General features: G+C 47.3%; 37 protein-coding genes (1 of these 37 running past the window's edge). 13 read left to right on the top strand and 24 right to left on the bottom strand.

The window, feature by feature from the left end; translation table 11 throughout:
• Positions 1 to 282: 282 nt before the first annotated feature.
• The 3 genes from FXO21_RS25970 to FXO21_RS25960 all read right to left on the bottom strand — a co-directional run bounded on the left by FXO21_RS25970 (position 283) and on the right by FXO21_RS25960 (position 10,872).
• Positions 283 to 753 carry a helix-turn-helix domain-containing protein gene (locus tag FXO21_RS25970; protein ID WP_149642819.1) on the bottom strand — a complete coding sequence of 157 codons (471 nt, stop codon included), beginning with the start codon at positions 751 to 753 and terminating at the stop codon, positions 283 to 285.
• Between the two features lie 242 nt (positions 754 to 995).
• Entirely contained in the window at positions 996 to 6,248 is a 5,253-nt protein-coding gene (locus FXO21_RS25965) for an Ig-like domain-containing protein (RefSeq protein WP_192579327.1), read from the bottom strand.
• Positions 6,249 to 6,876: 628 nt separating this feature from the next.
• On the bottom strand, positions 6,877 to 10,872 hold the full coding sequence (locus FXO21_RS25960) for a hybrid sensor histidine kinase/response regulator transcription factor (protein WP_149642817.1): 3,996 nt from the start codon (positions 10,870 to 10,872) through the stop codon (positions 6,877 to 6,879).
• A gap of 506 nt (positions 10,873 to 11,378) precedes the next feature.
• On the opposite strand from FXO21_RS25960, the gene FXO21_RS25955 reads away from it, so the two are divergent.
• From FXO21_RS25955 to FXO21_RS25930, 6 genes are all read left to right on the top strand, one after another.
• Positions 11,379 to 14,888 (top strand): choice-of-anchor Q domain-containing protein, encoded by a 3,510-nt coding sequence (locus tag FXO21_RS25955; RefSeq protein ID WP_149642816.1) that lies wholly within the window; start codon positions 11,379 to 11,381, stop codon positions 14,886 to 14,888.
• Positions 14,889 to 15,111: 223 nt separating this feature from the next.
• Entirely contained in the window at positions 15,112 to 18,006 is a 2,895-nt protein-coding gene (locus FXO21_RS25950) for a T9SS type A sorting domain-containing protein (RefSeq protein WP_149642815.1), read from the top strand.
• 125 nt (positions 18,007 to 18,131) lie between these two features.
• Positions 18,132 to 18,644, top strand: coding sequence for a VOC family protein (locus FXO21_RS25945; RefSeq protein ID WP_149642814.1), 513 nt, complete (start codon positions 18,132 to 18,134; stop codon positions 18,642 to 18,644).
• A 51-nt stretch (positions 18,645 to 18,695) separates the two neighbouring features.
• Positions 18,696 to 19,190, top strand: a complete 495-nt coding sequence (locus tag FXO21_RS25940; protein ID WP_149642813.1) for a hypothetical protein — start codon at positions 18,696 to 18,698, stop codon at positions 19,188 to 19,190.
• A 388-nt stretch (positions 19,191 to 19,578) separates the two neighbouring features.
• Entirely contained in the window at positions 19,579 to 23,292 is a 3,714-nt protein-coding gene (locus FXO21_RS25935) for a choice-of-anchor Q domain-containing protein (protein WP_149642812.1), read from the top strand.
• A gap of 346 nt (positions 23,293 to 23,638) precedes the next feature.
• A complete protein-coding gene (locus tag FXO21_RS25930; protein ID WP_149642811.1) occupies positions 23,639 to 24,226 on the top strand; it encodes a helix-turn-helix domain-containing protein in 588 nt (195 codons plus the stop codon).
• Positions 24,227 to 24,492: 266 nt separating this feature from the next.
• Here FXO21_RS25930 and FXO21_RS25925 read toward each other — a convergent pair whose 3' ends face one another.
• From FXO21_RS25925 to FXO21_RS25880, 10 genes are all read right to left on the bottom strand, one after another.
• A complete protein-coding gene (locus FXO21_RS25925; protein WP_149642810.1) occupies positions 24,493 to 25,164 on the bottom strand; it encodes a metallophosphoesterase in 672 nt (223 codons plus the stop codon).
• Between the two features lie 21 nt (positions 25,165 to 25,185).
• Positions 25,186 to 26,742, bottom strand: a complete 1,557-nt coding sequence (locus FXO21_RS25920) for a RagB/SusD family nutrient uptake outer membrane protein (RefSeq protein ID WP_149642809.1) — start codon at positions 26,740 to 26,742, stop codon at positions 25,186 to 25,188.
• Between the two features lie 20 nt (positions 26,743 to 26,762).
• Positions 26,763 to 28,019 carry a TonB-dependent receptor domain-containing protein gene (locus FXO21_RS25915; RefSeq protein ID WP_225865925.1) on the bottom strand — a complete coding sequence of 419 codons (1,257 nt, stop codon included), beginning with the start codon at positions 28,017 to 28,019 and terminating at the stop codon, positions 26,763 to 26,765.
• A gap of 1,297 nt (positions 28,020 to 29,316) precedes the next feature.
• Complete coding sequence (locus tag FXO21_RS25910; protein WP_149642807.1) at positions 29,317 to 29,976, bottom strand: hypothetical protein; 660 nt, start codon at positions 29,974 to 29,976, stop codon at positions 29,317 to 29,319.
• A 688-nt stretch (positions 29,977 to 30,664) separates the two neighbouring features.
• On the bottom strand, positions 30,665 to 31,399 hold the full coding sequence (gene ubiE / locus FXO21_RS25905; RefSeq protein WP_149642806.1) for a bifunctional demethylmenaquinone methyltransferase/2-methoxy-6-polyprenyl-1,4-benzoquinol methylase UbiE: 735 nt from the start codon (positions 31,397 to 31,399) through the stop codon (positions 30,665 to 30,667).
• Between the two features lie 94 nt (positions 31,400 to 31,493).
• Positions 31,494 to 32,327: a helix-turn-helix domain-containing protein gene (locus FXO21_RS25900; protein WP_149642805.1), complete on the bottom strand. Its 834-nt coding sequence runs from the start codon at positions 32,325 to 32,327 to the stop codon at positions 31,494 to 31,496.
• Between the two features lie 10 nt (positions 32,328 to 32,337).
• Positions 32,338 to 32,796 carry an LIC_13387 family protein gene (locus FXO21_RS25895; RefSeq protein WP_149642804.1) on the bottom strand — a complete coding sequence of 153 codons (459 nt, stop codon included), beginning with the start codon at positions 32,794 to 32,796 and terminating at the stop codon, positions 32,338 to 32,340.
• Positions 32,797 to 33,497: 701 nt separating this feature from the next.
• Positions 33,498 to 33,872, bottom strand: a complete 375-nt coding sequence (locus tag FXO21_RS25890; RefSeq protein ID WP_149642803.1) for a nuclear transport factor 2 family protein — start codon at positions 33,870 to 33,872, stop codon at positions 33,498 to 33,500.
• 149 nt (positions 33,873 to 34,021) lie between these two features.
• Positions 34,022 to 35,761, bottom strand: a complete 1,740-nt coding sequence (locus FXO21_RS25885; protein WP_149642802.1) for a serine hydrolase domain-containing protein — start codon at positions 35,759 to 35,761, stop codon at positions 34,022 to 34,024.
• A 683-nt stretch (positions 35,762 to 36,444) separates the two neighbouring features.
• Positions 36,445 to 37,944 carry an alpha/beta fold hydrolase gene (locus tag FXO21_RS25880; RefSeq protein ID WP_149642801.1) on the bottom strand — a complete coding sequence of 500 codons (1,500 nt, stop codon included), beginning with the start codon at positions 37,942 to 37,944 and terminating at the stop codon, positions 36,445 to 36,447.
• 66 nt (positions 37,945 to 38,010) lie between these two features.
• On the opposite strand from FXO21_RS25880, the gene FXO21_RS25875 reads away from it, so the two are divergent.
• From FXO21_RS25875 to FXO21_RS25860, 4 genes are all read left to right on the top strand, one after another.
• On the top strand, positions 38,011 to 38,781 hold the full coding sequence (locus tag FXO21_RS25875) for a helix-turn-helix domain-containing protein (RefSeq protein ID WP_149642800.1): 771 nt from the start codon (positions 38,011 to 38,013) through the stop codon (positions 38,779 to 38,781).
• A gap of 160 nt (positions 38,782 to 38,941) precedes the next feature.
• On the top strand, positions 38,942 to 39,418 hold the full coding sequence (locus tag FXO21_RS25870; protein ID WP_225865872.1) for a VOC family protein: 477 nt from the start codon (positions 38,942 to 38,944) through the stop codon (positions 39,416 to 39,418).
• Between the two features lie 86 nt (positions 39,419 to 39,504).
• A complete protein-coding gene (locus tag FXO21_RS25865; protein ID WP_225865871.1) occupies positions 39,505 to 40,881 on the top strand; it encodes a sulfatase in 1,377 nt (458 codons plus the stop codon).
• Between the two features lie 239 nt (positions 40,882 to 41,120).
• On the top strand, positions 41,121 to 41,696 hold the full coding sequence (locus FXO21_RS25860) for a GNAT family N-acetyltransferase (RefSeq protein ID WP_149642799.1): 576 nt from the start codon (positions 41,121 to 41,123) through the stop codon (positions 41,694 to 41,696).
• Positions 41,697 to 41,716: 20 nt separating this feature from the next.
• Here FXO21_RS25860 and FXO21_RS25855 read toward each other — a convergent pair whose 3' ends face one another.
• Complete coding sequence (locus FXO21_RS25855; protein ID WP_149642798.1) at positions 41,717 to 42,604, bottom strand: alpha/beta fold hydrolase; 888 nt, start codon at positions 42,602 to 42,604, stop codon at positions 41,717 to 41,719.
• Between the two features lie 183 nt (positions 42,605 to 42,787).
• On the opposite strand from FXO21_RS25855, the gene FXO21_RS29115 reads away from it, so the two are divergent.
• Positions 42,788 to 42,910, top strand: a complete 123-nt coding sequence (locus FXO21_RS29115) for a hypothetical protein (RefSeq protein ID WP_255486827.1) — start codon at positions 42,788 to 42,790, stop codon at positions 42,908 to 42,910.
• A gap of 24 nt (positions 42,911 to 42,934) precedes the next feature.
• Positions 42,935 to 43,432 (top strand): putative immunity protein, encoded by a 498-nt coding sequence (locus tag FXO21_RS25850; RefSeq protein ID WP_225865870.1) that lies wholly within the window; start codon positions 42,935 to 42,937, stop codon positions 43,430 to 43,432.
• 168 nt (positions 43,433 to 43,600) lie between these two features.
• Here FXO21_RS25850 and FXO21_RS25845 read toward each other — a convergent pair whose 3' ends face one another.
• The 9 genes from FXO21_RS25845 to FXO21_RS25805 form a co-directional block, all read right to left on the bottom strand.
• A complete protein-coding gene (locus FXO21_RS25845) occupies positions 43,601 to 48,577 on the bottom strand; it encodes an Ig-like domain-containing protein (protein WP_149642797.1) in 4,977 nt (1,658 codons plus the stop codon).
• A gap of 61 nt (positions 48,578 to 48,638) precedes the next feature.
• Positions 48,639 to 48,947 (bottom strand): DUF6916 family protein, encoded by a 309-nt coding sequence (locus FXO21_RS25840; protein ID WP_149642796.1) that lies wholly within the window; start codon positions 48,945 to 48,947, stop codon positions 48,639 to 48,641.
• Positions 48,929 to 49,426, bottom strand: a complete 498-nt coding sequence (locus tag FXO21_RS25835; RefSeq protein ID WP_149642795.1) for a GNAT family N-acetyltransferase — start codon at positions 49,424 to 49,426, stop codon at positions 48,929 to 48,931. Before FXO21_RS25835 ends, FXO21_RS25840 begins: the two co-directional genes overlap by 19 nt.
• A 46-nt stretch (positions 49,427 to 49,472) precedes the next feature.
• Positions 49,473 to 49,991, bottom strand: a complete 519-nt coding sequence (locus tag FXO21_RS25830) for a phage tail protein (protein ID WP_149642794.1) — start codon at positions 49,989 to 49,991, stop codon at positions 49,473 to 49,475.
• Between the two features lie 47 nt (positions 49,992 to 50,038).
• Complete coding sequence (locus tag FXO21_RS25825) at positions 50,039 to 50,554, bottom strand: phage tail protein (protein ID WP_149642793.1); 516 nt, start codon at positions 50,552 to 50,554, stop codon at positions 50,039 to 50,041.
• Between the two features lie 49 nt (positions 50,555 to 50,603).
• Positions 50,604 to 51,113, bottom strand: a complete 510-nt coding sequence (locus tag FXO21_RS25820) for a phage tail protein (protein WP_149642792.1) — start codon at positions 51,111 to 51,113, stop codon at positions 50,604 to 50,606.
• A 322-nt stretch (positions 51,114 to 51,435) separates the two neighbouring features.
• Complete coding sequence (locus tag FXO21_RS25815) at positions 51,436 to 52,881, bottom strand: serine hydrolase (protein ID WP_149642791.1); 1,446 nt, start codon at positions 52,879 to 52,881, stop codon at positions 51,436 to 51,438.
• Between the two features lie 7 nt (positions 52,882 to 52,888).
• A complete protein-coding gene (locus tag FXO21_RS25810) occupies positions 52,889 to 53,851 on the bottom strand; it encodes an erythromycin esterase family protein (RefSeq protein ID WP_149642790.1) in 963 nt (320 codons plus the stop codon).
• Positions 53,852 to 53,946: 95 nt separating this feature from the next.
• The gene (locus tag FXO21_RS25805; RefSeq protein ID WP_225865869.1) at positions 53,947 to 54,933 is read right to left on the bottom strand and encodes a family 43 glycosylhydrolase; all 987 of its coding nucleotides are present in this window, start codon (positions 54,931 to 54,933) and stop codon (positions 53,947 to 53,949) included.
• Between the two features lie 304 nt (positions 54,934 to 55,237).
• Here FXO21_RS25805 and FXO21_RS25800 point away from each other — a divergent pair, with 304 nt between their 5' ends.
• The gene (locus FXO21_RS25800; protein ID WP_149642789.1) at positions 55,238 to 56,938 is read left to right on the top strand and encodes a hypothetical protein; all 1,701 of its coding nucleotides are present in this window, start codon (positions 55,238 to 55,240) and stop codon (positions 56,936 to 56,938) included.
• Between the two features lie 15 nt (positions 56,939 to 56,953).
• On the opposite strand, the gene FXO21_RS25795 is transcribed toward FXO21_RS25800, so the two are convergent.
• Positions 56,954 to 57,671, bottom strand: partial view of a cation:proton antiporter gene (locus FXO21_RS25795; RefSeq protein ID WP_149642788.1) — the 3' end only. 1,409 nt of this gene lie beyond the right edge of the window; the window shows 718 of its 2,127 coding nt (coding positions 1,410–2,127); its start codon lies off the right edge, out of view; the stop codon is at positions 56,954 to 56,956.

The following is a 57,671-nucleotide window of genomic DNA, read 5'->3' as shown; positions in this document are numbered from 1 at the left end:
CAAAGCGGTAAAATGCAAGGGAGGAATATTATCCACTTAAGAGCCATGGCGAAGTTTTTGGATCTCATATCTAGTGATGTCTTCTGTTTAATTAGTAAGTACATGCGCCGGATTTCATGTGTGATGCACATGGGTAAAAATCGGGATTCTAAGAAGAAAATATCGTCAGGGATGTAACAAGTCTTATCAATTTAGTATCAACTGAGCCTGCTGGGTTATTTTGTTGTTTGATTCCTGTTGCAGTTACTAAAAGCTGCCATTCAATAAAATGCCGCAGGACCGTCATTTTTTGTATTGCTGAATGAAACCCGAAGGTGTTATTTTGTAGCGGTCCCTGAAACATTTGCTGAAATATGCCTGGCTTTTGAACCCGGCTTTGCGGGCAGTATCTGAAACCGAATGTTCTTTTTTCAAAAGCTCTCTGGCCCGCGTGAGACGATAATTCCGGATTAGGTCACTGGTCGCATATCCGGTATGGGATTTTACTTTCCTGAAAATGGTCATCCTGCTCATGCTGAATTCGGTACTGAGATCTTTGATGCCAAAGAAAGGATCGCTAAACCGCACACGCAGGATTTTAAACAGTTTTTTCAGAAACGGATTTACTTTCGCCGGATGTATCAATCGTCTGTCGGCCTCTGGCGGGATACTGTGTGTGGGCTTTGCTAGGAGCAAAAGGAGAAAGTCTCTTTCAGGTTTTGTTAACGAATGTAGAATTTCAAGTGATTTAAAGATAAGATCATCGTGTTCCATAGCGCGTTATGTTTAGGAGAGCTTGTTTATACAGCGGTTCTGAAAGTTCTTTTCGGGGATTGTAGTGTAGGTTTTTCGATTTTTTGGGTAGGGTAAACTGGAAAATTTTCAATAAAATCTTCTTTAAACACTAAAAGTAAGTTAAAAACAGAGACTGTCCAGGTCAGGACAGTCTCTGTGGCAATCAACTTTAGCTAATGTGTATACAGTGTTTAAAAAGTGTGTATACAGTGTGATTCCTTTTACCTGGCGATCACAATTTTGCGGACTGCCACGGACCCATTTTTCCGGGTTACTTTCACCAGATAAGTGCCTTGTGGCAATTTGGTAATGTTCACCTCTTCGTAAGGGATTTCCTGGGACTGGTAGACTGTCAGTCCACCTGCATTCAGGATGTCTATCCGGCTCACGTTTTTCCAATCGCTGGTCCTGATATGCAGTATATCAGACACCGGGTTGGGGAAAACAGTAGTTTCGGTGGTCCTCTCAAAACTGCCGCTCCGAATGGCGCTGTACGCAAAGGTGCTGTCCCTGTCGACCATTTTAAGCCGGTAGTAGTTTATTCCTTCAACCGGTTCGGTGTCTGTAAAGGTATACGAATTGGTTTGGACGTCATCTCCGGCTGCAGACACCCGTCCGATCGCCGCCCATTCGCGTCCATTGCCACTTCTTTCTATATCGAAATGGCTACTATTCACTTCTGAGGCAGTTTTCCACGTCATTTGGGCCGTTGTTCCCTCTTTCTTTACATCAAAGGATATTAATGTCACCGGTAATTCCACACATTCTTCCTCTGTCAGGACATCCACTTCAACTGTTCTTACAAACTGACATCCAGAGGCAAGGTCTGTTACGGTAACAGAATAGGTGCGATCGACAGAAGGGGTCACAGTTGGATTAGCAATGTTCGCGTCGGAAAGGAATTCTGAAGGTGTCCAACGATATTGATAATTGCCAGAACCTGATGTAACATTCAGAGTGATTGCTTTCGACTGATCTGGGCACAATTTCAAATTTGCTGAAGTCACATCGATCCCTGGGTTTACGACTATGACGACTTCCTTGGCATTTGTACAGCCCGAAACTGAATTGGTTTGGGTCAGTCTGTAGGTTTGCGTACTGGTCGCGGCAATTTGTGTATTGGGGTTGGTGGGGTCTTGTACACCAGTTCTTGGGCTCCACTCCCAAAGTGTGTTCGGAGGCACTGTGCCTTGAATACCGACTGTGGCCACGCCGCCTTCGCAGATCGTTGTATTACCTGTGATGTTAAAATCTACAGGTGTGTTCACTGTTACGGTAACTTCCCGGGTGCTTTCGCAACCATCCGCATTCGTTGCCGTCATGGTATAAGTCGTCGTGCTGGCAGGGCGAACGGTAGGGTTTGCCACATTGTTTGGGCCGACAATTCCAGCCCCTGTCCAGGCATAAGTGACCCCTGTTACTGCCGTCGCGCCCAGTACAACGGTCTCTCCAGCGCAGATAACCTGATCAGGCCCTGCATTTGCCAGAGGACTTATCCGCACTTGTTCTCTGAAAGAGCAACCGGCCGGGCCAATCATGTCAACCGTGACGGTGTAGATGATTTCCTGAGTAACTGTTGCGGTAGGATTGGCGACATTAGGATCGCTCAACCCCGTAGCCGGCGACCATTGGAACATAGCGTTTTCGGGTGCGGCTGGATTGGTGCCGTTCCCATATCCGATCTGGACGCTTTCCTCTTCACACAAATTCACGTCGGCAAGATCGATCGATGCTGGGCGGGGAGTAACGGTAATTGTTACATTTGCCGAGAGCGGTGTCGTACAGGTTTCGCCAAAGGAGACTTTTACAACAAAGGTCTTTGTTTCCAGTGCGTTTGAATAACTAGGTCGCGCGCAGGTGGTGCAGCTCAATCCTGTGGCGGGGGTTGTCCCGTCTGCTTCAAACCATGCATAGGTTGCACCCGGAATAGCCTCGGTGCCCAATGTTGTAGATTGCCCCTGACAAATCTCTTGGTCGGCGCCGCTGTATTCATCTTCTTCCTGTTCGTTTCTTACCACTACCGAGTCGGTTGCTGTACAGCCTGTGAGCGTATCTGTTGCGGTAACGGTGAACGTTTGAGGCGCAGCGACCGCAAATATGACCTGAGGCTGGGCTTGGCTGCCGTCGGTACCGTTTGTCCATGCCGCGTCTTCAGGTTCCCAATGATAGATCCAGTTAGTCCCGGCAGGTGCGGGAAGGCCGAGTGTGGCAGTTCCGCCGTTACAAACAGCGCGGTCGGGGCCGGCATTAACGACAATTGTGCTGACATCCACGGGGACTGTGTAGGTGCTGGTACAGCCGCTGGCATCCTCAGTCACTACGACTGTGTAGACGGTAGCTTCATTGACAGTCACAACCGGGTTGGATATCGAAGGATCACTTAATGCATTAATTTGATCACCAGTCCACTGGTAGCTGAATCCACCTGCATCGGCCGCTCCGATCGTAATCGGGGTACCGGCACAGCCTGCACCGCCTGCCATGTTAAAGTCGGGCAGGGTCCAGCTGGGCGTGTTCACCTCAAGCGTTTGGTTGCACTGAATGGCTGGATTGGTTTTGTTAGTCAACGTTAGGGTAAGGGTAAACGGACTGTTGTTGGTAATGGTTACGATTTTGGCAGTATCATTGTCTACCATGTTTGAGGGGCCCCATTTAAAGTTATACGCACTTGGGTCGATGTATTTGGTCCCGACTTTAATTTCGGCAAAATTACCGAATACCTTGGGGCATCCCTGGTCGGACACAGTAATGAGTTCAAATTCGCAGATTTCTCCATCTACACATGGTATGATTTCTATATCTGCTGAACACGAAACACCGTTGAGTGTGACCGTCCGCCTGAAAATACTGTTGCCTTCTGTACTGACAAGGTACGCCTCCCGGCCGTTGTTCCGGGTTTCCTGAATGCTCCCCGTACCGCTTACTCGGCTCCATGCATACGTTGCTTCGTCGCAATTATAGTTAACCGCCTCTCTGGAACGTACCCAGCGCGGCCCGCATCTTGTGTCGTCCGCAAAGTCGATGTCTGATTCAATAACCGACACTTTCACTTCATCTGTAAACGAACAGCCGTCCTTTGTTGCCGTTACGGTATAGATCACCGGGCAAATCGCATGTGCGGTACCGGCGTCAAACCTAGGATTGTAAGTAGAAGCGCTGCTCAGGTATTGGCCGGTCGACCAGGTGTAAGTATATCCTGTGCCTGCGCTGTCCCCCCCGAGTACGACAGTTTCACCCTGACAAATCGTTTTATCAGTTCCCGCAAATTCCAGCAAGTTGTTTGGTGCGCTGAGCGTCCTTACCCACACGGTGTTGGTGCTGGAGCACTCGGTATTGTCTTTTTGCTTTACTGTTACCGTAAGTTGGTATTCGGTATCCTCGGTTGGTTCGGCAATGGGTTGCGCACAGTTCGTGCAGCTCAAGCTGCCGGTTGTCCCCGACAGCACCTCCCATGTATAAGTGATATTAGGGTCGGCAATGGGAGGAGTCCCGATTTGAACACCCTGGTCTGCCTGACAAAACGACTTGTCGGGACCGGCCTGGGCAATGGCGGGAGCGATGGTGACCTGCTCAATGTCAGTACAGCCGTTTCCGTCCTTAACCTGCAGGGTATATGTGGTGGTACTAGTAATGGCCGGTGTGGTAAAGGCGGCAGCCGATCCCACCTCCGTACCGTATACAGGGCTTCCCAGATACCAGGTGTAGGTGTAGTTCCCGTCACCGTTCGTTGCTGAGCCGTTGAGTGTAACCGTATTGTCGCCATCTTCGCAGACATACCATAGCGGCCCGTCGGCATTGGCGATGGGCGCAACCTGGGCATTGACAGTCACGGTTGCTACGGCAGAGTTATTTAAATTTACCAGCTCGCAAAAAGCCGATACAGCCTTTACTTGGCGACGGTACCAGCGTGTTTCATTACCTGAAAGGGGTTGCAGGTCTTTGAAAATTTCACCGGCTATGTCTGTCCATGGGCCTGTAGCGGAGGTTCCTACCTGCCACTGATAAGTCAGTGCGCGTGAATCCCCTGCCGGGGCAGTGATCTGTACATCAGATCCGACAATCACATCGGGAATCCCCAGCACACAGGTTGTCTGCTCGCGTGGGGACAGGGTATTGGCCGAGATAGCAAAACCTTCGGGAAACTCTTCCTCATTCAATTTTGCAAGAAAACCGCCCGCGTTCAACGTGTAATTGCAGGCGCCCTCACCGGTAATAGTGCCGGTATTAGATCCTGTGAAATACACATTGCCGTCACCGTCAACTTGAACGGCTCTGGCAACGGCGCTGCCGTTCAACCCCTTTTGCCAGGCGATGGTACCATCTGCATTCAGCTTTTGTACGGCATTCCCATTGGCCACATATACACTGCCAGCATCCGTATCGACGCCTCTACCCGTGCCTGTCAAGGTTTTGGCCCAAACAAAATTGCCGTCTGCACTCAGTTTCTGCACGAAACCAGGCCCGTCGCTAAGATTGCTGGTGCCTGTTCCGGGATCGAAGTCCGCTGTGCCACTGAAGCTACCTGCGATAAGTACATTTTGTCCGGCATCCGTCTTAATTCCTTCACCTGCGGATGTGCTTCCTTTGATACTTTTGGCCCAAAGAAAATTGCCGTCCGCATTCATCTTCTGAATGAAGGTATTCGTTGCGCCGCCTTCCTGGCTCAGCTCCTGGGTACCGGTGCCCGGATCAAAGTCAATCGTCCCGCTAAATATACCGGTCGTATAAACATTGCCGCTGCCATCCAGGGCGATAGCGTTTGCTTCACTTCTGTTTTCGGTGCCTGTCGCGCCAAAGCTCTTTGCCCAAACGAAATTTCCTTCCGTGTCCAGTTTTTGGATATAAGTATTGCCGGCTCCCGAAATGGTGCTGTTTGATTGCATTATATGGGTTCCGGTTCCTGGGTCAAAATCAGCCGAACCTCTGAAATACCCGGTTGAATACACATTCCCGGCTGCATCCACCTGAACTTTGTTCCCTTCACTGGTTTGACCCGAATCCATCGCCTTAACCCAGAGAAGGTTTCCGTCGGCATTCAGTTTCTGAACAAAAATAGCTGAATTACCTATCGCCTGAGAAGAGACTATATGCGTGCCTGGTCCCGGGTCAAAATCGACCGCTCCCAGAAAGTATCCCGTAAGGTATATGTTTCCGGCGGCATCGAGAGCAATCCCATATGCGCGACCACTCCCTATAGACTGCCCCTTCATTGCCATGACCCGGATAAAATTGCCGGAGGGGTCCAGTTTTACTACAAAGGGTTCTTCTCTACCATCATTTGTGAGTGTATAAGTCCCAGGCCCCGGATCAAAGTCTGTTGCTCCATTAAAACTTCCTGCAATTAAAAAATTACCCTGTGCGTCCCGGGTAATTGAGTGGGATTGAACATTTGCTCCCTGAAAACCCTTGATCCACTCTAGTCCTATGGATTCCTGGGCGAAAAGCATGGGGGCCAACCCAAGATATAATATCATTAGGGCCCCAAGTTGTCGTATTTTTTTTATCAACATTTTTACGATTAGTTATTAATAAATTGTACTAAAGTCACGAAGCGTCAATACATGTTATGGACTAAATCCAAGCAGCGTTTATAACCGCTTCAACGGCCATGAGTTGTAAAATAAGAGCTTGACAGACCGGAATTTGCTTCAATTGATTTTCTTAACTTTTTCAAGTTCTTTGGTTGCTGGTTTTTACATAGGCAGGTTTTGAGTTTAATGCATCACAGAAACTATTTTTACGAATGGAGGTGCATTTGGTTACAGCTAATCGAATGCAGGTTTTTACGCGAATTTTTGTAATCATTCATTGCTTTCGAAGCGTTCAGCCCGATACAAAAGATGATCTGTGCATAGCGTGAACGACGGTGACAAAAGTCAGCCTTTCGGGTAGCCAAACGTTATCATTTACGTAACAGATCCTATCAATTTTGTATCAAAAAGCCCGATTAGCGCGTTCCAGGCAATATTTGCGAGCAAATTGCGAGATGTAGTGATATTTCGATCATTCAAAAGCGGGGTGACCTGAAGTAAAAAAAACGGCGATGGGAAGCCGTTTTTTAAGAAAAATGATCGGGGAGGAATGCCATTCGGGCGGTCGTTGCTATGGCTGCTTTTTGATAAATTCGGAAGGGGTCATGTTGTAGAAATCGCGGAAGCATTTTGTAAAATAGGCCTGGCTGTTAAACCCGACTTTGAAGGCGGTTTCTGAAATTGATTCGCCTTTTTTCAAAAGCTCGGTGGCTCGGTTTAGCCGGTAATTGCGGATCAGGTCACTGGGCGCGTACCCGGTAAGCGTTTTCACTTTTCTGAAAAGGGTCATACGGCTCATTCCCAATTCACCAACAATATCATCGACGCCAAACAATGCATTCTCGAAGTTTGCTTCGAAGAAATTAAACAGTTTTATCAAAAATGGATTCGTTTCTTCGCTAGGCGTCAGGCTGGCGTTGGGTTGGCTGAACTGGGATTGTACCCACTCTCTTTGTCTTCTCTGCCGTTCCAGCAGGTTCTGTACCCGGAGGGCCAGTTCCTGAGCATGAAAGGGTTTGGTCAGATAGTCGTCGGCGCCGTAGGTTAGCCCTGTTATCTTGCTTTCCTGCGAGCTTTTTGCCGTAAGCAGGATTACGGGAATATGCGAAGTACGGATGTCCTGCTTTACCTGCCCGCAGAAAGTGAGACCGTCCATGACGGGCATCATGACATCGCTGATGATCAGATCAGGGAGCATCCGTAGGGTAGCGTCGTAACCTTCCTGCCCATTTTTGGCCAGCGCGACCGAATACGAGGGCGGCAGGCTGTCGGCAATGTAGGCGGCCAGCTCCTGATTATCTTCTACAACCAGAATATTGGGCGTTTGGGTATCATCTTGATGTGCCGACCCGACAATCGCTCTTGGAGCCTCTGTTCTGGCCTGGGCCTGATTATAGGGGAGGGTTATTTCAAACCGGGCGCCTTCGCCCAATGTGCTGGTCACCTCAATTCTCCCGCCCTGCAGCTCCACCAGTTCTTTGACCAGCGACAGCCCGATGCCTGTACCCTGCTGTTGAAAGTCCATTGTGGAATTGACCTGATAAAATCGGACGAATATATTGGGAAGCTTTTCGGCAGGTATTCCGTACCCTGTATCCGCGACGGCAAGAGAGACTTCGTTTCCCTTGCCGGTCAGACAGACGCTAATACTTCCTTTTTGCTGTGTAAACTTCAATGCATTGGCGACGAGGTTGTAAAGGATTCGTTCCAGTTTTTCGGCATCGAAATAATAGTCGTGGTTAATATTTTCATCATGAAAGCTTAGCTGGATCTGCTGTTCATCGGCCTGAGCCTGAAAAGAAAACAAAAGTTCTTTAATGAACTGTACAAGATTTCCCCTGACGGCTTCGACTTGTAATAATTTGGCCTCCGCCTTCGAGAGATCCAGCAATTGATTGACCAGCTGCAGCAATTGTCTTGCATTTCGCTCGATCACATTAATGTATCTGAGATTAATAGGGGACATCAGGTGACCGTCGGGGACGGATCTGAGCTGCTGAACGGGCCCGAGGATCAAGGTAAGGGGCGTACGGAAATCGTGTGTAATGTTGGAAAAAAAGCGGGTTTTCAGCTCATCGACAGCACGGAGCTGCTGGGTTTCTTTTTCTTTGACATAAAGGCGGATCAGCACATAACCGGCGTACACCAAGGCGAGGAAATAAACCAGATAGGCCCACCAGCTCGCCCACCAGGGAGGAGAAATAACGATGGAAAGGGACCGGGTATGCGGGCTCCAGGCGCCGATCGTGTTCGTGGTATTCAGCTTTAAGGTGTACTTGCCGGCGGTCAGGTTCGTATAAATGGCCTCGCCTCGTTTGGGATAGATCCAATTGTCGTCAAGTCCCACCAGCTGGTAACGGTATTGCAGACTTTTATGGCTATCATATTGAAGTCCGGCGAATTCAACGGTCAGGGAATTCTGGTGATATTTTAGCTTGATTTCGTTCACCTGTTGGACTGAAAGGGAATCGATCAACGACGACGGGCCGGGCTCCAGCGCCAGATTGTTGACGCGGATCCCGGTAATTTCCACCTCAGGCTGATAGGAGTCGTCCAGGATCAGGCTTGGGTAAAATGCGGTGATCCCCTCCAGCCCGCCGAGCAGGATGCGGTCGTCAGGAAGGTGGACAAAATGGAACCGGTTAAACTCATCCGCAAGTATGCCGTCTTCTCTGGTAAATGTCCTTTTCTTCAGTGTTTTCCGGTTCATCCTGCACAATCCTCGGTTGGTCGCGATCCAGATGTTTCCCTGCTGATCGGGGATCGCGGCATAGATCACATTGTTGGGCAGGCCGTTACCGGTGTTGAATATAAGAGACTTACCGGTTGTCTTGTCAAATTTACATAAACCCGAGCCAAACGTACCTATCCATAAAATATTCGCGTCCTCCGGATCAGCAAAGAGACAAAACAACAAATCACTGCTCAGCGAAGCCGGGTTTCGGGAGTTGTGCAGATACTGCTTCGCGTGGCCTGTTTTACGGTCAATCCGGAGCAGTCCTTTCTTGTCTGTTGCAATCCACAAGGCAGTCTGATCGACGGTGAACTGAAGAATGTGGGTTTGATTCCATGCTCGGACGGGCTCTTTATCTGAATCGGGAAGCCGGATCGCGTGCGGAAACGATTTCCATTTTTGTGCCGGGGCATCGTACCACAGAGCCAGCGAATCGTACAATACCCATACACGTCCATCGGCATCCGTCGCCAGCGGTACCGGCGATAATGGATATTGATTGTTAAATGAGATGGGCAACGGCACTTCTGTTACCTTACCGGTAACGGTGTTTACGTAATGAAAAGGGGTGCCGCCGATATTGAACCAAAGATTGTTGTGCCCGTCAAGGGTGTATCGAAAGTAGTAGCTTGAAGTAAGGAAAGGGAAAACAGGGATTTGTTCCTGCGACAGTCCAACGCCGATTTTCATCAGGTCTTCGTAGAAGCCGCGTATATAGACAGAGGTTTGAAAAGAGGTTGCTTTTAGATTATATTTATAAATCCCCGAACCCGACGTACCCAGCCAAAGCACGTCTGATCGGTCAATAAACAATCCGATTATAGCTGTCGAGTTGGATTCCTGCTTGAGAATACAGGCAACTCCTTCCCGTTCATTGAAACGATACAGGTTCCCGTATTGCGAGAAATAAGTATTCCCTTTTTTGTCGGTGGCAAACTGCACCCTTTTGATTGCCGACTGCCCGCGGTCGGTCGGGTATGACTTTATTCGTTGTGTTGAAGGATCCAGAAGCGAGAAATAACCGGCAGACAAAATTACAAGCTGGCCGTCGGGCCGCTCGTATAGGCCCAGGATGTCGTTATCCGGAAGGTTACCGGGTGTATCTGGTTGCGCCTGGTAATGGGTAAAGCGGCCCGTTTTTTCATCCAGCCTATTAAGCCCGTCGCGGGTAGCTGCCCATATCGAGCCCTTGCGGTCTTCCAGAATGGTAACAACGGTGTCATGACTCAGGGATTGCGGGTTACCCGGCTCGTGCCGGTAGCTTTTGATATCATTGGTATTCAGATCTATAACAGAAAGCCCTTCATTATTAGACAACCAGATTCGCTGACGGCGGTCCGGATACGTTATGACAGGGAGCTTCTTGAAATATTTCTTGTAGAAAGGTTGGTGCGAGAGCTTAAAGAAGGTCTCACTTCGAGGGTCGAACAGGTCCAGATCCTGCTGTGTTTCAATGAGAAGGTGCCCTTGACGGTCGGTTTGTATACTGATTACGTCGGGTCCGGATAAGCCCGAAGAATCGCCGGGCAAAACCTGAAATAGCCTGAATTCATCTCCGTCGTAACGACAAAAACCATCCAGGGTGGCAACCCACATGAATCCCTTCTCATCCTGGGTGATCGAAGAAACAAACGCTTGAGGTAATCCTTGCTGATCGCCTATGTGTTCTGGTACGGGAAGCTGGAAGGATTGCGCTCTAACAGGTGGAAAATAGGAGGAAAGTAACGATAAGGTTGTCAGAATGAAACAAAAAGTGCTTGCCTGCCTAAAGGAATTGCGATAATCAGTAAAGCAAACAAGCCCTTGTTGAAAAGGTATCTTGAAATAATCCATAAATGTCGAATTCTGCAAACCACGTTGATCATAAGCAGAGACGCCAATTTATAGTTTTTGAGAACTGGAACTTCGTTTTCTTGTAGAAGTTTTTTTGGTTAAACCTATAAGGTTTGCAAATAACATTTTGTTTATGAGCTGGTTATGAATTATTTATTATGTAACCGGAGAAGTTACATCATCACTTCGCTTAATAGCATAAACTGTGCTTAAATTGATCAGCTTTGATCTATACGTTATAGCCTATCTTGTTTTGTGTCAGGTTTTTGAGGCATTCGTATCCGGAATAAATCCAAGTTAACAGGCCGTTCGAAATAGGAAACCCTTTTTGGCCTACACCAATCCTTCACTGACAGATCTGAAATTCCTGCGGGAATAGAGCCGGACGTGCGCGTCTTCCGCTGACTATTTGTGACAAAATTGATAGTATTTGATATCAGCGTTATAATCTATTTCTCCTGAAAATCCGTGATTTGTGGTAATCATCAACCAGTCCCAACATTCCGATGAAAGAAAAAATTTGTACTATACTGACAGTGCTGGCACTCGTGTGCAGCCATACACAGGCACAAACCATCCGTTATGTAAAAGCTACCGACGACGGCGGTTCTATAAACGCAAACGGCCTGAGCTGGGCCATGGCCTCCAATGACCTGCAGGCTATGATCAATGCCTCTTCCGCGGGGGATGAGGTGTGGGTGGCATCGCCGGTAAATCTCCCTATCCGTACGGCAAATACCGGTACTCCGAGCCTGAGCAGATTAAACGCTTTTGTACTGAAAGAGGGTGTAAAGGTGTATGGCGGTTTCCCACGTACGGGTGGAGATTGGGCTACCCGCAATCCCGTCCAGCATACGACAATTCTCACCGGGGAGATGGCAAACCAGGGGAACGATGATGGAAACGATTCCGCCAATGCCTATCATGTAGTAGTGGCGGCCGGGCCTTCAGGCGGAGCACGCCTTTCGACTAACACCGTGCTGGATGGTTTCACCATTACCGGAGGACGGGCAACTTCGTTATCAACTACCATAGTGAATGGCCAGAGGATAAGTAATGACTACGGAGGAGGTATTTTCAATCTGTATTCCGATGCTACATTTACTAACCTGATCATTGACGGAAACAAGTCCATTAACAGAGGTGGTGGGGTATATAATAGCAATACTTTATCCTATTTCCGAAACGTGACCATCACCGGGAATATCTGCGTAAGTTTCGCGATTGGAGGTGGCGGCGGGATGTATAATTTTAGCGATGCTTCTCCGATACTCACGAATGTTCTAATCAGTAGGAACGAGGCATCTTTCGGAGGTGGGTTAATAAATAATCATAGTTCTCCCATTCTGACGAATGTGACGATCAGTGGAAACACCGCTGAAGTCAAGGGCGGCGGAGTTCTTAATGATCTAGATTCATCTCCTATCTTGACCAATGTCACCGTCAGCGGGAATACAGCTTTAAGCACGGGAAGCGAATGGTTTAACAGTTCGGGCACACCCGTGGTGCATAATTCGATTATTTGGGGCAATGGCGTCGACGGGCAACTGATAGGCAGCGACAACGTGAAACACAGCCTGGTGCAGAACCAGACCGAGTCAGATAACCCAGGTTACTATGCAGAAGCCAACCACAACCAGGCCCCGGATACTAACCCCTTGTTTGCAGACCCGGCCAACGGCAAGTACAGCCTGCAAAGCAACAGTCCGGCGATCAACGCAGGCAAAAATCAATACTATTGGGACGCAATAAACGAAGGCGTTTCGCTCCCGCTCCCGGGTGGATCTGATCTTTCCGGAAATCCCCGCATTTTCTACGGTACGATTGATATGGGCGCCTACGAAAGCCAGGCGTTCCCTGTTATTACGCCCGGTCCAAGCAATATTCTCTATGTGGATCATAACGTGAACGGCAGCGATGGCTCCGGCAGTAGCTGGGCCCAAGCTGTGACCGAGCTGGCCGACGCGCTCCGGTATGCCAGGGTCCTGAATAACCACACCGCGGAAAATCCCCTGAAAATATACGTCGCTAAAGGTAGCTACAAGCCATTGTACAGCGCAGACGACAACAGCTATTTCGCCGGCGAAGACCGGTTCAACAGTTTCGTGATGGTGAAAAACGTACAGCTCTACGGGGGCTTCGATCCTGATAACGGCGTGACCGAATTGTCGCATCAACGTATTCTCCCGGCTTCAGGTCAGGCGGGTACAATCCTTTCCGGCGACCTGAGCACGGTCGATGTCAATACGGACAATGCATATAGCGTCGTCATTTCTGCCGGCGACGTGGGCAGCGCAAAGCTGGATGGCTTTACGGTTACCGGCGGAAACGCGGATCTGTCATCGGGAAGCATCACTGTCAACGAACAGGTTTTCGCAAGAAATTTTGGAGGCGGTGTCTGTAACTGGAGATCATCCCTCACCCTGACGCATGTGCATATCACCAGAAATGCAGCCGGTTATCTGGGCGCCGGGATATACAACTATTTTTCTTCCCCGGTACTGATCAATGTCGCCATCACCGGGAATATCTCTTCGGTTTTCGGTGGCGGTGGTTTCAATGTTGGTTCCGCCCCCGTGCTGACCAATGTCACCATCAGCGGGAATAGGGCAAACAATAGCGGCAGCGAATGGCAAAACGCTTCCGGCACGCCAGTGCTCCGCAATTCGATTATCTGGGGCAATGGCGTTGTGGGGCAGTTATACGATGCGCAATACAGTCTGGTACAAAACCAGGCAGAGGCCGGTAACCCAAACTATTATTCAGCATTTAACCACAACCTAGCCCCTAATACCGATCCCCTGTTTACCAACCCGAATACAGGCGATTTCACGCTGTTACCGTGCTCGGATGCCGTCAACGCCGGTACACCGGATATCACAACCCTGAACCTACCACCGGTTGACCTGGCAGGGCAGGAGCGTGTTTTTGCAGATCGCATAGACATAGGTGCCTTTGAAAGTCACCTGGCGCAGCCCTCGGGGCCCGGTGTTGCTCATGCAGCCTATGAGTTAGAAAGGATACAATCTCAAAATGGCACGACGGATTATCTCTACGGCTGTAATGACTGGCTGGCGTCGATAATCACGACAGGTCTGCCGACCGACATAACAGGCAGGACCACCGCCCGGGTATGGATAGAGGACTTGCAACCAGCCCAATATGTACGGCGCCATTACCAAATCACACCTGCCGATAATGCCGAAAGTGCTACCGGAAAGGTCACGCTTTACTTTACGCAAGATGATTTTGATGAATTTAACCTGAGAAATACTACCGCCCGGCTCCCCGATGGCCCAACAGGCGATATAAGCAACCTGCGTATCGAGAAACGCGGTGGGGTAAGTACCGACGGGACCGGCAGGCCGCACAGCTACCCGGGAAATACAGAGACGATTTCGAATGTCGAAGTATTGTGGAACGTTGACCAGCAACGGTGGGAGGTGAGCTTCCACGTAACCGGCCTTAGCGGCTTTTTTGTCAAGACGACCGACTTCCCGCTACCCGTGCGCTGGATATCGTTGACGGCTCGGCTGAGCGATCAGCATAAGGCCGAGCTTGACTGGAAGGTCGATGAAATAAGTGGTTCCCATTACGAGGTGGAAAGAAGCGCCAACGGCAAATCTTTCTCAAAAGTGGCCACGATCGCCAGCGAAGGGGACGGCATACATTGGTACAGTCTGACCGACCCGATCGTATCTGCGGGAAACATTTATTACCGTATCCGTCAGGTGGATCTGGACGGCTCTTATATCTACAGCCGGGTGGTGAGTGTTTTGGCCCCGGATACAATCCGGTTAAGCGTTTACCCTAATCCGACAGCTAACAGGGTAATGGTTGAAATTGGTGCGGAATACATCGGCACAAAACTACGACTGGTCAATGCATCTGGTGTGTTGCTGCAACAGGTAAACGTCACTGAGGCAACCCTGGCGCTTTCTATGCAGCGTTATGCACCGGGGATTTATATGCTGAACACATATGATGGAAAGGTGGTGAAGCTGGTCAGAGAATAGTGTGAGTCGAGCTTTACCTGGCTAAAGTGAACATAGAGCCAGACCTGTAAACTTCAGAGAGAATATTAAAAAAAGTAAAGCTTTTGGGCGCATTGAATACGAACGGATATGTATCGCTGGGCGACCATTTGTTACAAAATTGATAGTATTTGATATCAGCGTTATAATTTTTCATTTGTCAAAATAGGTGTTTTGCAGAACCTCAAATCAATCATCTGATGTTATGAAAAACCTCTATTTTTTAATTGTTTTTATCTTGTTGCATGCAGGAGCTGTCCATGCACAATGCCCTCCGGAAGGAAGTGTGTCCATCATCGGGCAGGCTGGTGTGGCTCATTATACAGCCAATTATAGTAATTGTAGTGCGCTGACAGGGAACTTGTATGTTAACGACATAGACGCTACCAACCTCTCATTTTTACAAAATATTGAGAGCGTTGGAGGTTTTGTCCGGATTACCGACTGCAAGAATTTAACGAGTTTAAACGGTTTGCAAAAGCTGGGGTCGGTGGGGGGGGAGCTGACGCTTTCCGTTCACCCCCTGCTGACCAACCTCGACGGACTAAGCGTGTTGACGAGCGTAGGCGGGGACTTTTCTTTGTATGGCCTTCCGTTGGTAGCCAACCTGGATGGACTTAATGCGCTGACGTCTATTGGAGGCGGGTTATCCATTGAAATGCTTCCGCTGATTACCAATCTCGATGGACTGTCTAACCTCACGTCTGTCAGTTCATTTGTGAATGTGGTAAATAATACGTCGCTTTTCGACTGTGCTATTTCTATTCTGTGTCAGATAGTGACCGATGGCAGCATTCCTGTCAACTTCAATGGAAATGCCCCTGGCTGTGCCGAGGCAGAAGATGTGACGACTTTATGCAATACTCCAGGCGACGGCTGCGCATCCGAAGAGGTAACGATACTAACCGATGAAGACATTGCCGATTTTACCCGGCTTTATGGCGCTTGTACCACTATTTTAGGAGATCTGATTGTCAAAAATGTATCCGATCTTTCCTTTCTGAGTAATGTGACTGTCGTTACGGGAAATGTGAGGATAGAAGAGTGCCCCGAATTAATCAGCCTGAATGGTTTGCAGCGTCTGAGGTCGATTGGCGGGGAGCTGGCGATGGTGGATCTTCCTCTGTTGACCAACGTCAATGGGTTAAGTGCATTGACTGGTATTGGCGGTGGATTTGGATTGGTCAGGCTCCCGCTTGTAGCCAATTTGGCCGGGCTGGACTCGCTGACTAGGGTTGATGGCATGTTTTCGTTGGATAATCTGGCCAGCCTGGCCAATGTGGATGGACTAAATGCGCTCACGACAGTAGGGGGTAATTTTTGGTTGTATGACCTTCCAAACCTGAGCAGTCTCGATGGACTAAGCGCATTGGCGAGTATTGGCGGAGACTTTTCTTTGTACAGCCTTCAGTTGGTAGCCAATCTTGACGGACTTAATGCATTGACGTCTATTGGAGGAGGTCTCTCTGTTGAGATGCTTCCATTGATTACTAATCTCGACGGATTGTCTAACCTGACATCCATTAGTTCGTTTGTTAACGTAGTATATAATGAGTTGCTCTCCCGTTGTGCTGTATCCATTCTGTGCCAGAAGGTGACCGATGGCAGCATTCCTGTCAACTTCAATGGAAATGCCCCGGGCTGTGACCGGGAACAAGATGTGCTTGCTGCCTGCAATGTTTCAAGCGACGGCTGTCCTCCAGGAGATATCACGATACGGAACGATGATGACATTGCGATTTACAACCAACTTTACAGTTCCTGCACTTCTTTACCGGGAAATCTGACTGTCAGTAATGTATCCAACCTTTCCTTTCTGAGCCACGTGACTGCCGTTGCAGGGAACGTGAGAATAGAAGATTGTCCTGATTTGACTAGCCTGAACGGTCTGCAGGGACTGGAATCGGTTGGCGGAGGACTCCTGCTAAGTACGCTGATGGCTCTTCCGGGTTTGAGTGAGTTGGAAAACCTTAAGGCCGTCGGAACGGAGGGATTGACCATTGCCTTGCTTCCCCAACTTACCAGCCTTGACGGTCTGGAACAGCTGACATCACTTGAAGGACAATTTTATTTGTATAATCTGGAATCACTTTCAGATATAACTGCCGTGGATAAGCTAACTACCGTCGGCGGAGATTTATCCTTTTATGCTTTACCGTCGCTCTCAAATCTTGACGGTTTGAATGCGCTGACTTCTGTCGGAGGAGAAGTTGCTTTGTATGCTTTGCCTTCACTCTCGAACCTTGAAGGCTTAAATGCGGTGACTTCGATCGGGGGGAACTTCTATATGTACTACCTTCTCTCACTTGGGAACCTGGACGGGCTGTCTAACCTGACTTCGGTTGGTGGAGGGTTATCCATTGAAAGCGTTCCGTTAATCACGAATCTCAACGGATTAAGGAACATTGACTTGTTAGGAGATTGGGTGACGATCGAAAACAACGATTCGCTTGCTTCTTGCGCGATTGCAACTATTTGTGAAAAATTCGCTGATACCAACACCGCCTTCACAATCAATAATAATGCTGCTGGGTGTTCGGATACAGATGAAATCCAGACTGCCTGCGCTGCGCTGCCGGTTACGCTTGTTGAATTTGAAGCAGGCGAAACCGAGGAAGGGGTGCTGCTGAGCTGGCGTACAACCATGGAAACCAACAGTGACAGGTTTGAAATTCAAAGAAGCCATAATGCGAAGGAATGGTCCGTGGCTGGCATCGCTGCGTCAAGAGGCGAAAGCCAGGCCATCGTTACCTATCAGTTTATCGACCGGCAAATGCTTTACGGGCACCTTTATTACCGGCTGAAGATGATTGATCTGGACGGAAGTTTTGCTTATAGTTCGATTGTCAGCGTCTTGGTTGATTCTGAAAAAGGGATGGTGTTTCCCAACCCGGCTACGGAGATATTGAACATCAAGGCCAACGATTTGAGTCAGATCAGCCGAATTACGATCGCGGATCTTTCCGGCAGGAGTGTGTATGCTTCCGACACGGCTGTTTCATCTATTTCTCTGAAGGGTTTCAAGCCGGGGCTTTACCTGATTACCATCAGATACATAGGAGGGCAGATTTACAATGACAAGGTGGTGGTAAATAGGTAGTGCTGCCGAAAATGCACATTACAAAATATTTCAAATGGTCCCTTCTGATCAGGTAGTGATGTTAAAATTTTCGACAATACTAATCATACGAATAGGTAACCTCAGTCACAAAATCAATCATTGTCATGTACAACGTAAGCGAAAACTACCATGCTCCGACGGAACTCCGCATCGGGCATATTCATCTGAATGTTTTTGACCTGGAACGCTCCATTGCCTTTTACCGCGACATAATGGGTTTCGATCTGTTGTTCAATTTCGGAACTGCCGCATTCCTTTCGGTCGGGGGGTATCATCATCACATTGGGCTAAATACCTGGAAGTGCGAAGCCGGAGAAGCTCCGGCGAGAACACAAGTTGGATTGCACCATTTCGCATTAAACTATCCGACAAAACGGGATCTGGCCCTTGCCTTAAAGCGACTGAGGGAAAAAAACTATCCAGTTGACGGTGCCAGTGATCATACCAGCCATATCGCGGTTTATCTGGCCGACCCGGACGGAAACGGGATCGAACTGGCTTGTGACCGAGACCAGAATAGTTGGAAATTACTACTGGACCAGACATTAAGTGTTGAACAAATGAGAGGGCTTTTCGAAGTCATTGACCTGGATGACCTGCTGAAAGAGGCGGGATAAGCCGGGTGTCAGGCAGTGCTTTTAACAGCATCCAAATAAAATCACATATTCATGTATTTACAAAAACACTCCCTATATCACGTTCGTTTTCACAAAAACCCGATGAAATGCGATCAGGCCGGAATATTGGGACTGGGCGCTGGGGGGCTCGCACCCGGGTTGCAATACCCCCAGGAAGCTGTTAAGCATCTTCATTACAATATTGAACAAATGCATCGCAGGTCCCGTAAACACGGAAAGGTGATCGGGAACATCTGGAACTACAAAACATTTGACAACTATAAGGGACTGTGCAGGCAACTTATGGAAAAGGTATTTATCTGGACTTTTTTGCAATTGGGCTTCCACCGGTTCAAAAGATGGGAGGTATTGGTTATGAGTAGTTTTGTTGTCACTTTGTTCGGAATAGTATACGCCGGTATTCTCTTGATGGCGCAGCTAGTTACCCTGCTTGTAAAACCTCCAATTAGGTTTATGGGGCTGGTTATGATCGTATTTTACAATGCCTTCATGTTCAGCTTCGGACTTGGAAGCAGGCATTACTAAATGCCCGGCAAGATGGTTTGTTTATTTCCGCGGTATCCTCTTTCATTCCCGACCGCGCCGTTTTCGCTTCGGCCAGCCAGAGATTGATGGGCTGTGGTTCATCTGTTCGCCGGTGTTTGACAGAGTGATTTTGTTGGTAGCTAAGAAGTTTTAACCCGCCCGCCGGGCATTGGGAGAGAGGAAGAAGAAAACGGAAGTTTTCCTCTTCAACACTGCAGTTTAAAGAATTTTGTTACAGAATTGACAGCATTTGATACAGGATTTACAGTCATTATACTTTGTCTGTCAGAACTTTGTGATCTGTTTGTGACGAGAAGAGGTGGCTTTTAGATCGCCAATTTTTCTCGTCAGAGAAATACATATCGTACCAACCCTTGAAAGTTTTTCTATGGAAATTTTTATCAATACTGGTCAAAGGACCTACAAAATTCCATTTTTCTTCCCTTTGTGTTTCCGCAATTTGGTGGTTGGGAAAATGATATCCTTTTTGCTGGTATCCCTATTGCTGACATTTCAGACGGCTTACAGTCAGCGGGTCTACTTCCACGATTTTGCCAATTCCGATTTATCGTTGCCTGGTACCCTCGATGCAAACCTGACTGCTAGCTGGCATTATAGCGAGGGACCTTACAACAGCAGAGATGGTCTGTATTTTTTTGACGCCATCGGGGATCTTGCTATCGCGCTGGGAGGTCAGCCCAACCATAAATATATACTGGCCGTTGAAGTAGATGAATATCACCAGCTCGACATTTCGAAAATAGCGTTCAATAAAGTAACCAACGGCACTGCCGCAACCTTTCAGATCAAAGTGAACGGGGAGAACTATGGAGATAGCCGGTACTTTGACCGGCCGTCAGCTAGTGATCTGAATACGCCTTTTGAGCGATCCAAAACGATAACAGGGCTTACCGGGAGGGTAAACATAGAAATAGATGTAACTATACAAGGGGCTTCGGCTATTGATGATTTCACTGTCGAAGGCAGCCTGAGAGCTTATGACCCTTCTGCCGAAATCACCCCCGATTCCAAAGGTATTGTTTATGTGGATGATGATGCGGGCTTCAGAGGAGATGGCAGCAGCTGGGCAAACGCGACGAAAGAACTGAGATATGCGCTTGCCGCGGCTGGCAGCAAACCGGAAATTAAACAAATATGGGTAGCCGAAGGTCAATACCGGCCCTATAAAAACGAGTCGTTTTCCTTGGTAAACGGAGTACAGGTATACGGGGGCTTTGCAGGCGATGAAGAAGAGTTTTCCGAGCGCTTCTATACGTCAACATTAACAGGAAGTGGCAGCCGGGTCCTTCATAATGTCAATGTTGACAGCACAGCCGTGCTGGACGGCTTTGACATCCGGGAGGGGAATGCCGGCACAGGCAACGGGGGAGGGATATATAATGAAAACGCCTCTCCCCAGATACGACAATGCGTCATTGCGGGAAACACAGCGGCGAACGGGGGCGGTATTTTCAATAACAATAACTCCTCGCCCACGCTATTGAATTGTATCTTCGATCAAAATAGCGCAAATTATGGTGGCGGCGTTTACAGTTTTGATTCCTCGCCCTCCGTAATTAACTGTAAGTTTTTGAAGAATACCAGTAATAGGGACGGCGGGAGCATTTATAATAATGGAAGCGCTGCTCCGCAGGTAGTCAATTGTACGATCACCGGGAATATTGCCAATGAAGACGGCGGAGGGATTTACAACCGGGGCAGTTCCTCGCCCTCGATACGCAATAGTATTATCTGGAATAATAGTTCCGGTATTGTTAGCGAAGCGGGGGCTTCCCCGGATATCTCGTTCAGTCTGTTACAGGAAAACCATGACGGCGAAGGCAACTTTGTTGCAGATCCTTCATTCCTGAATAGTGGAGAGCAGGATTTCCATTTGTCGCCCTGCAGTCCGGCCATAAACAAGGGAAATAATCAATATGTATCCGAAGTAGCGGTCGATCTCGAAGGTCTTCCAAGAAAACACGATAATGTGGTTGACCTGGGAGCCTATGAATTTCAGGACTATCATGTGACTTTTCGGACACTGTACGTCAATGGCGGCGTGTCGGACAGTGGTGATGGGTCGAGCTGGGCGAGCGCCTTAAAAACGGTCGACGAAGCGCTTTTGCTTACGTCTTCATGCCAGGGTGGTATCGATAGTATCTTTGTGGCCAAAGGCACCTATCGCTCCGAATTCGGCGAGGCGATTTCCATGAGAAACGGTGTGAAGATCTACGGTGGTTTTGCAGGAACAGAGCGATTCTTATCAGAACGGGACCTTTTTGCCCGGCACACCACTATTTTGAGAGGAGACAATAACAGTGTTATCAGTAACTATCAGGTTGACAGCACCGCAGTGCTCGACGGCTTTACAATAAGCGGCGGCAACACGTTATACGGGGGCGGGATGTTTAATGAGGAATCCTCTCCGGTAATTTCCAATTGTATTTTTACAAACAATCGCGCTTCGGAGGAAGGCGGAGGGATGAGTAATTTGGGGTCTTCTCCGACCATCATCAACTGTATTTTCTTCAATAACGAAGCGGAAGAGAATGCTGGAGGGCTGTATAATTCGTTCTCAAATCCAATCATCGTAAACTGTACTTTTTATGGGAATTATGCCGGTGATTATGGCGGGGGTATTTTTAATTATTCTTCTTCCCCCCAGTATATTAACTGTACTGTTGCAGATAATGAAGCCAAGCAAGGAGGAGGGGTCTTTAATGATGAGTTTTCTGCCGCTGTATTGAATAATTGTATCGTTTATGGCAATAGCAATGGAATTGGAAATTTGGGTTCTCTCACTTTTAAGTACAGTCTGGCAGAGGGGCTTTCGAATACTGACGACGGTAATATTGACGGAAACACAAATCCTTTATTTGTGAACGCCTCCGGCGGAGACTACCGCCTGCAGCCGTGCTCGCCGGTAGTCAACCGGGGCGACAATGCGGCGCTTCCTGCTGGTATCCAAACTGACCTGGCGGGTAACTCCCGCATTTACCGCGCGAAAGCCGACTTTGGCGCCTATGAATACCAGGGACTGTTTATCAAAGGAAATATAGATGCGGATGGTGAAACGGTCATTTTACCCATCACGGCAGGTGTAACCTCCATTATCAAAGATTGCGAAACGATCGCTATGGTTGAACCGGCGAGCAACAACGGCGTGGAAGGCAATATTAGGGCTACCGTTTACCAGGCTTCGGATAAGACAATCCGTTCTGGCAAGGCGGTTTTCGTGGCGCGTCACCTGGATCTTTCTCCCACAATGAATGGGGCCGCCCGGGTGACCCTGCTTTTCTCGCAGGAAGATTTTGACCATTATAATAGCGATTATGGTACAGCCAACAATGCTGCATTGCCTGAAAACCTGAGGATTATACAGTACCACGGTACTAGCATTTCAGGGGCGCCGGAAAGCTATTCCGGTGCCAGAGAAGTCATTAACCGGGATCAGTTGGATGTAGTCTGGGACGATGTTCTGGATCTTTGGAAAGTATCTTTCGCAATAACGGGATTCAGCGGCTTTTTTGCGACGGGGCAATCCGACGAGGCGCTTCCGGTTAAGCTGTTGTATTTCCGGGCAGACAGAGAGGAAAACGGAGCAAGGCTCCGCTGGCAAACTACCGAGGAAACAAACAGTGACCGGTTCGAAATAGAGCGTGGCACAGACGGCAAAACCTGGAATAAAATTGCAGAAGTAGCCGCAAAGGGTGAAAGCAGGAGGCCGGAAAATTATTCCTTTTTAGACCATCTTGCCGATTGTTCTCCGTCGTCTCTTCAATACTATCGGCTAAAAATGATTGATTCTGATCAAAGTTATGCCTACAGTAAGGTAGCTGCTGTACAGATGGAGGCCCTAACTATGTCCGTTTCCATTTATCCCAACCCCGCACGCAGGGAAATAAGCATCAATCCGAAAGGAATGGGGGCCCGCATTGAGGTTGAAATTTATAATATGACTGGTATCAGAGTTTTTGAAAGAGGCCTGCCCGGTACGGGGGTTGGCAAATTTTCCGTTGAAAGTCTGCCTGTCGGAATTTATACCGTAAAGATAACCGGGAATGGTCGCAGTTTGACAAAAAAGCTAGTGAAGGAATGAAAGTTAGAAAGCGATTTACACATGTTTTATCTTTGTCTGTACATACTGCTGAGCAATTGATATAAACTTAACATTGGCTCTTGCGCATCTGCACTAAAAGACGAAATACGCCACACCATTTGTATGTTAATGCTTTCAGAGGTAATGTCCTGCACAAATAGCACATTGTAAACGTCAATAAAAGACACAACGGGCCGTAGGCTGTCTACTCATTTTGAAATTCTTATTTCTCATCAAATTATTGTTCATTTACTTGCAAAGCCGCAAAACTAACTGAGGTTACAATACGAATCTTGACGGGTATTTCTAAACCGGTCGCTGAACTACACTTAATGCCTTAAACCCCATGGGTTATCCGGGGCGGAACTATTTTGGGCTTCGTTTGCCGCTTGTCCTGGTGAAAGTACTGTATACTTTACTGTCCTCTATTAGCCAGTTGGGACCTGGCTATAAGTACGAACCCAACTTAAAAGTGAAAGAAATCCTGACAATAGACAACCAAATAGCTATCAGGCGATCGATTGAATCGATGCTTCGAAGGCAATTCGTGTACTGCAAATTTTACGGAGTCAGTCAGTCCAATGCCTTGGGGTTTATAAAGGACAAGCCTGGTATCAAACTGATCTTCTATGACCCGGTCTTGCCCAATAACAGGAAGGCTTTTGAGAATTTTATAAAAATCCGGGCACTGTTACCTAATTCTAAAATTTTGCTACATTCTTATAAGCCTAATACTGAGTTCGATCTCTTGGCTTTCCTGGCAGCAGGTGCCAGCGGTTTTGTATATAAAGACGCTGATAAACGCCAATATCTGGCCGCGATTGCGACCGTCATGAATGGACAGACCTATATCGATCAGGAGATTAAACCCGATCTGATCGGCTTGCTTTTACGAAAACACAATGCAAACAGTATGCATTCATCTTTTACCTAACTATCCCCAGGAACGGAGAGCGGGTCCTAGTGCTCTGGACGTATGTAATGAACCGAACGTTATTGGCAAAGATCAGTGCGGTTTTGGTGAAGCTGGTGGGAACGAGCGATCGGTCGCGATGTACAGCTTTTGAGATCGGCGATTGTGGGGTTGCTCAGCGTAATTCGTTTTAGGGTATTGCTTGGCAGCCAAAAGTAAAAACTGCATTTTTGCCAAAAATAGGTGGCCAGTAGGCCACACACCTCTGATTGATTAACCAGCATTCTTCAAAGGAAGAAACTGACCCTTTTCCGGATTTGTATAAAAGTCGATATAACTTGAGCAAGTTTCTGACATTGAATTGGGGTGTCCAAAAATCGTTTGTTCTTCGGGAAAACAATTATTTGGGTACAAGGGAACGTATCATAGGAATCATATTCAATGTAAATGACTATGAAATCCGTTCCTGAAGCTGAGAATAGATCGTAGTGGCAGTCGTTGTCTTTCCCAAAATGCCCGCCGTAATAAGGCCTGCCCTGGAAATGATCTACGCCGAAATATTTATTGAAATGAAACGTGTTGCCCGTCAGTGCGAACTGGCTCGGCGATTGGTCGTGGTTCCCTACTGCAACTCCGTAGGGAACGCCGTAAGGCATTCCCGGCAACGGATTTTCCAGCACGTACATCGCGTTTTTTGCATTAACCCACTGCTCTGGCTTGCTATCTCCCTTATCCACCACATCGCCCACATGAATCACATAGGCAATGTTTTCCTTTTCCTGGTTAGCCACGATCCATTCAGTTTGAGCCACGAAGAAAGCGTTTTTGCCGCCCCGGCTCTCCTCGGTGTAATATTGGGTATCAGGGATGATTGCAATGGAGAAATCCTTCTTCTGGGCAAATGCAGCTGTGCTTAGTAAGAGCAATACTGCCATCACATTTAAAGATCCTTTTTTCATATCAGTTAAAACTTGAATCAATTAATAACCTGCATTTTGTGTCAAACCCGGATTAAGTTCTCGTTCCGACTGAGGAATCGGTAGCAGGAGCTTTTCCGCCGTTACCTGGTACGAATCGCTGCTCAGATAAGAATACTGCTTTTTAAGTTCAGCTCCGTGGGCATTCATCACTTCAATGGCTTTGCCGGTACGCACCAGATCAAGCCAGCGGTGGTTTTCAAAAGCCAGCTCAATACGCCTTTCGTGCGCGATCGTTTCGCGTAATGCTGCCTGCGCAGTTTGCGTCACATTCGCAAGCCCGGCCCGCGTCCTGACTTCATTCAAGGGAGCCAATGCTTGTGCCGATTTTCCCTGTTCGTTGAGCGATTCGGCCAGCAGTAGCAATGCATCCGAATAGCGGTAGATCGGCCAGTTGTTGTTTGTGTTGTTTGGATTGGAATGTGGCCCGAGGTATTTTTTGATAAATGGCACACCCGTTTTCCCTGCCTCCGGAACATATCCCACTGCACTTTTGCTGGCAGAGATTGTCAGGTAACCACTCGCATTATACGTACCTTCCGCAATTCCGATGGACACATCCAGACGCTTATCGCCTGTTTCGTAAGCTTTGATCATGTCCTCGGTCGGGGTGTTCCATCCGCCGGTCCCGGTATTGTTGGTTGCCACTACGGTAGAGCCGAATGTGGTAATAATGCGCGAGTTGGTTGTTCTGGGCAGGAAGTAGTAAATGAAATTGCTTGGCTGCGAGCCTGCTGCGGTTCCTTCCAGGTACTGCACTTCAAAAATCGACTCCTTGCTGTTTTTGTTGGTAACCGAGAATGCGTCCGCATAGGCAGCGTTCAGTCCATAACCCATTGCAGGCAATGTGTTGAGCAATTGCTCGGCCTGCGCATATTTCTTCTGCGTCATATAAACCTCTGCCAGCAACATGGTAGCTGCCCCTTTTGTAACCTGGCCATTTTGCGGGAAACGGGCCGGCGCAGCCAGTTTGGTCATCGCATCGGTCGCATCTGCAATAATCTGGTTATAGACAGACTCAACAGGCGAGCGGTCGACAAATGTGTCCTCCACTTTCACGATTTCCTTCAGATACAGAGGCACCTCCCCATAGTACCTGACCAGAAGGAAATAGTTGAATGCGCGCAGGAATTTGGCTTGCCCGTCGATTTCCGCCTTGGCCGCATCGGGGATATCAGCCGCAGCAAGCCTTTCAATGACAATGTTCGCCTTGGATATACCGCTGTAACAATGGAAGTAGACCGCATTTGTATACGAGTTGGTCGACTGGTCGGTAAAGTCACCAATATTTTCGCGGTGGACAATCGCGGTTCCCCGGTCGTTTGCGGCGAATTGATAATGCGTATTGTCCGAGCGCATTTCGCTCACATAAAAATCATTGATCAGCAGATCCCGGAGCGGCACGTACGCCGCAGTCACCGCCTGTCTGAATTGGGATTCGGTCTGAAAAAATGTGCCTGCCGAAAACTGGTCTTTTGGCGTAAGTTCGATGAAGCTGTCATCGCAGGAGGTGGCGACAAACCCTAGCAGGCAGAGCATTGCCAAATATTTCTTTTTCATATATTTTGAATTAAAAATCATCATTTAAAAGTCATTGAAACACCCAAGGAGAATGTTCTTGGGATAGGGTAGGCATTCTCATCGATCCCGATCCCACGGGTTGCATCCAGTCCGTCGAAGCTGATCTCAGGATTCATGCCTGTGTATTTGGTAAGCACAAATGCCTGCTGAACAGACGCGTACAAACGCAGTTTTTGCAGTGCAAGCTTTCCCTTCATATCGACCGTGTAGCCCAGAGAAATGTTTTTCAAAGTCAGGTAAGTGCCGTTCTCAACCCATTGGGTATTGACCGACCGACCAATCGCCGTTGTGCCGGTTTTAGTCCTCGGATACACGCCTGATCCAGGGTTTTCAGGTGAGCGCCAGCGATCAGCTACGGCGGCAAGCGGCAGGCGCGAACCATCCATATTGGTTGAATAGGCCCATTTGGCAGCATTCAGTATTTCACCGCCTACTGCGCCCGACATGGTCATGCTCAGGTCAAAGTTTTTATACTTGAAATCGTTGATAAATCCGAAGGAAAAGTCAGGGGTCGGATCGCCGATGAAAGTCCGGTCGTTTACGTCATCGATCTTGCCGTCTTTGTTCAAATCCCTCATTTTGATCGTTCCTACATCGGAAGCGCTTCCGTATTTTGCCGAATTGGCGAAGTCTTCCTGGTCTTTATACAACCCTTCAAAAACAAAACCGTAAAACTCGCCCAGCCTGTGGCCTGCCTGCTGCCGGTAGTAGTCGGACGTCACTGTATTGTTCCTGCGGATAAAGCCCGGGTCTACCAGCGATTTGATGATATTGCGGTCAAAAGAAACATTCAACGTTGAATTCCAGGTCAGCGGGCCGGTCAGGTTTTTAGTGTTAATACCAATTTCATGGCCCCAGAATTTAAATACACCGACATTATACTTAATCGTTGCAAACCCGGATGCCCTCGGGACCGGCCGATCCTGGATCAGTCCGTCGGTGATCTTGTTGTAATAATCGTAAGTAAGCATCACGCGATCATTAAATAGCCCCAGGTCAAGGCCCACATTGAATTGCTTGTTACGTTCCCAGGCCAGATCAGGGTTACCAAGTGCATTGATCGTCAGCCCCGGTACGAGCACGCCATTCAGGATGTAATTGAATTCGCCCAGACCAGCCATGGACACGAAGTTGCCGAAGAAGTTGTTTCCGGTAACCCCATAACTTGCCCGTAGTTTAAGCAGGCTGATTTTCGGGATTGCCTGCATAAATCCTTCATCGCTCACGACCCAGCCTGCTGACACCGAAGGGAAAATATCTTCTATTTCTGGGCGGGCAAAAGAAAATTGGTCTATATCCTGGTACTGACGTAGACACTTTTACGTCAGTGATACTTCTAGACAGTGACCTCGACGGCAGAATCTATTGTGACTCTTCGGTTTTGAATTCAGTAATTGATAACGCGCCCTATTTGGAAAATGACCTCTACATTCAGGATAGCAAAATTTTTGCTCGATCATATGAGGGTGAGAGAATTGTAAACTTAGACACGGTACATCCTTTGTACAAATGGATTACTCAGCAATAGCTTCCTATTCACTGGCGCAGAATTTACTTCTTCCGCGCAATCGGCCAGATGTACAATTGTCGGACAATTGAATCTGGCCGCCCAATCGCTCCTAAGTCGCTGGCGGAAGAGTTTATAAATTTCCTATCTTTGAACCAATTGCAAGCCGATCACCACACTTTGGTGAGTAACAAGGTGAGTATAAGATTCAGCAGGACATAAAGCTTTGATAAGCAATTTGTTACTTCAAAAAGTATGATCCCAGCGGGATCACTTGAAGAACTAACAAAAAGCATCAAAGTCTGCAAATCAACAGATTAGCAGGCTTTTTTGTTTGCCGGTTATGCCAAAATATTCAATTTTCCACAAATTTTTGGTGCGTAATCCGGTGAGTTCGAAGATCTGCAATTTTTACTCACCAGAATCGCTACAGCTTATTGGATAACAAGATGTTTACGTAGTAAACATCTTGTGCTGATTAGGCTTGCAAGACTACTTTTGTTCAACTTTTTAACCTTAGCCTTATCGATTTTCGACTTCATATCGGGTCTGAGCTCCGGGTCATTTGATGGCAAATCCTGTTTCAGATAAACGGTATCGGGACCAGCAGTCTTGATAGAAAAAGTGGTCGTAAAAGTGTCACTAAATGAAAAGTCTAATTCTGGTAAAACTTTTACTGAATCATCATCAGTATTAGCGTAGCTGTAATAAATCGAACCGCTAATAAGTAAAATAGCGGAGAAGTATAATCTCTTAAGTAGTGCCTCCAAGACAAAATAGGACATGTTTGTAAGTATAGACAATTTTAATCTATGACCAACAAAATAGCAAGTAACACAGAGCGAAGAATGCTTTTCTGACAAAGCAAGATTCGGAATTGCTGCGATTTAATATGATTTCGAAAGTTATTAAAATTTATGAAGCTGACGTATCGTTCAGATCACTTCCAATGTAGCTGGCAAGATCCCAGTACTACTTTTTTTACGAGGCAATATTGCTGCCGGGGTATTAGCACGTCCGGGAGCAGTGGTATCTGAGGGATGATACTAGTAGCCATCATATTCGCCAACAGCCTTAACCATTTCCGACAATGTTATCTTGTCACCCTTGAAATTGTCGAAAGTCTCACTTTGCATTTCGCCTAATGCTTTTTGTACCGATTTTTTTGATAAACGCACTATCCGCAATGTACCATCTTCCAACTCAATGAAATAGCGTTCTTGCCTTATATATGTGCCGTCATTTAAATCACCCGTTTCATATGGCCTCCGTTCGGTTGCTCTCAGACTTATTTTGAGTTGTGACAAAACCTTCGATCTGCCCGAATACAGCACCATATAATATTCCTTTTTACCTGAATGATCAGATCTACTTATAAATCGCCTGGTGCCTATTGTAAAAATATCCGGAAAAATTGCCAGTTCGGTTGAATCATTTCCCAGGCGACAGAACACCTGATTCGTTGCCAGATTGAATGCTATTTTACAATGCACTTTATGTTTACTGCCCCTATATTCCAATATGCCATCCTCATAGACAGGATATGATAAATAGGGGCTTCCTGTGTAAACAACCGTTGTTTGAGTCTGGCCTTTATCAGGTCTGTTTATCAATAGTTCGTGGCTGGGAAAATACCATTTGCATATTGTTATTAGAGAACCGAATTGGTTTTTCGAAACTAAACACTGGCTGTAACTGCCATGCATTATATTCAGTATAAGCAAAGCTGTTACCAGTAGACTTTTTCTGGAAGTTCTGCCAATGTTAATCATATAACGTTGCGTGAATTGATAGACGTCGGGGGTATATATTTTTTGAGTTAGCCCCTTTTCATTCTAATTATCAATACCGCCTTTTTCATTGGAATATTGATAATATTTATGGGAGCCTACTATCTTTTAAGTGAAGGACTGTTCATTAAATTATTTTCTGCTTTCCTGGTCAACGTGGTAGGCTCTTGCTTCGAAAGCAACATGTAAGAAGCTGTAACACGGCATTAATGCAAATTTAATTTTCATGGCTAATAGATCATGTAAGGTTGTTTCCACGCTTTGTAATTGAGCTTGGAACTCTTCATCCGTTTTAAGACAATTTCAACTTTTCGCGGTGTCAGATTATTAATTGCACAGGGCTGGCGAAAAATGGACTTGCTGTGGGAGATAATAACGTACAATTATATACGCACGTTGAAACGGGCTGTAAATTCTCAGCAACGATATTTGAGATGTCCAGCCTATCGGCAATACACAACTACCACGACCTGATTCGTGAGATACTCGTCAACGGGTTTATTGATGGAGAAATTGAGCATTTTATGTTATGCATAATGCTTTTCGTATAAAACTAGCACGGATGCAACTTAATGTATTGGACAAATCGGACTTCTGTACAACATTAAGAACATTTTTCTGCGACATAGATAGTTGAAATGCCAAAGACCTGGGGCAATGATTTGACAGTTTGATATCCGATCTTTCGTAAAATTGCTACTATTTCACTACCGGATTGAAAGTTAATTGCAGATTCAGCCAGATATTCGTACGCATTTTTGTCCTTTGATATCATGGCTCCTATTTTTGGGACAATTTTTTTGGTATAGAGTTTATACCCAAGCCTTATTAATGGATTAGAAGGAACAGATGTTTCCAGGATAACTAATATGCCATTGCTTTTTAGCACCCTGAATGCTTCCGAAAGGCTTCTTTCCAGATTTTCGAAATTTCTTATTCCATATGTAATAGTTGCCGCATCAAAAAAGTTATCCGGACATTTAATATTTTCCGCATCCTGTATTTCAATACGAATTTGCCGTTGTAACCCTAACGCATTGATTTTCTCCCTGGCAACTGCCAGCATTCCAACTGAGGTGTCAATCGCAAGGATGTGCCGAGCCTTGGTTTTACTCAGAAGTATGGCCATATCCGCCGTTCCCGTCGCAATGTCCAGCACGGAGTCAGGATTTCTCTGCAAAACCAATTTAAAAACCTTGTTTCGCCACCGTTTATCCAGTCCCCAGGAAATAATCCTATTCAGCAGGTCATATCTCGTTGAGATGATCGTGAACATGTTTTGAATTTGTTCACGTTTGCTTTTAATGGAAAACTTATAAGGGATTATTTGCTTATCCATTTTAGTTTAAACACAATTATTCTACTGAATTGGATTTGACGCCTCTAAGAAACATTTAGGACAACTTGATTCAAGGTCCTGGATAGAAGTGTATCTAAATGGTTTGCTGATTTCTGAACGTTTTTGAGGGAGTCTCGCAACAGAAATTTTTGAACTCTTTAATGAAATGTCCTTGATCATAATAGCCAAAATCATAATAAAGCGAGCCTGCGTCTATATTTGTCGACTCCGAGTGTGCCTTTAAATAATTTTGAAAGCGTACGACCCTGGCGAAAGATTTCGTGTTATGGCCAATATAAAAATCAAATAATCTGCGCAGGTGTCGTGTGCTTACACCCACAATTTTACTTACGTCGTTTTCGATGTTCAATGACTTTGTGTTTTTAAGTATGATTAGAATCGCTTCATAAACTCTCGGGTCAAATTCTTTCGCCATATGATGGAGATTTCGGAGGAAATATTTATCAAACACACCCCTTATTTCATGAAAGCTGTCACCCGGGCGAATGTTCTCAATTAAAAATTTCGCCGTATTTTTATGAACTGCGTCCAGGAACTCAACGCTATTACTGAGTTCTGATGCCTTGGTTTCAAATAGATATGAAAACATGCCGGGAAGAAATCTTACCCCCGCGTAATGAAAGGAACTTCCAAGCTGGTATGCGAAACACCGGTCGTAGAAACCCATCGCATAGCTTTCGTGGGGATTATTAATATCCACAAAGATATCTATACAGCCATCGGAGGCGATTTTACAGAAAAAGTCTTCTTCCAATGGTTCACGAGATTTGATTTCCCAGTAACACCATATATAAGGCTGAAGACGTACATCCGGAAGGATTTCCAGGATGAATATCTTTTCGCTTAGCGGTACGGCCTGTGGCTGCATTGGAGTGAAAAGTTCTCTTATATCGATAAGGTTTTTCATAAACCAATTTTTATCTTATGTAATCAAGGCGTTTTAATAGAATTATTGAATATCCGATTGCAAAAAATACAAGTGGTATGGCCATGCTAAGGGAAAAATCAGATATCATATAACGATTACCTATCCATACAAAAAATATGTTTGAGCAAATAGTCAAAGCCAGAATAGCGCTATTGACCCTTATAAACTCAAAGTGTTTAGTAGCCAGATATAAAGTTACAGAACCGATAAACATAAGACCAACACTGAACATCGCATTAAATCCTATCCACAACTTCCATATGACCCCGGATTCATCCATCTGAATTGTAGATGTTTTTAGCTTTTCAATTAAACCCAAATCTCTTGGATAAAGATCCGTTGAAAAAAAGGTGCCGTGTAGATGTAATATACCAAAAAATAACAGGATGACAGATGCTAATGTAAGGCAGATTCTAGCCACTCGATTTTTGTTGATTGATATTGCCATGTTTGGTGCTCGTCTTAATGTTGGCCAATGTTCATTTTGCATTCGATAGTGCCTTACAGGCACGGCTGATCCCGGATTCAACTTTACAGTAGTTGCCGACTAATCCTGCCAAACTTCCATTTTGCGTTTTGAAACGCCTTTCGGTTGCAAAGCTTAAAATAAAGTTAAAGATTCTATAGTAAAAAAGGGACAACGACAAAATCTCAGGCATAAATCCTATTTGAGAAATATGACCTGGATGTGCAGCCAGGGGCACAAGCTTTGTTCGCTCTGATAACCTGCAAAGAAAACCGGGTGGTGTTTCGTCGGATAAAGCAGGGCTGCCGAGCATTGCTGTGAAATCCAGCCATTGCTGGGGTTTCTCGCTATTGTTGGTTTCCCACCCTTGTCGGTTTCTCGCCCTTGTTGATTTCCTGCCGGTGTTGGTGTTGTCACCAACTCGCCGTTGTTGGTGTTGTCACCAACTCGCCCTTGTTGGTGTTGTCACCAACAACCGCAGGAACGGCGTAACCTAATGGTGGCAATGAGCCATAGTGAGGCCTTCTATGTTCTCCTTGAATCCGGATCAAGCAATAGGTAACCTGTTTTGCTTACTTAATTAGCTTACCGAATTGGAATGTTAAATGATTTCTAACCCTAAACTGTCAAAGTCGGCGTCAAAAGGAAATTTATTACCTCCAATCCAATGGAAGCGCAATAAATTATAATGCTCTTCCGCTTCCGCCGATTACTTTGATACCATCATCAAATCGTTTCCAAAAACGGATGTAACGAAAGCGGGCGTCGAAGGAGACATTGCCGGCTCTTCCTTTGAGTTCCATGACCAATGTGATCACTGCTGAATCATCAATAATATTCAGTTCCTCCACAGTCGCATTTATCTTATCAACCTGCAGTGCTCCATCGCGATAAGTTTGCAGATCTATTTCCTTCGTTATCACTTCACCGCTCGGAATGATAAACAACAAATCGTTATGCAGTAATGCATCAAGTTCATCTATGTCCCTTGACTTAATCGCTTCATAAAGTCGGGCCTCATTAGTCAATACGTCTTCTTTTGTAATACCCTTTATCATATTTACGTGTTGATAGGTGGCTGAGCCAATGTGGATCCACAAATCTAAATGATTCAGCGACAAATCCTGTCATGCCGTTCTGGGGAAAGCATTTCGAACTTTGGCGATTGCCGGCAACAATTTACCTGCATATTCGCTTCAAACAGCTATTATTTTTCAACCAGATCACAATCCGTAACCAAGCCGTCGGAGGTCAGATGGACCAGTATATAGGTGTCCGGCTGATTGGACTTCAATTGGTAAGTCACTATTTCGCTTACCTCGCTGTCATGGCGCTGAATTCCCCGACCTGCGACGTTTTCTGAATGAATGAAAGTTAATGATTTTAGAGTTTCCGGCTCTCGCATTCCGCCTGCAAAATCGCGTTTGGCTCCCAAAGTAAGGCCTGATGCTTCTTCTAATATTGTACCGCCTTTTACCATGGCCTGCAAAGCCGCCATGATTTTGGGTGTGCGCGACGGGTCAGGATCTGCATTGGTTCGATGACCATGGGCAAGCGGCCCGATACGTGGTACCTTTCGCTCATAATGTTGATCATTGTCTTGAAGCGTGAAGCCAGTCACATTTCCATTCGCATCGGGATTGAAGATTACAGACACATTCCGGTCAGTCGATGTAAACTTACTATTGGTGACGGGCACAAATTCCTCATCCACAAAACCATCTTCCAGGGTAAAGAGTCGCTGATTTTCAGCCTTAAAAGTGACAATTCGATTATTAAACAATTCATACCGACCTTCGAAACCCTTTAAAGTTTGGGGATCGACATCTACCGCGGCCGGTTTGGTCTTTACAGGAAATCCATCCCAGTGGTAATAGTCAGCAATAAAATCAACAATCCTGCCCATCATATGCGAGTTATCATTCGCATTGATCATGATCACAATGCCTTGTCCCTTGTCCACACTAGCGGTTAGTAATGCATCGAAACCCTCGTCGCGTCCGTTGTGACCGAAACGGAGCGTAGTACTGTCACCCTGCAAAAAAACACCAAGTCCATCCCTGTTTTTCTGATCTGTCAGCATCTGGCGGGTCATGGATTGGGATAAAACGCTTCCTGATTTTCCGGCATAAGCATTCTGAATACTGATCGCGAACCGGGCCAGATCGGACGGCGTAGTCCACAATCCCGCTGCTGCCATCTCAGGATAAATGTGCCAGCGACCTTCCACTAAACTTCGATTGTTGTAATGACCGGTTGCCGTCAATTTTGCCAGTTCCGGAGGTAAAGGTTGCTTGTAGGTACTGTTTTTCATACCCAATGGCGAAAGCACATTAATTTTCATGAATTCCGGAAAAGCAGCGCCAGTCACATCCACCATCAATTGTTGCATGACGGTATAGCCCCCTCCTGAATACCTCCATCGGGAGCCCGGAATAAAGTCTACGCGGACCGGTGGCGTATTGGCTGGGGCTGTTCCATCCAGGATCTGAAAGACCGAAGGGATCTTCGCACCCACGGCGTATCCGGGGAATCCGTGCACCGTAAGACCGGTAGTATGACTGAGTAGCCCGCGCAGTGTAACCTTTTTGTCTTTTGTAAATTCGTTATCGGGAACTTTCCAACTTTTAAGTTTTACGTTAACATCCTCATCGAGAAGAAGTTTATTCTGTTCAACCAAATACAGAGCGCCCATAGCCGCAACCGATTTACTCACCGAGCCTGCCTGAAACAGGGTGTTCGTCGTAACAGGCACCTTTCCACCCTTATCAATAAATCCATATGACTGAGCCTTCAGGATTTTTCCGTCCTGAATGATTGCCAGGGACAAGCCGGGAATACCCCGCTTCTGCATTTGGCTTCGGATAAAATCGTCCAGATCATCTGCCTGGGCGTGAAATACAACTGATAGTAAGGAAAGAATCAGAAAGAGGTGTTGGTTTTTCATGGACGCTTTAGTCGGTTTTTTTTAAAGGATTTCAACCACCGCAAGCTAGGAGTTTCTATCTTTTCGTCTGTTAATGACCTGTGAAAGAAGGTTAACGAAATGTAAAAGTTGCCGCTTCGACGGTCCGACGGTCCGACGGTTCGGCGTTCCGACGCTTCGGCGCAGGGCGGCCTGTGCCGTCTGATTTTACGGACCGCTATGGATTTTAGCCCCTACGAAGCAAGTAACTGCCTTCATCTAACCATTGTAGTTTTAAAAATTAAACCCAAAATGCAAGCCCGGTTGCCCGAAGAAGAATCTTGACCATCTATCGTCAACCTGCTTAAACGAATCAGGCATACCAACCAATAATCCATACGCAGCAATTCAGACAGAAAAAATACATAACATGCTCACCCGGCGGACAGGCCAGAGCCAAATTTCTCCAAGATTACTTCAGTGCAAAGGCGCTGTCAAAGTCACAGTACAATTGTCGGACAATTGGATCTGTCCGCCGATTCGCTCCAAAGTCGCGGGCGGGGTTTACGACGGTAAAGATTGCTCATTAATTCTCCAACAGCGTAGAAGCTCGGAATGGGCTGATCATTTGATAAAAAGCGAAAAGAGCTGGTCTGTCCTTTTGCGCAGACAAATGATGCTTTGACATATGTTTTTGGGATTGTTCCTACTTCGGAATTCACCAGTTAATAAGCGATAATGCTGTTATCTGCCGACACTATTTTCTTATAAGGATCCGCCAGAAACGCCCTCACCATCGCCCTCATCGAATTTCCGATCACGCCATGTCCTTTATTGAGGAGCAGGAAGCGTTGGCTGTTGGGCATGTAATGGCTGATGCGATCGATATACAGGGGCCTGCATGCCGGGTCCATTTCGCCATCCGCCAACAATACCGGCTTATCCGAATAAAAGGGCTGCTTTGTCTCCCGGTTTATCGGTGGTACGTTCCAGCAATCGCACATGCTTTGATAAACATCATTGATATGAAAACCTGCCAGATAAGGATATATTTTATCCAGTTCCCCGCGCACTTTCTCGGAATGGTAAGCAGTCTGGTCTGCACAGTACACCGATAGGCGCATGCCGTCCGGCGCTGCATTCCTTCGAAAAAAATCGTCAAAATAATGCCGCATGTAAGTCTGGTGCTTTCCGGCTGTCAGATCCGTAATGATCCGGGCCAGGTCTTTCCGTCCCGAATCGTCGTAAAGCTTGTCGAGCACGACACTCAAAAGCTCGTTTTTAGTATATTTTATCCGTACCGAATCCTTTGTGCCCGCTTCCAGGTAAGGCAGATAGAAAGTTTTTGTGGCGATAGAACTGAAATATTGATGGAATTGGCTTTTGAGATCGGCATGAAGCTTTTTACTGGCCGAATCCGCCGCCACCTTATCAAAATAAATATGAAGGGCCTCCATAAAATTTACCGGTTCATCTTCGTCGATGGGAACAAATGTTGGCAGCGGCGAATCCAGGATCAAAGAGCGGATGCGGGAGGGGTCACGTTGCAGTACCGCCGTCATCAGGCCGCCGCTATACGATATACCAAATAAGTTCACAGAATCGATTTTCAGAGCTTTCAGCAGGTCATGAATGTCGGACACCGTTTCGTCCGTATTATAGCCGGAAAGATCAATCCCCCTTTTTTCAAGTGCTGCCTTGTAGTTTTTAACGCCGACAATCGTCATGCTATCCTTGTCCAAATTGCGACGCGCAGCCTCTTTAAGCGCTTTATCAAGTTCAAATGTGCGCAGGTATGGCAACGCAAAGCGGGTGCCCCGCTGCTCAAATACAATACAATCCCTGTTCTCAATAATCGGGCTTTTCATGAGCCCTGCCGCTGAACCCAGGGAACTCCCACCCGGTCCGCCGCCGGTATAAAGTACCGGATCGCTGCGCTTGTTCGGGTTTTTACTTTTGACGACAATGAAGGGAAGTTTGATCAGCGTGGAATTTTTCTTTTTTCGGTTTTCAGGGACTACCAGGTAACCGCATTGTTTTTGAAAACTACTGTCAGGCAGGTCCGGTCCGGGCTTATAATGTTGCTTTACATGATCCGGTACTATCTTCAATACTTCCGGATCGATTTTAAAATCGCAATCGCAGTTTTCAATTTTAGCATGTTGTGCGCTGGCCCGATGGCCGCAAATAAGGATGATCAGGAGGTACAGGATGCGTGTTGACATACAAATATGTTTTTTTTCCAAATCTAGCTGCCGGTCAGTATATTCGTCAAGGTAAAAAACGGACAATTGAGAGAGATATTCGACCCTATCCGGGATCATTATACGTTTGCTCAGCCTTGCTGCGAGCTTGCCGATCATATTGATTTTTTCTCTGAATCTGTTGTCAATGGCTTTGAGTTTACGGTGGAAATGTTCCCGAGCTGGACACCGACGATGTACATCAACCTCGGAAGCACATACCGGATTTCCCTGAACAATTCTGCTTTTGCAATTGACAGGGACATGGACATTCTGGTGCTGAGGGATCTGCATACCACACGGCATAACCTCGCCGGCGATCGGATTTTCACGATTAAATTTAAGCCCGGCGGATTGGAAGCTATCCTGGGAATATCCCAGGTTCACATGAAAGGAAAAGTCATACCGCTGCGCTTCATTCTCCCAATGCACCTGATTGAACAGCTAAAAAACAGCTTGTCCTTTGCTACCCGCAGTAAAATTATGGAAGAGTATCTTATAGCAAAACATGAGGCCCGGTTGACGGATCATTATCTGACTTTCGTCCAGGATTTAACTGAAACATATCAAAATACCCATTTGCAATTAAACGTCAGCCAGCTCGCGGAAAAGCATTTTGTAACACCCAAGAGCGTCAACCGCTATTTTCACCGAGTTATCGGAATCAGCCCCAAAGGATATTTTTCCATACTCAGGGCCAGAACAGCGCTGACCGCCTATGTAAAACGCGAAGAATTTGATCCAGCCAAATTCGGATATTACGACAGCAGCCATTTTTACAGGGAAGCTGCAAAATTTACAGGTGTCCGGCTCGGGTGATCGGAGGCGGATGAGCAAATAATCCCCTGGTTAAGTAAATATCTCCATCGGTTTCCTCTACAACAATAAGCACACAAAGCACGCATGTTCTCCTGAAACCCGGTCAATAGGCTGTTTTTGAGCGATATTGTGTTATACGACGTGCTTAAAACGCAATGGAATGAAACAAATAAGCAACAAAACAATGGCAAAAAACAAATTGTTAAGAATGGACAATGTCGGCATCGTTGTAGAATCGCTTGACAACGCTATTTCCTTTTTCTCTGAGATAGGCCTGACGCTCGAAGGGAGAGGGACAATAGAAGGAGAATGGGCTGGTCGTGTTACCGGTCTTGGCGCTCAGCATGTGGAAGTTGCCATGATGGTTACCCCTGATGGCCACAGCCGGCTCGAACTTTCAAAATTTCTTACGCCGCCTGTCATGTCAGACCACCGGACTGCGCCTGTAAATTCCCTCGGTTACCTGCGTGCGATGTTCACAGTGGAAGACATTGATGAAATGGTATCCAGACTAACCAGGCATGGTGCTCAACTTGTCGGAGAAGTGGTTCAGTATGAAAATTCCTATCGACTATGTTACATGCGGGGAGCCGAAGGACTTCTTGTTGGGCTGGCAGAAGAAATTGGCAAAAAGTAAGTAAAATGAAATGCTGGCGGGAAATGGTTAAGTTTAGCCTTATGAGTTACAGGATATGTTTTTTATTTTTTTTAATGTTTGCCTGTATGCATGCGGGATATTGCCAGTCTTCGGAAAAACCGTTACAGATCATCCTGATTGTTGCAGACGATCTGGGCTGGAAAGATGTCGGATTCATGGGTTCCAGATTTTACCAGACGCCCAACCTTGACCGGCTTGCCAAAAAATCGGTAGTTTTCACCAATGCCTATGCCAATGCATCCAACTGTGCACCAAGCCGTGCCAGCCTGTTGACTGGAAGCCTCACACCGCGTCATGGGATTTATACTGTAGGAAGCTCCGAACGGGGTAGGTCAGAAACAAGAAAGCTGGTACCCACGCCTAATCGCACAGATCTCGATACTGCATTCGTCACCTTGGCCGAGCTTTTTCAATCAGCTGGTTATAAAACTGCATTAATGGGCAAATGGCATTTGAGCGACGATCCCAGGCAGCACGGTTTTGATATTCATAAAGGAGGCGGAAAAGCGGGCAGCCCAAAGACTTATTTCAGTCCCTATCAACTGAAATACCTGCCCGATGGCCCGGCAGGCGAAGAGCTGACCGACCGGCTGACAACGGAGTCCATTGATTTCATGGCAAATAACAAGGGAAACCCGTTCCTGCTGTATATTCCATACTTTGCAATCCATACACCGTTACAGGGAAAACCGGGCCTGGTTGAAAAATATAAAAAACAGGCTGCGGTTGACGGACAAGGTACCAATCCGCACTACTCGGCACTGGTTGAAAATATGGATGCCAATGTAGGCAGGATCATGGCGGGCATTGACAGTCTCAAACTCGAAAATGTATTGTTGATTTTTACTTCCGATAACGGGGGAATTGCTGCGCTGTCACGGCAGTGGCCTTTGCGGGCTGGCAAAGGTTCCTATTATGAAGGAGGAATACGGGTGCCGCTGCTGATTTATGACAAACAGGCTAAAATCGAGTCCGCAAAAATCGAAACGCCGGTTCAGATGATCGACTTGTATCCGACAGTGACAGCGCGCGCAGGCATTACCATACCAGCCAAAGTGACCAGGGACGGACTCAGCATTCTTTCACTCATGCAGAAAGGATCGGAGGAAAAATTTGAAAACCGCGAGATTTTCTGGCATTTCCCTGTCTATCTCGAAAATTACCAGGGCATTAAAGATGACAGCCGGGATCCCCTGTTCCGGACCAGACCCGGCAGCGCTATCCGGATCGGGAAATGGAAGCTGCTTCAGTTCTTTGAAGATGATGTCTTGGAGCTATATGATCTGGAAAATGATCCCGGCGAGCGCATTGACCTTGCGAAAGTGAATGTAAAACAGACGGCGACAATGCTTTCGGCGCTTCAAAAATTTCAGAAGAAACTGAATACCCCGATACCATCGCAGGCGAATCCGGACTATAATCCCAGGTTTATACCCAAGTAAATATCCTGTTTAATTACCGGCTACTCTAACGTTTCAATTTGAATTCAGCAATCGCCGAACATTATCTATATCTACGCCGATAACATGAGGCACGGCGAATCGGGACGTTATGGTGAGCAAAAGAGCAAGCTGCGAATGCCGCGGCGTTTAGTATTTTGCAATAGTAGATTTCAAATCGGAACAGGTTCATATATAATCGATTGTTATCTTTCTCGTAGTTTTTAGGAAACGAAAATGGTATGATGATAAAAACAGCTTCGAATTCTGATCAGGCAGGCGCTATTGGCGTATTAACATTGGCATTCAGCACTGATCCGATGGCCCGATGGTCCCTGCCGGACCCGGCAAAATACTTGGCGATTTTCTCTTCGATAGCGAAAGCTTTCGGCGGTAACGCGTTCGGGAAGGGCACTGCATATATTGCTGATGGTTTTACAGGTGCTGCCTTATGGTTGCCGCCGGGTGCAGTATCCGACGAAGAATCGTTATCCAGGTTGTTCGAAGAGAACACCGGTGACGATATTAAAGAAGATATGCACGGGATTTTTGAGCAAATGGAAAAATTCCATCCAACAAAACCGCACTGGTATTTACCAATGATAGGTGTTGATCCGGCGCACCAGGGAGAGGGAATAGGCTCTGCACTGCTAATCGAAGGACTCAAGGCCGTTGACCGGGACGGGTTAATCGCATATCTCGAATCTTCAAATCCCAGAAATATTCCGCTGTATGAGCGTCACGGGTTCGAGGTTATCGGCGAAATTCAGTCGGGCAGCTCACCGGTTTTAAGGCCCATGTTAAGGAAAGCCCGATAGCTCAACCAATGGCAATCTGATCACCTGGATTTGGCCCGGGCACTTTGCTCACTTACAAAATTTGTTATCAGTCTCAGCACCTCATCAAAATGAGTATCCAGGACATCGTGTCCTCCGTCTAAAACATGGATTTGTGCTGCGGGCAGGTTTCGCTTGTAGCAGGGAACTTCTTTCACTGAAAAAAATAGCTCGTATTTCCCCCAAATGACAAGGGCCGGTGGTTGGTGCTTACGGAAATACTCCTGGTAAACAGGAAACATTTCCAGATGGGTTTTGAAATCACAATTCAATTCAAACTGCTTTTCGATATTACCCGGACGTTTCAGAAAGTCCCAGTCCAGCATCCACAATTCCGGACTGACCCGGGACAATACTTCTTCGGGAAGTCCACCAAAGTATTGATTTTTTATACCTTCCACACTTAAGAATTGGATGAGCTTTTTCTTTTTTTCGCTTGTCGGGTTGTACCAATAGTCAATATATTCGTCCCATTCCGGCCCCATACCTTCCCGGTGTGCATTGCCACTTTGCACGATTATACCGGTAATTTTTTCAGGATGATTTACGCACAACTGAAGCCCGATCGGTGCACCGTAATCATGGAGGTAAATAAAGAATTTATCTAAGCTGATTGCTTCTGTGAATTTGTTTATTAAAGCTGAAATGTTCCCAAATGTATACTCAAAACTATCTGGCACGGGAAATTCACTAAACCCAAAACCCGGGTAATCCGGAGCGACAAGATGATACTGATCGGACATCGCAATCATCAGATTCTTGAAAGCTACCGACGAGGTAGGGAATCCATGGAGTAGCAGTAGGGATGGGTTCTTTTCATCCCCGGCTTCCCGGTAGAAAAGATCAATTCCATCAATTTTAATGGTTTTATTGTAGATCTGCCTTGACATACTATTTTTAATTTGTCCCAAAATACCGCAGATTATATCCAGCGGTAGCTTCTGCAATTATCCTGAAAAACAACCCTCATTGTCCCCACACTGGCTCATCGAGCGGTTGCCATTCCCTGGTCATAAGTCAACTACAAAAAAACTTTACCAGTGAGTTGCTGTTTCACAAAACTGAAGACAGGAATGGACGAGCATATCGCAAAATTTGAGCTGATGGTTTCGCGGGGTATAGGGGCAGCTATCAACGGTATGCCGCAGAAGGAAATCGGCAAAGGGGCCGCGGTGATAAGAACGATTAATAGTTAAATTTGGCAGTGAACAAACGATGAAATGATGCGGGATAAACGTTTTGTTGCCGTGCACAGAGGCGGTATCCTCACAAAAGAACACCATCGCCATTTGATGTGGTGGGCAAGGGAATGTTGTCAGCATGTTCTGCCACTTATGAAGAGTCCGATCGACGATCGCCTGATCCATGCTTTGCAGGTTGCCCAAAATTGGGAAGAGGGTATAGTCGGGACCGGAGTAGCAATGAAGGCTTCCCTGGGAGCACACGCTGTGGCGCGTGAGTTGTCAGACCCAACGTCAATAGCGATCGCCCGTGCTATTGGCCAGACAGTCGCCACCGCCCACATGGCAGATCATTCTTTGGGAGGGGCAATATATGGATTGCTGGCTGTTCAGCGTGCAGGCAGATCGGTAGCGGACGAGCGGGATTGGCAGGGTCAAAGATTACAAAGACTTCCCCCAGACCTCATGGAACTCGTCAAGTCAACGATGTTCCAAAAGATTAATTCACTCAAAAGCTTTGCGACATTGCTTGATTGATAATTAGGATATCTGGGCTCGGTGCGTCGGTTTCTGAACGAATAGTTTGGAATATGAATGTTTTCAGCCAGAAATGAGAAAACAGGTAGCAGGAGAAAAGTTTCTTCCCCTGCTACCTGTTTTTATTTTAGTCGATTCGCCTGGTATTAAAACAAGGCGTTCAGCTTTTTAACGGTTGATCAGCACCTTGCGATTTACAATTTCACCATTCGAATGGGTAATTGTAAGAATATAGATGCCAACAGGCAGATCTTTCACCGAAACGGTTTTCGATACCGTTTTACCGGAACGATAAACCGAAGTTCCATTCATATTGTGGATTTCCACCGATTGCACCTGGTTCCAGCTGGTACTCGACAGAGTCAGCACATCCGAAACGGGGTTCGGGTAAAATTCCGACTTCAGGACTTCGTTAGCGAACCGTACATTAATCACCTTGCTGTAAGCAAATGTCTTATCCAGGTCGACCATTTTGAGGCGGTAAAAATTATCTCCGCCGACAGGTTTTTTGTCGACAAAAGAATAAGAAATCATCGAATAGCTTTCACCGTGTGATTTTTCAGTGCCAACTGTTTGCCAGTTTTTGCCGTCAGTACTGCGCTGAATATCGAACCGGTCACTTTTTGTTTCTTCCGCGGTGCTCCATTTCAGAACAGCGGTGTTTTCAACGTTGGAACCCTTGAAGTCGATCAGGGTTACCGGCAGTGAGCAGTCTTTGAAAACGGGCAGATCGCTAGAGCACGTTCCAAGCGTGGCGGTCAGTGTGGCTGTTTCCTTGCTCGGGATCCCTGTAACGGTATTGCCGCTAACAACACCCTTATCCGAAGTAACCACCGCGCCCGGCGAGGCCGTGAAGAAAACCGTATAAGTATTCCGGTCGCTCGCGCAGGCGTATTCGTCACCAGTGAGGGCTATTGTCGGAACCTCGTTTATTGTGATCGTTGCAGTTTGCCCTGCGACCGGAGTAGTGGCACCACCAGCGCCGCTGACGTTTGTCAGCGAGTAAATGAATGTGCCGGTAGCCGATGTGGGCGCATTCACAGTAGCGGTCGTATTGACACCCGTTGTGGACACCGTCAGATCACCCCCTCCGTTGATCTTGTAGGTAAATGTGAACGGCGCAATTCCATTGACAGCCGTAAACGTAATTACTGGCTCTGTTGCATCCTCGCAAGCATTTGCAGTACCCGAAATGGTCGCAGTGAGGTCGGAAGCAACGGTCACGGTGGCGGTCTGCGCAGAAGGAGGTGTCAGAGAGCAGGACCGTGCATCCGTTACACTTACGAGTTCATACGTAAAAACGCCAATTGCGTCCGTTGGCTGGCTGACCGTTGCGGAAGTGTTAACTCCAGTCGTGGTTACGGTCAGGTTTGTTCCGTTGTTGATCTTGTAGGTAAACGTATAAGGCAGCGTACCACCCGTTGCTTCAAAAGTAACTAGCGGCGCCGCGGCTCCCTGATTGACAGTAGTTGTTCCTGTTAAAGAAGAAGTGGTGATCTCATTAACAGTTAACACCGCAGCGGCTGATGTGCTGTTGTTACATGGGTTTGAAATAATGCAGCGGTATTCCGACTGATTATCGGCAGCAGGCACGTTGGTGAGTGTCAGCGTCGCGTCATCGGCAGTTGGGTTTGTTCCAACCGTAATATCCTCAAACACGCCAGCCGCAGGCTTTTTCTGCCATTGATAGGTAACACCTGCCTGAGAAGAAGCTACGGTAAACGAAATACCTGCGCCGGCGCAAATGGTCTCTGCATCAGGCTCATCCGTGATAGGTGGTGCCGGGGTAGGGGTGACAGTCACCGTGAATGCACAGGTAAGGGGCGTTCCGACGCCGTTTGATGCTGTTGCCATTACTGTGGTTGCACCTGCGGGGAAAGCATAGGGGAAAGTAATCGGGTTTCCGTCGACAGTATAACTAATGGTTGCCGCCGGACATGCATCTGCGGTCGCCGCTAGGGTTTGCGTGGAAGTACAAGTACCTGCGTCAGGTGATACCGTCTGATCGCCAGGGCAGAAGGTGATCACCGGGGTCGAGGTAACATTAGTAACAGTCGGATTGTCCGCCCCGGCTGCGCCAGGATCGTCAGTCAGGACGCTGGCAAAATTACTCCCCGAAACAGTACCCTGTGTAGAAAGCTGGCAAACCGATGCCGGAATGTCATTGTTAATGGTGACCCTGAATTTAATGGTTGTGCTCTTACCGTTTGCCAGCGTAAAGCCGCTTCCGGCACCATTAACAGTCACGGTTTCACCAGCCAGTGGAGCCTCGGTTCTGGCCGGGCTTGGAGAAACGGGTTCAGTTACTTCTTTGGTAATGGGTTCGGTAACAGGTGTTGCGGTTGCAACCACAGATTGTGGTTCTTTGCCAGGGGCGGTTACAGGTTCAACGGTGCCGCTTTCAACAGATTCTTTTTCCGCCAGAACTTCTGCTGCGCCTTCACGGAAAGAGATGGCACCCGGCGTTGGACAGGTTGCCCCGAAGGTAAAGGTCCCTACTCCAGCAGGAAAAGCCCTGTTCAATGGAGTATTGCCTCCGTTATTCCATACGTCCACAATGGAGCTACCGGTACCCTGTGAGCGTATTGTCGTACCGGGATTGCCGGTTCTGGCGCGATAGGCAAAGTTGCCAGGAGCTGACAACGTGACCGCGTTACCACTCACATTGCTGCAAATTGTAGCGGTATTGAGCGGTGCCACGCCCAGGCCGGGTGCAAGTACGTCGATACCATACCACGCGATAGGCCCCGTAACCTGGATATCGTTGTTTTTAATTGTAAAGCTGCTTTCGGCGCCCCCGGTACTAAGCGCGCTTGTAGAAATGCCATGGATGTTAAGCACACTTTTAACAATATTGCCCTCTATTACAACGACAGCCTCCGGTTGGTTGGCACCAGGTGTAACCCCCTCTACCGAACTGACGATACCGGATACTGCGGAAGACCCGGCGAGGTTTTCTGTTGTATTGTTTAGGATGTATCCCTCGATACGGCCATTTCCGGACGCAAACGAGTTGATCCCGATACCACTGTGGTGTTTGACGTTATTGCCTTCGATATTGAAGTACATCGTGGCATTATTAGCTGCGGCGACATCAAGCCCCCTGCCCACACCAGCGCCAGGGTCTACCGTCAAGTTGACCATGCTGGCCGTTATCACCGAGTTGTCATTGGCATAGACCTCAGCACCGGCTGTCCGGCAGTTCAGGAATCTAGAGTTGTTCTGAATTCTCACTTTCATAGTGGACGTACCGTAACCGACAACTTGCAGGCCGGAAGCGCCGTCGGCATCCTGGAATGTGGAGTTATCGACAGTCAGCAAGGTCATGTTAGTGCTGAAATTGGCGAAATATACAGCACGGCCTCCCGGATCGGTGAAAGTTGAATTGGTGATCGTGTTGGTACCGCCAGTGTTTACGGCGAAAATACAGCCTTCAACGGAAATGGTGGGCGATCCTGATGAGCCGATAGAACCATTGGTGAAATTGAAATTGCTGCAACCCCGAAGGTTAATGCCTTCCTGGGCCACGGTTCCGCTGATGGCAACGCGGTCCATTGTCAGACCATTGGTATTGAGCGCATATACCGCTGCATTAGCATTCAGGTTATTCATGTCGGAGGAAGTGCCGGATGGTGCGGTACCGTCATTTTGATTGGCGTTCACCAGGTTCATGTTTTTGAGGGTAATACCGGTGGTACTCAGCAGCTCTATGCCCCGTTGACTAATATTCTGGATCGTTCCGCCGCTTCCGGCCGTCGTACCGTTACCGGAGACCTGGAAGGTGCCGGTGGTGCCGGAAATGATCATCCCTTTGTTCCCTCCGTTCGCGTTCACGGCTGTGAGATTGACGGCAAGGGCAATCCCACCCGCAATGTCAAGCGCCGGTATATTGGTACTGTTGTTCGCTGTCAGGGTTCCGGAACTGATTGTAAGGTTACCGGTAACATTCGAAAGCTTGATCGGGCTGGTCGAGCCGCTGGAAACGGTAGACGACACCTGGCCGAAAGTAGCAGCCAGCTGTTTGTTTGAAATATTAATCGCGGAGCCGGTGCCGCTCAGGTCGATTTCACTTGCTGTGAATAAGCCGGCAGCGCTGCTGAACAACTTCGCGCCTGAACTATTACCGATGTTGAGTCCCTGAACTGTGGCTACACCCGACAATGTGAACACACTACCGGCACTGTTGGTGAGCGCAGGACGGGTGCCTCCGGTCGTCGGTAGCAGATTGCTACCGCTTGGCGCGGAAAGACCCGTCAGCGTTAGTAGCGACGAGCTGGCTCCCTGCCCGAACACTTTCTGGTTGTTACGGACTGTAATACCGCCGTCGTAATTGCCGCTGTAAATAAATATGAAATGTCCGTCTTTCGCATTATTACCTGCTCCGTTGTTGATGCCCTGGAATGCGTTCAGGTTATTGAAGGGCTGTGCGAGCGTTCCTGTGCCGCCGCCGGGCGCGCCGTCTTTGATAAACCAGATGGCACCGGTTACTGAAATGCTTACCGTGGCGGATGAAGTCATGCCTGATCCGTTCTGGATTGTATATGTGAATGTGTCGGTTCCTGTAAAACCCGCCGCAGGTTCGTAAGTGAACGCGCCGTTAGCCGCTGTAACGGTTGCTGTTCCGCCATTGGCACTCGTGATGGTGGTGGAACCGCTCAGGCTCAGCGGAGTATTCATAGGGCTCACGTCGTTAGCAAAAAGGCCCTGGGCGTCGGCGATATCAATTCCGACGTTCCCGATTGTGGAGTAGCTGTCATTCACCGCAATAGGGCTTGCTGTTACAGACCCTGGTACCAGTGTGGTATGAATGTCGATCGTTTCAGTAAAGGTAGTTCCTGTGGCAGGATCCGGTCCGCCGTTTGTGATCACAACTGTATATTCCAGTTCGCCGCCGGCTGTGGCTCCGCCACTTGTGACGGCATAAGTGTTGGTGGCACTGATACTGGGTGCGAGCAATGCTTTGGCGCGGGAATTTTTGCGCACACGTGTAAAAGGCACTTTTTCCTGTGATTTTTTGTCGGAGTTGCTTTGCGGTTTCGCCACCCACTCATGGGAAGTTGGCGTATCGCCGCTACGCTTGCTGACCATTTCGGTCCCCGACATCAGCAGGACGATGCCTGCCAGATAGAAGTAGATGTTTTTCATGGTTGGAGTTTGAAGAGAAAGTTCTGAGTCATAGTTCTAATGTTAAATTTCACGGTCCTGGTTAAGAAAAAACTGCTTCGTAGCGCGTGCCCAGCGGGTCCTGAGCTATCGGAACTAAAAAAATGTCGAGGTATTTATCGTCTTGTTGAACGACCCTGTAAATCCCCTGTTCAATGACCCTGTGATCCCCATTGGTCTGAAACTCTACTGAAAACGAGTTCCGCTCAAGAGGAGAATAGCCATTCAGCTCGGTGGCTCCGAGAATGGTGGATGGCAGCGAAAAATTTGGAGCAAAATGGATAACCACGGGGTCGCCCTTTCGCGATTGAAATTCTGCTGCAGTAAGCTGGCTTAAATCGTATGCTTCCATTCCATTAAATGATAAATTCCGTTAGTTTCACTGATTGTTTTAAATCCAAGGCGGGTATACAGATTCTTGGCCGGATTAAAGGCTTCTACATGAATAGTAAGTGGTATATTTAGTTCCGCTGACCTTTTCATGAGATCTTTAAAAATACCCTGGCCCAATCCGCGGTTCCGGTATGTGGGCAGGATACTGATATCAACGATCCGCATACCCTTACCCTGGAAATTTTCATCGAGATAAAGTCTCCCGATGATCTTGTTTTCAAGTTCAATAACCCAGAAACAGGCACCGATATAGTTTTTCTGATAGTATTCGTGTTGTGCCCTGAACTGGCTTGCCAGGAATTCCTTTTTCATGAGATCCGTCCAGAACGGGACTCTTTCCATTTCTGCTTCCCTTGTACTCGCATAAATTTCCATCAGGAAAGGCAAGTCTTTTGGCGTAATCGGCCTTAGTGCAAGAGCGGTATTCGTAAGCTTCATTTGTATTGATAATCAGAAAATTATAAACGATGCCAATCAGTGCCTGTCAGGGGCGCTGTGGGAAAATGCCTTGTAACGCGATGCAGAAATTCACCGTTAGATAAGGCATCATGTTGTTATGTGGCAAACTACCTCCGTAGACCGACAGTGCCTGGAAGTTCATCTGGGCGTTGGGAGACGTGCTGGCATAAATATTCCCCTGCGTGGAAAATCCAAGCGCCGCGTTTGTTGGCGTCTTGATTTCCGCAGCTTCGGGCGCCGCGTTCATCACGTGGGTATGGTTGGGCATTTCGCTTTGAAGCAATGTCACATTTTCGGTGCCGGATTGTTCTCCGAGAAAGTGCTCCGAAAGGCCGGGCCCCTGGCCGGGTTGCATGGGCGATGAACCCTGAAGATCGGGCAGCGCAAACGTGGATTTGCCGTCACCGCCATAATAGGTCCCCAGCAATGAAAACAATGCGGTGTTTTGTGAAATGGGCATGAGTTGTCCGTCACAAAATGCCCAGCCGACGGGAGGGAAATTAAACGGAAATATTCTTATCTCTGCTAAAAATTGATCTGCCATGTTGGTTGAATGGGTTTTAAGGTTCTACAATTGCCTGCCGGGAGCGTCTAGGTTGGCGATGGAAATATCCCGAACATGGATATGATAAAGTTTACGCACAAATAAGGCTGCAAGTTGGAATGCGGCTGGCTACCGCCGACCGGGAGGATATCCGCCGCCATGGGCTGGCTGGGTATGCTCGCTATGAATCCGTTTGTCGTCGTCGATGTCCCGATCACGGCATCTTTTGGGCTCGCCGCGTCGGCAAGGTTACTGGAGGCTTGAAAAGCATGAGTATGCACTGGGATCTGCTGGGTTGTCAGAGTGACCTCTTCGGTTCCCGAGGATTCTCCGATGACGTAATTACTTCCGCCCGAAAGTTGGCCCATATGGACCGGCAGGCGTCCCTGGAGATCGGGCAGCCGGAAAGTTTCCTCTCCGTCGCCGCCATAAGTGGTTCCTATCAATTGGAAAAGCACTTCATTCTCAGATATTGGGAGTGTCTGGCCCTGGCAAAGTTGCCACCCATTCGGGGCGAAAGTGCCTGCAAACATTCTGATCTCTCCCACATAAGGTTGTCCCATATATTTTGTGGTTTGTTTTGATTTAAATGGAAAGAATTACCCGGAAACGCTAGTTCTGGCTTGGGAAAATACCTTGCAATGCAATACAGAAATTTATCACCAGGAACGGTTGCAGGTTGTTGTGCGGCTGGCTTCCACCAACATTCGAAACAGTCGCGGCGTTGACTGACGTAAGAGCGCCTGCGACGGTGGAATAGAAGTTGTTGGGTGTACTGTTGGCCAGATAGGAGGTCGTAGGGTCATTTGAACCCGAAGGGCCGGAATCCACTGCCGTGACAACATGGTTATGCTGAGGCGTCTCCTGCATCGTAATGGTATGCGCTTCCTGGCCTGCCCGCTCACCAAGCGTGTGTCCGTTGCCCATATGAACAGGAACTCGGCCGCGGAAATCCGGTAAAGCGAAGTTGGTCTGGCCGTTGCCACCATAAGTAGTGCCCAGCAGCGAAAAAAGCGCCTGATTTTGATTGATAGGGAGAAGTTGTCCGTTGGCAAGTGCCCAGCCTTTCGGAGGGAAATTGAAACTTACCATTCGGATTTCAGATAGAAATGGTTCTGCCATGTAGAAATTGGTTAAAGGATGAACGGATTGATGAATAGCACCAGCTCCCGGCTGGCAATCAGCGGGATTGGTGCAAAGTGCGTGTGTGACAAAATAGTATTGAAAGACCGGGCCGGAATAGGCTGCCGGGGCTCAGGAAGAAGCTGAGATATTGTTGCGAAGAAGTGTATAGGGGGTAAAACGTGTATTCATAGGGCCAGAAAGTTGAGGTCAGGATAATGTCGTAGCCCAATATTAGTCATATCCTATAAATTATAGGAAAAAACTTAGTAAACGGTAAAATTTATTCTACGTGAAATTTGAAATAGTGCAGTTGCCGGTGCTATTGGTCGGTTTTTTCAAACGTGTCGCCAAAAACTTTCGCTGCTTTTACTTTTCCGGAATTGTCATACACAAACTCTACGTCGTACCGCCCGTCGCGGTCCGTAAATTGAGTGAGACTTTTTGGTAAAAGCTCCATGACAGGCTTTTCCCAATGTGGCTTTAAATGCAGCAATCCATTATTTTGAACGAGTTCAAAAGTATAACCGGGCATATTGTATGTACCGGTAAGGCGCGCGAGCTGGTCGTTATTTAAGTCAAACCTGCTGATTTTGCCGGATTTATAGAAAAACCAGTTATAAACTTTCGCAATACTCCTGACGATGTCGTAAATCAGCGTAAAGTCATTATCCGAATTGGTCATGATCACCGCTCCGTTGCCTGTTGTTGCCTCCGCGATGTAAATGCAGCGGAAACCCTCATTGCTGCCGCCGTGAATGAAAACCAGGGAATCGTCCTGGCTTATCAGCATAGGGCCAAGCCCGTAGGGGTGCGACGGATTGGTTACCATTGTGCTGGCAGTTTCCCGCGAGATAATGCGGTTTGATTTTCCTTTTAAAGATTGTTGTATCTCGATCACATACCGGGCCAGGTCGGTCGGCGTAGTCCACAAACCCGCGGCGGCCAATTCAGGATAGGTATGCCAGTTTCCGTCTATCTCCTTCCCATTGGCTCTGTATCCGGTTGCAGCATTGCTCCGGAATTTAGCTGGGACCGGCTGACCGAACGTGCTGTTTTTCATGCCAATCCTGTCAAATACTGTTTCCTGCATGATATCGGGAAACGCTTTACCAAGTTGATCGGTCAATGCCTGCTGTATGATCGTATAACCGCCGCCTGAGTAGCGAAATATACTTCCCGGAATAGTATCCGGCACGATCGGGCGGGAATTGGCCGGCTTTTCTCCCCGAAGAACCTGCGATAACGTGGGCACGGAATCGGATACTGAGTATCCCCGGAATCCATGCACGGTAATTCCTGCTTCGTGACTTAGCAATCGTCGCAGGGTTACTTTTTCAGTTTTGGTAAATTCGTTTTCAGGTACTTTCCAGTTTTTCAGGTAGTGGTTAATATCCGTATCCAGCTCGAATTTGCCTTTTTCAACCCAATGCAGAACAGCCAATGCGGTGACTGGCTTACTAACCGAGGCAGCCTGGAACAAAGTGTGTTCATTTACCGCGCGGCCTGATTGACGATCCGCAATGCCGTAGCTTTTGGCCCATTCTATTCGCCCGTCCTTAATAATAGCCAGTCCAAGTCCTGAAACGTCAAGTTGCTTCATGCGATCGGTGATGCTCATGTAGGGAATCGTTTCCCCCTCCATCACAATTGCAGGTAGCAGCGAACTCTCAACCAGCCTGATCTTCTCAGAAACCGTCAATTTTGACGTTTGCGCACAGAGTTTTGAAACTACGAGAACACTGAGTAAAACGAACAGGATGCGCATAGAAAGATTAAAGTTTTGAAGCGGTTGTCTGCCTTATAAAAATCAGCCCGTCAAAATCAGCGCCGGGGATAATCGGTAGCATGCGCCGTTCCTGCCAGTTGGAATAGATATTGGTAATGTAGTTAGCCGACTTGAAAGATTCAGGGGCTGCCGTGAAGTCGATGAAAAAAGATTCAAACTTCGACTTACTGAACAACGCCGAATAAGTGTTTTCGTCTCCTGCAAATTCGTGACTTTCAAACAGTCCGTCGTTCAGCACATGTACACTTCCGGTAAATGTATCGAAGCCGAGAGCGTAATACAGAGTGCCATAGTGCGCTTTGAGGTGAAAGCCCATTCCTTTGTACTGTGCCATTGTTGTGTCTTTCGCGAGATGCAGATTATGGGACCAGAGAATGCTTTTCTGCCGATTCGCTTTTTGTGCCGCTATAAACTTTCCTGCCATCAGCTCATCCCGCCCCAATGGATCGCCCCAGAATGCTTCGTCATCAAACCCGATCAACGTGACCTTCCCGGAAGCCGGCCTGGATGCATTATACTGCATCAGCCACTGGCAGAGTTTGAAGATTTCGCTCGCGTTATATAACCCCATGCCAGCCAGCATACTTTTCAGGTTTCCTTCACCTGATTGAATATAGCGGTTGATTGGTTCAATATAGTTCGCCGCAGATTCGAACGCGATGGTCCGGAAATCCTCATGGGTTACGAGGTACTGAATAATCCTGCGTTTTTGCAAAAAGAATTCCTGCGTACCGTGTGATGCTTCCCCCAATCCGACTATCGTTTTTCCTTTCAATTTTTCGGATAAAAATAAAAAGTCACGCTCGGTGGCAGCGGAATCGGACGAAAGTGGTTTCGCGTGCGCATCGATCCAGTTCACTGAACTGCGCTGGGCAATGCTTGAAAGCGGATGTAAAAGCGATATAAATAAAATGGACAGTGAAATGCAGGCTTTATCGAAGTTGAGCATATTTTATATATAATTATTTTACATATAAATACAATCAGTCTGCTTATTTACTCATATGCGCGGCGCGGGGTTCCCGTTATTCAGAACTCAACCGGTTAATCCTGTTTGATATAAGGCCCCTTTGCGTTCCAGCCTATTTCGACATTCGACAGCAGCCAGCTTTTGCCTTTGTCCGGGTTTCCCTGGTAAAACAGATAAGTTTTGCCGTCGGTATCCTCAAAAATGCACGGGTGACCCGATTCGCTGCTGTTCCATTCACCCGGTTTTCCGTTTGGCAGAAATGGAATGTCCGTTGCTCTTTCCCACTTAATCCCATCCTCGCTTACAGCAAGGCCTATTTGTTGCGGCCAGTTGTTGTAAGCGCCGGCATAAAACATATAAAGCTTTCCGTTACGTCCGATGACGGAAGCGCCCTCCACGCATTCGCCTTCCCAGGGAAGTTCCGGTTTCAGGATCGGCTGAGCGGTTGCCTGAGTCCAGTCTTGTTTGTCAAAGTTGCTGCCCGCGGGGGCTGTTGCGACACCCTGCATTTGTATCTTGCCCTCCGGGTCCCGCGTGGCGAAGTACAGGAAGTATTTATTCTTGTAGAAGTAAACTTCGGCATCTATCGCACGGCCATTGTTCCAGTCTCCGGCCGGACGAAAAATTGGGTTTGTCTTGTTCCGTGTGAAATGAATGCCGTCTTCGGATGTAGCATGGCAAATGGCATCTTTGGGGCCGTTGCCATAGGTTTGGTAGAACAAATGCACCTTTCCGTCCTTCAAAAGTGCCCCGGGGGCGCATAGACCTTTCTTTTCATATTCAGCTTCCGGCAAAATTTCTCCTATCTTCTTCCAATCGGTAAGGTTCCGGCTTTCCGCAATCCCGATCGCCCATCCCGACATGGGCTTGTCGCGTTCGGGGAATTTTCGGATTGAAAAATACATCAGGTATTTGCCCTTGAAATTAACCACGACCGGGTCTTTGGAGTAGGGGATACCGGTGCCGGTCGTGTCGCCGAACATCATACGCGGTTTTTGTGCATGTGCATATGGCACTGCAAAACAGTTGGCAAGAAAGAAAAGTAAAATCGTATTGCGCATCCGGATATGGGTTTGGTTGTTAAAGGTGATCAGCATCGTTTGTCCTCAATGCACCAGATTATAGCGCTTCGGGCCATTGTAAAAAAAAGGAAAGTTTCTGCGAAATAAAATTACACGGTATATAATGAGCTTGCTTATGCATCATAAAACTGTTCCGGTATGTAGGATTTCATCTATAAAGCAAATAGTTTTACGACAGATATACTATTCTCATTCGATGCAGCTTTCTTCAATTCAAACTCAGGTGGGTGGGCCTTTTTACCTACACCTTCCCACTCATTACCGGTTTGGATAAATATTAAAAATGACTTCGCGTTCCGCCTTACCTTTCGTTGTTTGTAGTGCGTTAATTGTCGCCTTTTTTGCTCTCATTTTCCGCAATGCCGTGAATGTCCCGAACGGGGATGATCTTTATTGTCTGTTGCTTTTCACCCAGGAATTTCAGGACGCGAAGACATTTGCAGAGCGCCTCCATCTCCTAATCGACCAGTGGGTTGAGCACCGTATTGTCTATTCCCGCTTTACGGCTTTGCTTTCCTATTGGTTGACGAGTCAGGTCAATTTTGTCGTCATAGTCCTGATCGGTAACCTCACACTCGTTGGGTTTACAGTGCTTTTCTGGAAAATGATTAAAAAAACGGGCGTTTCGCTGTATTACCTCATTCCGGTCGTGCTTACATTATTCAGTCCGGTGACTTATGAGGCCAATTTATGGGCAGGTGCCAGCACCGTTTACATGCCGGTTGGCTTCCTGGGTTTGCTGACAGTGTATCTGATTGTTTATTCAAATACTAATAAGCTCAGTCTGATACTTCCGCTTCTGGCTGCACTCCTTGCCACTTATTCGTTCGGCAACGGAATGTTTGCATTTGCCGCAGGTCTTGCGGTATTGATTTATCAGCGAATGTTCAGGACAGCGGCTGTATGGGGCCTGACAGGGCTTGTCGCGATCATCCTCTATTTCCGGGACTTCGAGGCCCACAGCAGTACAAAAGCATTTTCCATCTCCAATCACTTTCAGGAACCGTTGTACCTGGTTTATAATATGCTGGCTTTTGTCGGTGGTATCCTGGATTACAGCGAAAACTCAAATGCGCCACTCGTCGCAGCCAATATCCCCGCGTTGCTTCTTGGCCTGTGTCTGCTTCTGGCTGTTTGTGGCGGTTGCTTTCTTTTTTTAATCAAAAAAAGTACAGAAGATCCCGCGCTGAAAAAGTTGAAAGTGGCGTGGTTGGGAATGGCAGCATTCATCCTGATTACTTCGCTGGCGATGGCATATTCCCGGACTCTGGGAGCCGTAATGACGACATTATCGAGCCGCTATAAAATATATTCGATGGTATTCTGGATACTCGCCTATTGCGGCTGCCTGATCCATTTCCGAAAAAAACGGTTAGTCGGTTTATCGTTTGGCGCTGCAAGCCTGCTGTTGCTGCTGTTTAATTATTATACAAGCTACGACAAGCTGTCCAACTACAAATCGTATATGGTTTCGGGGTTATTTAATTATAACAAAAATGGTCACTGGGTCATTTACCGGAACACCAGCTATTATGAGGGCGCGAGCAAAATACTCAGCGATTCCATCAGCCGAAAAAGCAAGCCCGTATATGCTTTTAAAACCGTTTTCCCACAGCTGACGCTTGAAGCGATACGGAATGCGCCGGTACTGCAAAATGTTAAAGTTTCCGCAAACGAGGAATGCGACGGCCCGAACGACAAATGTGTTTCTATCCACACAGATGAATATCCGTCTCCGCCCAACCATTTTGAAGGCACTTATCTGGTTGTATACAACGAGACAAATATGTACCTGTTCGTCGCCGATCCGGTCAAAAATGGGAGGGTTAATATGCTCAGGACCGGTGATTACTTCAAGAAAGGGATATTTATGTATAATAGTTTAGGCAGTACGCTTACACCGGGCAGCCATTATCAACTGGCGGTTTTTTGCCCCACCGAAAAACAGCAGATCAGGCGTATTGCTTTTAACCTGCAGGGGTGAGTGTGTTGGCTTGTCCTACCGTGAAAAAACTTTACTGATCATCTGGCCGATCTCCACAAAGTCATCATGATTACTCACGGATCTCCTTTCAATCTGGTCCGGGTGGTCGTCACGGAACGGATAGATCAAAAGGAAGTTGTTTTCCTTCACATACTGGTTTAAAAATTCCGGAATGAATCCCATCTGCGGAAAATAGGAGGCCATTCCACGCTTGGCCATGAATACGATGAGGCCCTCGTCGTCGCGCAGGTCAGTTGCAGCCTGCTCGGCTTCCTGCCAGTTGTCGATGGTGTTCAGGCTTAGTTCGATGCTGGATTTATTGACTACTTTTTTCAGAATGTCAATAACCGGCCGGTTGGAATAGAAGCTCATCTCAGCGCCCGAATTTTTGGCAATGTTCCACACACGCAGCAATGCACTGAAAAAACCGGCTTCCCTTTCAGCTTTTGGCGGGATCAGTACCACATACCTTTTTACGGTGGAAATAGGCTGGCCGGCATGGTAGATCAGGGTGTTTACGTTGTCATTCTGGAGATAACCGTTGTAGAGGTTATATACAAAAGAAGGGGTGAAGCCTTTGTCGGGCTGCAACCCGATGATGAGGTCGGTAATATTTTGTTCCTTGATCACGTTGCTGATACCCGTGGAAACGTCATTGTCATACCTCGTGAGCGGAAGCACTTCCACATCCGCAGCAGCGCCTGTGTCTACGGCAATGTGCAATGTCTTTTTA

It is taken from the genome of Dyadobacter sp. UC 10 (assembly GCF_008369915.1).
In the GTDB taxonomy this organism is placed as follows: domain Bacteria; phylum Bacteroidota; class Bacteroidia; order Cytophagales; family Spirosomataceae; genus Dyadobacter.
This window is presented reverse-complemented; position numbering and strand designations above follow the sequence as displayed.

Excerpts from the sequence above, each read along its gene's own strand:
- FXO21_RS25970 (WP_149642819.1), bottom strand. The coding sequence starts at position 753 with ATGGAACACGATGATCTTATCTTTAAATCACTTGAAATTCTACATTCG.
- FXO21_RS25965 (WP_192579327.1), bottom strand. The coding sequence starts at position 6,248 with ATGATATTATATCTTGGGTTGGCCCCCATGCTTTTCGCCCAGGAATCC.
- FXO21_RS25960 (WP_149642817.1), bottom strand. The coding sequence starts at position 10,872 with ATGGATTATTTCAAGATACCTTTTCAACAAGGGCTTGTTTGCTTTACT.
- FXO21_RS25955 (WP_149642816.1), top strand. The coding sequence starts at position 11,379 with ATGAAAGAAAAAATTTGTACTATACTGACAGTGCTGGCACTCGTGTGC.
- FXO21_RS25950 (WP_149642815.1), top strand. The coding sequence starts at position 15,112 with ATGAAAAACCTCTATTTTTTAATTGTTTTTATCTTGTTGCATGCAGGA.
- FXO21_RS25945 (WP_149642814.1), top strand. The coding sequence starts at position 18,132 with ATGTACAACGTAAGCGAAAACTACCATGCTCCGACGGAACTCCGCATC.
- FXO21_RS25940 (WP_149642813.1), top strand. The coding sequence starts at position 18,696 with ATGTATTTACAAAAACACTCCCTATATCACGTTCGTTTTCACAAAAAC.
- FXO21_RS25935 (WP_149642812.1), top strand. The coding sequence starts at position 19,579 with ATGGAAATTTTTATCAATACTGGTCAAAGGACCTACAAAATTCCATTT.
- FXO21_RS25930 (WP_149642811.1), top strand. The coding sequence starts at position 23,639 with ATGGGTTATCCGGGGCGGAACTATTTTGGGCTTCGTTTGCCGCTTGTC.
- FXO21_RS25925 (WP_149642810.1), bottom strand. The coding sequence starts at position 25,164 with ATGAAAAAAGGATCTTTAAATGTGATGGCAGTATTGCTCTTACTAAGC.
- FXO21_RS25920 (WP_149642809.1), bottom strand. The coding sequence starts at position 26,742 with ATGAAAAAGAAATATTTGGCAATGCTCTGCCTGCTAGGGTTTGTCGCC.
- FXO21_RS25910 (WP_149642807.1), bottom strand. The coding sequence starts at position 29,976 with ATGCATGGCAGTTACAGCCAGTGTTTAGTTTCGAAAAACCAATTCGGT.
- ubiE (WP_149642806.1), bottom strand. The coding sequence starts at position 31,399 with ATGGATAAGCAAATAATCCCTTATAAGTTTTCCATTAAAAGCAAACGT.
- FXO21_RS25900 (WP_149642805.1), bottom strand. The coding sequence starts at position 32,327 with ATGAAAAACCTTATCGATATAAGAGAACTTTTCACTCCAATGCAGCCA.
- FXO21_RS25895 (WP_149642804.1), bottom strand. The coding sequence starts at position 32,796 with ATGGCAATATCAATCAACAAAAATCGAGTGGCTAGAATCTGCCTTACA.
- FXO21_RS25890 (WP_149642803.1), bottom strand. The coding sequence starts at position 33,872 with ATGATAAAGGGTATTACAAAAGAAGACGTATTGACTAATGAGGCCCGA.
- FXO21_RS25885 (WP_149642802.1), bottom strand. The coding sequence starts at position 35,761 with ATGAAAAACCAACACCTCTTTCTGATTCTTTCCTTACTATCAGTTGTA.
- FXO21_RS25880 (WP_149642801.1), bottom strand. The coding sequence starts at position 37,944 with ATGTCAACACGCATCCTGTACCTCCTGATCATCCTTATTTGCGGCCAT.
- FXO21_RS25870 (WP_225865872.1), top strand. The coding sequence starts at position 38,942 with ATGAAACAAATAAGCAACAAAACAATGGCAAAAAACAAATTGTTAAGA.
- FXO21_RS25865 (WP_225865871.1), top strand. The coding sequence starts at position 39,505 with ATGCATGCGGGATATTGCCAGTCTTCGGAAAAACCGTTACAGATCATC.
- FXO21_RS25860 (WP_149642799.1), top strand. The coding sequence starts at position 41,121 with ATGATGATAAAAACAGCTTCGAATTCTGATCAGGCAGGCGCTATTGGC.
- FXO21_RS25855 (WP_149642798.1), bottom strand. The coding sequence starts at position 42,604 with ATGTCAAGGCAGATCTACAATAAAACCATTAAAATTGATGGAATTGAT.
- FXO21_RS29115 (WP_255486827.1), top strand. The coding sequence starts at position 42,788 with ATGGACGAGCATATCGCAAAATTTGAGCTGATGGTTTCGCGGGGTATA.
- FXO21_RS25850 (WP_225865870.1), top strand. The coding sequence starts at position 42,935 with ATGATGCGGGATAAACGTTTTGTTGCCGTGCACAGAGGCGGTATCCTC.
- FXO21_RS25845 (WP_149642797.1), bottom strand. The coding sequence starts at position 48,577 with ATGAAAAACATCTACTTCTATCTGGCAGGCATCGTCCTGCTGATGTCG.
- FXO21_RS25840 (WP_149642796.1), bottom strand. The coding sequence starts at position 48,947 with ATGGAAGCATACGATTTAAGCCAGCTTACTGCAGCAGAATTTCAATCG.
- FXO21_RS25835 (WP_149642795.1), bottom strand. The coding sequence starts at position 49,426 with ATGAAGCTTACGAATACCGCTCTTGCACTAAGGCCGATTACGCCAAAA.
- FXO21_RS25830 (WP_149642794.1), bottom strand. The coding sequence starts at position 49,991 with ATGGCAGATCAATTTTTAGCAGAGATAAGAATATTTCCGTTTAATTTC.
- FXO21_RS25825 (WP_149642793.1), bottom strand. The coding sequence starts at position 50,554 with ATGGGACAACCTTATGTGGGAGAGATCAGAATGTTTGCAGGCACTTTC.
- FXO21_RS25820 (WP_149642792.1), bottom strand. The coding sequence starts at position 51,113 with ATGGCAGAACCATTTCTATCTGAAATCCGAATGGTAAGTTTCAATTTC.
- FXO21_RS25815 (WP_149642791.1), bottom strand. The coding sequence starts at position 52,881 with ATGCGCATCCTGTTCGTTTTACTCAGTGTTCTCGTAGTTTCAAAACTC.
- FXO21_RS25810 (WP_149642790.1), bottom strand. The coding sequence starts at position 53,851 with ATGCTCAACTTCGATAAAGCCTGCATTTCACTGTCCATTTTATTTATA.
- FXO21_RS25805 (WP_225865869.1), bottom strand. The coding sequence starts at position 54,933 with ATGCGCAATACGATTTTACTTTTCTTTCTTGCCAACTGTTTTGCAGTG.
- FXO21_RS25800 (WP_149642789.1), top strand. The coding sequence starts at position 55,238 with ATGACTTCGCGTTCCGCCTTACCTTTCGTTGTTTGTAGTGCGTTAATT.